The following is a 57,376-nucleotide window of genomic DNA, read 5'->3' as shown; positions in this document are numbered from 1 at the left end:
TCAAGGCCGCCAGGATAGGTGATCGCAAAGCTTCCAGCGGCTCGGCCCGCCGGCGTCTGCAACGACCCGTCTGGTCGAGCAAAGAGCCTTAGAAACTGAGTGAGCCGGTCAACGAGAATGCCGGGTCGAACCGGCCAGCGAGCCCCCGACACGTCGGCCGCGGCACCGTTGAGCGCTCGGAGCAAACTGTCGGTGAAGACAGTTGTCTTATCGCGCCGACCGTCGGCCTCCTCATAGAGGCTAGTTGAGCAGAGCGCCCATTGGTGGCGCGTTCCACCGTGGTCGTCCCGCGCTCGTGAAAGCGAGATCAGCTTGGTGCCGAACTCCTCTTCGGCAGGCAGCCCCAACGAGGTCTTCAAACGGCAGCAATCGAACAATAACAGCTGCGACGTCGGCACAGCGTTCTCGAGCGCTGTAATGAACTGCTCGATCTCGGTCATTCCGGCGGTCTGCTCAAGCGGGTCTGTGTCGTAGTCTTCAAGTAAGAAGGCTGTCCTCCGACCGAAGCTCTCGCCGTGGCTTGAAAGGAACAGCACCATCACGTTGTCCTTGTGCGTATTGGCCCGCTTGACCCAGTCCTTCACTGCAGCCTTCACCTCGGCAAACGTCGCTCGTGGCACGGTTACGCTTGCATATTGGGCGCCAGCCTGCCCAGGGGGCGTTTCAGAGAGGGCCAGTGCAAGGCTCCCGAGCGGCCGCTCCGGGTTGGTGAATCCGGCCTTCTGATCGAGAAACCAGTCGGCGATAGCGCGTGCCGAGATCGGCGGTGAAGTAACCGGCTTCAGCTTCTTGCTCTGAAACGCGCCGACGCCAATGATCATCACATGGGTCGCGGGCCGTCGGTCGAAAGCGGTATCCACAAAGACGAGACCCTTGTCGCGTTCAGCGTTGTCGTCGCTACTCATCAGTCCCCCAGTTCCATTTTGGTCCGGACGCGCCGGCACGAACTATCAGTCTCAGGCGGCGGGCGTTTGCCCCTTCACCAACACAACCTGATCAAGGTCTGTCCCCGATCGTGACAACGACTCGAGCAAGGAGGCGTCGTCCAGCAGCAAAGCGTCCTTGAGGCCAAGTCTGGCCTGCTGCAAAGCCATCCCCGCCGGCTGCCCCTCAGCGATCGCTGCATAAAAACGCACTGCGAATACCCTGGCGCCAATATCCCCGACTTCACCACGCATTCCGATAATAACAGCGACCGTTTCGAGCAGCGCTTCGGCGCCGACGAGACTGTCGCACGCATTGAGGACAACGAGAATCGGTGGCGTTGTCGTTGCCGCCAGCAGATCGGCAATCCACTGCAGCGGTATCGGTCGTGCTTGAGTACTGTGGACAAGCCCGTCGTCAAATAGCAAGGCGCCCTCGGCGGCATGACCCGAAAAATGGATAACATGCGGACGTCGTTCGTTTGTCCCATCGATCAGATCGGCGAACGTCGCTGCCGGAAGATGCTCGAGATCGATGAGATCGCGATGCAGCGCACTCTTGAGTGCCTTGCGAACGTCCCGCACCTCACGGTCGGTCTGGAGCCACCGGCCCTCCTCGACGACTGACCCGTCGTCGCGCTGGTAGATGCGTTCGGTCGCTTCGGGATTGGCTGTGACGTAGAGGACTCGGAGCCGTTCGGGTTTGGGCTCGGGGATACGCGCGAGATGCGGGGCCGACTGCAGGAGCCCGTGAACCTGACGCGCGTGAGTGAGTTCCTCACGTCGGCGCTTCTTGTCGGCGCGCTCGCGTTCCTTGCGCAGGTCTTCTTCCGCGCTAGCGATCGCTGCCTGCTTGCTCGCTTGGTCCTTGGCGTTGCGACCGATTTTCTCGGCGACCGCGGCAGCCTTCTTACCGCTTTCGGTGGCCTTGTGGTCGAGTGACACAGCCGAGCGGAGATAGGAATTGATCGACGACGCATTGCGGGACCGCGCCGCCGACTGACGCTTCGAACCGGCATCTTTCCGCGCCACAGCAACTGTTGCCTCGTGCCCGGCGAGTTCCTTCCGAAGCCGCCCTTCCGATTGCTTAAGCCGAGCGAGTTCGCTGCGCAGGCTATCGATGCGCGACATTGTCTACTCCGAAATCAGAATGGGTGCGGTCGAGCCAAGAGCAAGGGCTGTCCGGGGGCAATCAAACAGTGGCGCCTGAAACATCGGACCTAGGCCTCCTCGCTTCCCTGGCTCGCGTTTCTGAGGACAAAGTTCAAGTAATTCCTGCTCAGAGGGCGGCAGAGTTGGCTGATTCATGCAATTCTCCATCACTGCTCTTGAACTCGAAGCTAAACCGTATGAACTTGCCTACCAATTGTCGACCCACGAGGCGACGTATGGTCGAGTCGTGGCGACCGAACAGCGGTCGAGCGGGCAGCGGCATTGGGGCTAGGAAGCGCACCTCCGCCGAGAAGATCCCAGCGATCCCATCGGCAGGTGGTGGCGGCAGCGGATCGCAAGAGACCTCGGCTCGAATCGGTTCAGGCGAACACAGCTCGCTTTAAGGTGAAGCTCGCGCCTCACGACGGGTACATTGCTCGGCACGGCGCTGCATTGGGGATTAGCGTGGCTAAGATGGAAATCGACGCGAACGGAAGTGGGCTAAAAAGCCTTATTGGCTCGCTCAAGGCCAGGGCGAAGCGTACCGCTGGACACTACCGTAAGGAAGACACTGGTATCACGCCCGAAGAATGGCCCAGGGACGCGGAGGTCGAGCTGATTGAAAGCCTTGTGCGGGAGAAGGCCAGACGGGTAACCGGAGGGGATCCCAGCCAGCAGTGGAAGGGGTGCCGTGAGTTCGCGCAGGCGATCAGAGATTCGCGCAACCCGCCTGTCTCACGTGAACATTTCGGGACGGAGGAAGCGCAGCGTCGCTACGAACGCGCAGAAGCCGATTTCTTCGATGGTATCGCGCTCTGGGCCGACAGTACAATGGACTATGTGACCTCTCTGAGCGGACTAGCTGTCGAGACGGCTACGAAGCTCCGGATACTCTTTCTAGCGGCCAATCCCTCGGACAGAACACGGTTGCGGCTCGACAGGGAATTGCGGGACATTCGAGAAGAGCTGGCAATGGCAGGATACCGCGAGCGGTTTGACCTCCAAACACGCGGAGCAGTCCGTGCCAAGGACATGGTGCGGGCACTGCTTGAGCTCGAACCGGCCTATGTGCACTTCTCCGGCCACGGTACTGCTGATGGTGCAATCTGTGTGGAAGCATCCGATGGGACGAGCCACGAAATCGACCCCGACGCGTTGGCCGCGCTGTTCGCGGCGGCGGGCGAGAAAGTCCAGTGTGTCCTGCTCAACGCTTGCTTTTCTGAAAACCAGGCTCTTGCGATTGCCCCGCATGTCCCCTTCGTCATCGGCATGCACACGACGATCAGTGACGAAGCGGCGATCGCGTTCGCCACGGGTTTCTACCGAGCACTTGGTGCCGGAAAGGGCATCCCGGTCGCATTCGAACTGGGGATTGTCGAATTGAAACTGTTTGGCATCGCGGAGCACGAAACGCCTGTTATCGTGCAGTGTCCTTAGCCGGGTGTTCGCTTCTACAGCCGCTTGAGCTCCCACTTGCGCAACACGATTTGAATGACCTCCGACCGCCCACTTTCATCTCCGCAGCAATGCTGATGAGCGCATCCTCGGTTGCGAGTCACTTTCAAGCTCTTCAGCAAAGGATTTGCGCGTCACTGTCGGGTTTGGAGCCGTTCTCTGCGCAGTTTTGCTCTCTCCAACTCAGCGGCGATGAAGGCTGTAGCGTGTCTATCGCGCGCCTAGTGTTCTCACGCGTCTCGAGGACGGTCGCGGCGCAGGGGCAGTCAATGGCGGCTTCCAGTCAACCGCAGCGGCGGGCTTTTGGCCCAACCGAACTGTTGCCAGCGCAAAGCAATACGCGAAAGTCGCATCTTGTCAGGAGTGCGGAAACCAAGAGGAAGCGCAAGCTTCGGGATATCGAACCTCGTTCATCCGTCCAACGTTGCTAAAGTGGCTTCCGTCGGCCTTCGGCGCATCGGGAGGCGTCGGATGCTCACCCCTGAGGTATGGCAGGCAACGAACCTAACCGGTCAGTTTCTTCCATTGAACGTTATTGATGCATCCGCGGCGGTTTTCAGACACTGGACCTGTCGCCATTTTCCTACGAGCGAATTTCGTGCAACGAACCGTTCCTCGAGGAGGCTGTGATCTAGACCATTCAGGCCGCCGGATACTTTGCGATGACGCCAACTACGACGTTGGAATGATCGGTCGCATGTCACCCCGGCGGCTCAGGAAGGAGACGGCACGGTAGCCTATGTGCCCACCTTGACCTTATGTGGTGATCGACGCCAGCCAAGGAGCAACAGCTCCATGGATGTGCGACCCGATGATTGTCGCAGCCGCGCTCCACGCCGGCGATGCAGGAACCTTGGCTGCGGCTCGGTCAGCCCTCGAATTGACTTGTCTTGGTCAAAAGCAACCCATCGCACCAAACGTGGTCTACGCAGCCCCACTCACAGGCGGCAGCAGCATCCGGAAAAAAACCACGTCCATTGAGATTTGCACTCGTGTTGCAGAGCAGCGAAATGCCCGTGAGTTTCTCGTACTCTATGAGAAGTTCTGCAATTGGGTGTTCGGAAGCTCTTGAAACCGTCTGAAGTCGCGCAGTTCCGTCGAGATGGACGACCGCCGGGATTATTTCTTTCCACTCTGAACGGGTCCGGTGGTCGAACAGCATGTAAGGATCCGGCGTGCCGGGGTCAAACATGTCAGGTGCACGATCCTCCAAGCATATTGGCGCTACCGGCCGGAAGTGCTCTCGCAATTTGATCTTGTTGAGATGGTCCTTCATTTCCGGCGAAGTTGCAGCCGCCAGAATGCTTCTGCCTCCCAAGGCACGCGGACCAAGCTCTGCGCGGCCTGCAAGGAACACCACAGGCTTGTTGTCGGCGAGCAAACCGGCAAGATCTTTCAGGCTGAAAGCAGCAGATTGCCAACCGGGGGGAATCTTGCCACGGCCCACATTCGGCCCGCTGTAGACTGACCAGTCAAGATGCACGAAACCTTTGTCGGCGGACAGCGCGCAGCAAGCGGCACCAATCGCCGATCCGCTGTCGTTTGGAAACGGAGGTACCCAGACTGCGTCGAATAAACCGCTCGCCCGAAGGGCGCTATTCCATTTGATATTCAGCCCGCATCCGCCGGCGATGCACAGGTTTCGGGTTTCCGGAACCAAGTACCGACGCAGTGCGCTTTTCAGTTCCCGGACGAGAAGACGCTCTACGAAGGCATGGAAAGAAGCAAGTATGTCCTCGGGAGTTTCGGAAATTAGTGCCGAGGCGCTAGCATCGAAGAAGTTGTGTACAGCAGTGAGCAGCGCCTCTTCGCTGTGGGTGTTGTTCCTGTATTCCGACGCGTGGTCCGTATCCCCGGCGAAACGGTCATCGTAAAGCTCCTGAAATACATTCACGATGTGTTCACGGACTACTCCAAGCGCGATATAAGCCATCAACTTGCCGGCGATGCCCAGATTCCAGCCAGCCCGCAGTTCTTGCCTGTAAGGACCGAAATGTTGACCGGCGGCGGCATAGGCATGGCCTATCATCGGAAACAGGCTGCCAACAAATCTCACTCCACTTGGCTCGACGTAGTAAAGCCGCGGAAAAATGCAGCCGTCCCATACCAGACAAAGCGCCGGTTCTTCTGCTTTCGCGAATGAACTGGTGCAGTATGCAGAAGCCACGTGCCCAAGAACATGCGGGTAGCTTTCGTAGGAAAATACCCCATTGTCGAGGACGAGACCGGAACCTTCATAGGCCTTCAGTGGGTTTTCGGCGTCCCACTCCACATATGGCGCGCCGTTGAGAGTGATCGGGGAGCCCTTGCTCAAAACATGGAATTCCGACTGGATCTCACCGTCCCATCCGTCAATGACGAACCGGTCGATATCGCCCGGAGCCAGCCCGTTTTCAGCCAGAACAGCTACGACCGTCTCAAGCCGCTCGATATGTTGGTACCGTGGGTTATTTTCAAGCTTCTCCTGCTCGACGCAAAAGATTAATCTGCCGTCTTCCACGACAGCAATCCCGCCGTCGTGCGTCAGCTTAATACCGCAAATACGCATAGTAGATCCTTGTCGAGGTGCCAGTAGAGCACCCGCTGAAAACGGCTGAGAAAAAGCCGTGGGTTCGATGTCGCGCTATGCGCTATGATGCGGGACCGGTAAATTAGATTGTTTGGATATGAGGCATCCGCGCGATGAATGATCAGGTCTGCCGCGTGATCTAGAAGATGGTGGACACGGAGCCCCAGCGCTCTGTTGAGCAAGCCACCCGAGCCAAGCTTGCCGTCTGCGTCCTCTCGTGACGGCGACCCGCACGCCACCTTCAGCATTTGGTTGCTGGCAACTGCCGGTCAGCAGCCCTTGGCGCCTCAACGCGCCGATCGGCTGTTCGACAGCGCTAGGCCACTCATAAACTGGGTATCGTGCTGATGTAAGTCTGATTCAGGGCTTCTTTTGGAGGCTTTGATGCGTCGGTATGAATTGAGCGATTTTGAATGGGGCATCATCGCGCCTCATCTCCCCGCCAAGGTCCGCGCTGTGGCACGCGTTGACCACCGCAAGGTGCTCAACGGCATCCTGTGGCGCTTCCGCACCGGCTCACCCTAGGCCGATGTGCCGGAACGCTATGACCCCTACACCACCTTCTACAACCGGTTCGTGCGATGGCGCAAAACCGGGGCCTGGGATCGGCTTCTGGCGGCGGTTTCCAAGGCATCTGACGGCGAGATCATCATGATCGACAGCTCCTGTGTCCGCGTTCACCTGCACGCTGCCACGGCAAAAAAGGGGGGCGCTGACGATGGCTGCATGGGACGTTCCCGCGGCGGGCTCACGACCAAGATCCCCGCGCTCGTCGATGCCGAAGGCCGGGCGATCGACCTTGTCCCGACGGCCGGACAGGCACATGAAGGCAAGCCCGCCGCCGCCATGCTCGACGCCCTCCAACCCGATGCAATAAAGCTTCTAACGGCTTCTGGCCTCGCGTGAAACAACTCGAGTGCCATGGTCACCAGCTCGTGCTCGAACCTCATAATCGGCGGATACGAGTTGTTCTTGCTGAAAAAAAGCTAGGTACGCTGCCTTGGCGATATCAATGGCATCATCGTCAAGAAGCAGGCCTCGATCATTGATCCACCGGTCGCAAAAGGTCGCGCGTGGATCGTTATCTGCCGCACGCGCTTGCAGAAGCATTTTCGACTTCAATCTGGCTTCTACCTTTTCTAGAGAGCAAGGCGTCTTCATCTGAAAACACCGACTGGTTCCGGGATTTGGCGTACGCTGCTTTGCTATGAGTCTCACCAGTCTTCATGATAGCTCCTCCGCCCGCCACAACTTGCCAAGGGCAAGCCTGACATTAGCGACCAGCGGTACGGAAGTGCTGCTGATTTGCGTCGAATAGTTCGTCGGACCAGACTGTCGGGAGCTGATCTGTTGTTCATCTACCGAGGCTGTTCATGCCGGGGGCACCGGCTCGGAGAAATGGCACAAGCCGGCACGCCCCTGCTCGGTATCCGATCGCTCCAACGACATTCAGCAATGCGCTGTCGAGCATGTGCGGTCTTGTGGCCATGCATGAAAACCTGAGCTCAGAAGTGCCGAAGGAGGAATTGCGCGATTATGTCGGTCGTCTTTCGCGGGAACTCCCCGCCCTCGACCGGCTCTCCGAGGAATGCTGAGCTCCGTAGCGCATTGATGAGATCAACGTTTATGGGGCGGCGTATCCGGGCCAGACCCTTGTTCGTGCCGGCGTGCTAGTCCGCGCGATACGTCAGGCTGCCAACGTTCCGTGTAGCCGCCGTCACCTTGGTTACGATGTGTGGGCTGGTACCTGTTCACGGGCCAGGTTGATGCCGAGAACGACTCGGCCCCTCTCTTCGCTGGGATTGTCGGCCGGCGTCTTCGGCGATGTCTAATAGCTGACAATGTAGTAACAGAAGCCGACTTTCGGATGTTTTGAACCGCCTTGTTTGCATTGGCGCGGTACACGCAACTCTATCCGCATTATGAGAAGCCGTTTTTGAAGTCCTCGTCGACGAGAGAACCTAGGTAATCCAGCCCGCACCGACGAGGCCCTTGACGAAAATGCCAGTCGGATTGTGGATCGCGTTGAAGAAGACTTCAATTGAATACGCGTCTAAATCGTCATAGGTAAGCCGCGAGAGCAGTGACGTGCCTTCATGATTGTAAAGGTCCTTCGATGTTTTGCCGGTACTGTAGAAATAGCGCTGGCCACCTTCGAAGGAAAAAACTGGAGGGGCCGCTGCCCAGGCTATAGACCTGCCCAGGCTATAGACGCGGACTCGGCGTTCACCGGCACTGTGGCGGTAGCGCCCGCCGTCAGGCCACAAAGCGCCACAGATGTCAGTAACAGTCGTTGCATCACATGTTTGCCTTATTTTCCGATTCTGTCGAAAACTATTCGCGTTGCAGGTTGAGCTTGAGCGCTCTATGGCGAGACTATTTGGGAGACAGGTCGAATCTCATCCTGATCGCCCCGCCGCATGAGGGTTCGGATCAGCTTTCCCTTCTGAGGTGGGCGTTTCAGGATGCAGATGAGAGTTACAACCTTCCACAGGTCTACTTGGCCTGCGCCTCCAATATCGCCCGGGCCTGTTTCCAGCCCCGATGCGGTCGGTTTCGTCGGCCCGCGCCGTCAGCATCAGAACCGGCACGTCGGAGTTCGCGCGGCTGCGCTTGAGCGCCTCTAAGCCGTCCATGTCAGGCAGCCTGACATCGAGAATTACGGCTTGGGGCGTACTGCCGCGCGATGTCGGCAATGCCCACCCCGCCGTGTCCGCCGTTAGTACACGAAACCCGTAACCCGTCAGATATTCCGCGAGCATGGCGGACAGGCGCCTGTCCTCATCGACGATGAGGACCTGGTCCGCCATGCTCGTTTGTCAGCTCCGATTCGAACCTGTGCTCGTATAGAGCTTATCCGCGATCTTCGAGATCCTCGAAATCGTCGAGCAACTGCTCAAGCTGCTCGGCCGTCAACACCTCGGTGGCATCCAGCAGATCGGTCGTCAGCGCGCGCAAAGCCTCGCCGGCCCACTCGACAATCTCGGCGCGCACCTCCTCCACTGCGTCGGGGTCGAGGGTTGGCGCGTTGAGCAGCTCGGCGAGATCATTGTGCGCCTGGATTAAGCCCTGCTCGATGAGGCGCATATGGTTATGGACCTCGTCGGTGATCGCCGCCAACTCTTCTTCCTGCTCGGGCGTGATGTCAAGATCAGCGAGCTTGGACTCTAAGTCATGCGCGCAGTAGCCCGTCCCATGGCGGAGGCTGGTCTGCATGTGCATGTCGGGTCCGGCGTGGCCGCCGCCGACGTCGAAGCGCTGCACGCGTCCGTAACCCTGGCTGAGCGCGCCAGAGACGCCGACGCTGGCAAGCGTGACGACCGCAATGCCGCCGATTGCGATGCGCTTGCCCCAGTTCTTCGACTTCGGAGCGCGGGAGAAATGGTGACGAAGTTTCTGCCACGCAGAGGGTTCAGGTTCGGCCATAAACATATTCCTTTGAATGTTGGTCGAGTGGAATGCCTGGATCAGTAGAACCGGCATTTGCACCAGATAGGTTTGTGCCAGTTAGAAGGCAAGAGAATATAAGTATATTTCCGAATATATCCCAGTATTTTGCGGGAACATGATGCAATCGGGCATGTCGCCCACAGGTGAAGAGGTATACTAACATATATTTAATAATATAGTCCAACTTATTGTTCAATTTCTGGATTGATGTGACGGTGTCGGGAGCCGCGGCGACTCCACGTACTCCTTATGACTGCTGGGCCTGAGGGGGGGCGTCATCCGATAAGCAACGGCCGAGGGTTAAGCCAGCTGGCCGGCGCAGTGCCTCATGCACAAGAGGCGGGCCCTATGTGGATATTCACAAGGAGCGGATTTCGATCGCGGTGGCAGCGAGCTGACGCGGCGGATCGCTGGAATATTCGGCGAGATTCCCAATGACACTGATGCATCAAAAAGCTCTGCAACCGTCTGGGTATTCCGGCAAGCCGCTGGCGTTTGGCTATGAGACCGGCGCGTGCGGTTATGGCCGTTATCGCCAACTCACAAGCCTGAGTCATCGCTGCGACGTGGTGGCGTCATCGCTGATTCCGAGGCGGCCGGCCGATCGGGTGAAGATAAACCGTCGCGATGCCACCATGCTCGCCCGCCGCAATCGGGCCGGAGAGTTGACCCCCCCGTCTGGGTGCCCATAACGATCACGAAGAGCCATGCGCGACCTGATCGCCTGTGTAGCCCCGTCGTGCGACAGATATTGACGCGAGCGCATGAACGTCTTCGCGATTTCTGCTGCGTCACGGGCATAAGCAAGAGCGTGGGGCGGCCTGGCGAATGGCTTACTGCCGATGGCTTTGACATTGGCCTTCGAACATCCCGCTCAGCAGGTCGGATTCAGGACTACGTCGATGCCGTCATGGATGCGGAACGGCGCCTGCAGCAGGTCCAGGAACAGATACTCAGCCCGATCCCGGAACGAACCGGCGCCCGGTGGGTGATGCCTGTAGGCAATACGCGGTATCGCGTCAGCCATTGCCGTGGTGCTGGTCGCGGAAGTCGGCGACTTCACCCGCTTCTTCAATCCACGCCGGCTCATGGCCTACTTCGGCCTGGTCCCTGGCGAGCAATCGAGTGGCGAGACCGTCTGGCGCGGGCCGCATCACAACGACCGGCAACACCATGCCCGGCGCGCGTTGGTCGAGGGCGCCTGAGCTTACAGGATCAGACCGCATCGGCCGGCGCAAGGTCGACCCGATCGAAGCGCTGCCACACGTCGTTCGCGATCGGGTCGTTCCAGACGCGCCGGCGCGTCCAGGCAAAAATGCGGCCCGTCAGAGCGTCAAGTCCGCCTCTTGCACCTGATATCCGCAGTCCAAGTGCCTCGATCGCCGATCGAGTGGCGGGCCAATTTCTACGCCAAAGGCCGTTGTCAGCACTCATGACGGTGGAAGGAATCTAGCGCTTGGTGCCCGCGTCTGGTGGCAACGATGATTTTGATCGCGCGCTCAATCTTCTTTAGGGCTAATTCGCGCATGTACATGAAGCCAGTTCCCGCTGCGGCGAAGGTCGTGGCGCATGCTGCGCGAATGCCTCGCCGGCATGGCATCGTTCGTACCGGCCGAAGACGAGCCCACGTCGATCCCCGGAGCGGATCGCCGAGGAAATCGTGCGGCGCGTGTTTGCGGAAATGTCAGCGTTGCCCAGAATTGCCTTGGCTATCGGACGTGCAATAATCACGAGTGGAGCGCAGAGGATTACCCGCAATCGCGCGCCCCATGAACACCTCGGCTGGCCATTTGGATCAGATTCTCCACAATGAAGGGCGGAAGGTGACGGGCAGGCACTGCAGGCAGCGAACGACGTGATGCTTAGTAGGCGGACATTTGTTCACTAAGATACATGGGAAGTGAATAGAGGCGGCGCTCTGGCAAAGTGAGGCTGCGACGCGCACTAGGAGACGTAGCGGCTTTGCTTTCGCACTGGAGCGCTGCGGTGGGCGTTCTGAGCGAGCCTGTCGAGAATGGCCGCGGCCCCTGATATTTAGCTCGGCGATGATGCCATCTGGCCACAGGCGGTGATCAGGGTGGTTTGCGCCGATAGCGTTTCTCGAGGAGTTCGAACAGATGGAAGTGCTGCTCCCCAAGAGGGAGTGCGTTCCGAAGTCGTCGAGGATGAGGAGCCGCACGCGCGTGAGCTTGTAGATGAGGCGGCGGCAGCGGCCATCAATGCGGGCGAACGCCAGGCCCTCGGAGAGCCGTAAAACGCGCAGGTAGAGCACGGAATGATCGAGCCGTGCCGCCTGACGGTCGAAGGCACAGGCCAGCCATGACTTTCGATCCCGGTCTGGCCGGTGACGACCAGGTTCTGGTGCGCCTTCAGCGAAACTTAACGAAACAAGAACGATACCGATGGCATGGCGAAGTCGGTGAGGCCAGCTTTAAAGCGGCCGCTTTGGCTCACCGTTTGATGTGGCGGCGAGGTTCAAATGCCCCCGGGGGGCAAAAATGTCACTTGCGCGCACGAGGATCAGCCCCATCTAACCGGCTCCCCCGGGTTGTAAGGGCAGATCGGGCGGGCGAGGGACACCAGGAGTGGGGCTGCAGCCCAAGCTTCTTTGAATAGCAGAAACCATTCTCCCAGGAGAAGGCATGTATAGGCAGCACGAAGATACACCAGGGTGGGATCGGTCCAAGGCCAATCGACTCTATAAAGCATTGAAGAAGCTTATCGTCGATTTTAAGGTACCCCCCGATACGCGACTCGACCCCCGTCTAATCAGCGTTACTCTGAAAACGAGCGTTACCCCGTTACGCGAGGCATTGATTCAGATCGAAACCGAAAAGTACATCGTCGGATCTCCTCGCAATGGCTACTACACAAGAAAGCTGGATACAAAGCAATTATCAGATGAGTATGGTGTTGCCAACGCAATACTTCAGGGTGTTTTCAGGCAAGGCCCAGATGAGCATTCCAAGCTGTGGTCAACGCTTCCTACGATCCCCAGCTCTAACGACTGTATTTTGTTTGGGGAGTTCCTCGAGGTATTTTATGAGAAGATCGCAGAGGGTGGAAACAATGGAAAAATGCTGGATCTCGTTCATGAGTTCAACATCCGAACGAGATATGTACGTCTTTTGGATTTGCAACGGCCGGAGCGTCTATCATGTATTATAAGTGATATGAGACAGCTTGTAGAGCTTCTTGACAAGCAAGACAAAAATGGGGTGATCGCAAATATTGGTCGGCAATTCAGTGCGATAATTGAAAACGTCCCCGAGCTTGTGCTGGAGGGTAATCTTCGTGCCGGGGATACGAAAGAGAGCTGGTTGAAGACATTGCTGTCGAATTTCGACGAGAGCTGACCGGCGGTTTCCACCGAGATGTGGCTCTGGCTCACTTTTGCTGCTGTTGCTGCCGGCGCTTTTGCTGATTCCCCGGAGGATTAACTAAATTCAACATCCACTTGCCCGCGCGAGCCTCGCGCCTGACGGATTGGCGCGGTGATTGATGTGAAGGTTATAGCGAACACCGCTCAAAAGCTTCGATCGCGCCAATTTTCGGGAATCTGTCCAGACCGGGGGCCAGCCGGAGCGTTCAAGATAGATATGTGCGTCGGCCCGCTGGCCCGCTCCTCGTCGTACGGACGAGCATACGCTGGTGCTGCTGCGGGGGCTGGCGCCGCATACCCCGACGCCGTCATCGCCGGCATTCTCAACAAACAAGGCCGCCGAACGGCGTACGGCACCGCTTCGGCGCGCCACGCCGAGGCTCGCCGGCGCACGCCCCGTCGTCTGGCGACAGACGTCACGGTCTCGCCCGAAAGGAAACTCTCCTCAATGATCTGCAGCTCCTGTTCGGTCCGGGCTTCATACCCGCCGGTTAGATTCATGACGAAGTGGTGCGCCGACCGCCATGGCGGCCTCGATCACCTTGTCGCGCGTGGCGATCCACCGCAAACGCGTGGTAGTGGGTCAGTTTGAAATTTGCCATGCCGTCAATCGACGTCAACCGACTGTCGCACGATAGGCCGAACTCCTATATATGCTCAACGCGAAGCATGAGGAACTGGCATGTTCGACGTCATTAAGGAAATGACTTGGTTGCGCGACACGGTCCGCCATAGCATCGAGCGGGTGGAAGGCATGGACCTAAAGCCTGCCGACGCTAAGGAGATCGCCAAGCGAAAGAAAATTCTTAAGGAAATCGAGGCGGATTTGCGCAGGCTAGAAGGATACCAGTATGCCAACCGGACCTAAGCCCAAGCGCCCGCGCGATCCTAACCAGTTGGCAAGGTCGATTGTTGACATCGCGACTGGCGAAGCGCCGGCCAAAGAAGATCATAAGAACAAGGCCGCTGTGGAGCTAGGGCGACGTGGCGGTAAGATCGGTGGCCGCGTACGGGCTGACCGCATGTCGGCAGAAGAAAGGGCCGATGCAGCAAGGCTAGCTGCATCGGCCCGTTGGAGAAAGCGCGACGACTAGGCAGCTTCTGCTGCCTCGATTTCCGCCAAGTCCATCGTGAAGTCGAAATCCATCTGGATAGGCTCTTCGTCCGACCTCGCATCATTGTAGCTATCGACATCGATCTTCAACTGCCGAACGTCACCGACGATCCCGCGACGGCGCTGCTGGAACGACATCTGCATATGGTGTCGTGGGGCGGTTCGAATATCGTCCCACAGAACCATCTGCATTCCGCCTGACTTGGTCGTGGCGGGATGCAGTTTGCGAACCTTTCTTCCGCGCTTGTCGGTGATGTAATCTTCGCGCATGGCCGACTGCAAATCTTCGGCGCATTTGGAGATTGCTGCCGACTCCGGCAATTCCCATCGTCCGGTTCGGATAGCCCAAGCGGCCATTGTTCTGGTGCCTGCCGGCCACGGCTCGCCGGACATGCGGTACTCTGCAACGATTTTCTGCATCTGCTTACTGTAAGTCATGCTTCAAATCTCCTTCAGATGCGGTGTCACCCCATACCCATCGGTCATCGCCGTACGTATGAGGACATGCCGCACCTTGGCTTGGTACTGCTTGAATAAGTCCCATCTGTTGAGGTGCTTTTGTATTTGCCCGGCCACGATGCCGGGATGGCGCTTCACTAGTTTCGAAAAACCGATCAACCCTGGTTTGGAATAGATCGGGTCATGCCGACGAATGAAGCTTTCCATCTTCAGTCTCGGCACACAGAAATCCGCCGCCGCCGCATCGGCTGCACGTTCGGATTCGTCTGTAAGTCGGTCGTCATCTTCGAAGTTGTCGATGACCGGATTATCGCGACCTTCAAGCCTGAGAATGTGCTCGATCTCATGCCGCAGATTAAACCAAAAGCGGTCGATCTGGTCGCCACCCTTAAGCGACAGGGCAATGACCGGCGACCTGTTTTTGTCCAGCCAGAAACACACCCCATCAATACGCGAGCCGGGAAGCGGTTCGACAACCAAAAACCGCACACCACAGTCATGCAAGATGCGCGGGACATGGCGGACCTCTTCCGGGTCAACCATCAAGGCTTCAAGCTGGACAAGCGCGTCGCGCAGTAGCGTTTCCGAGAACTTCGGCACGACCATCGCTTCCGCAAGGCGCTTTACGCGGATAAGCCAAGCCAGTTGGATAGTGGAAACATCTTCGTTGTTCTTCCTCCATGCGGCGAACGATCCGGTGATAGGATCGCCAATCGAAGCGATTCCGAAGAAGCGGCAAACCGATGCTTCCATACTCTCGCCGGGCCGCTGCGGAAGCCAGCCACGCTTCGCCAAATCTCGGACGGGAAAGCGCTTCCGCATCTCCGCCTCGCGAGCGATCCGCTCGTCAGCCGGCGACGTTTTCGCCAGCTGATAAGCGGATTCCAAATTCAACCAATACTGCGGAGTCGTATCCAGCGCCGCAGCGATCTCTCGCGCCGTGTCTGGCGTGATCGAGCGCTTACCCATGATGATCTCATTCACCACATTGGCCTTGCGGCCGATGATCTCCGCAAACTCTGTCTGCGACCAACCCAACTCATCCAAGGCGTCCTTAAGGAACTCGCCCGGTGGGAAAGTGTAAGCTGGCGTCCGATCGGTCATATTCCTTGGCATCAGTGATAATCCGTTATTTCAATTACCCGCAGTCGGGTGCCTTCGTTGTCGGTGACGATCTCAATGATGAGCCGCCACTGCTTGGTCAGCCGCACCGAATGTTGGTGGCCCCTTCTCCCCTGAAGCTTCTCGAATCGGAGTCCGCCGCGATAGAGGTCCCGCTGGTCGACGGCAGCGCGCAATGCCCATAGCGCTTTGCAGAATCCACGCACAATGTCAGGGCCAAAGCCCGCATCGAAACTCGGATCATGGTCCAGTTTGTCGAGGTCATCATCGGCAAATTCGATCTCCATGCCTCACGTCCCTTTTATATAGCGCCGGAGAAAAAATCTCAATACCCTTTATCCCGGATAGCGTAATAATAGTTGCAAAGCAAGAGCGCTTATGCATAATGGTCAGTATGAATAAGTTGGACGCCCAAGCCCGGTCTGGTATCCTTCACATGCTCTGCGAAGGTCAGTCGATCCGTTCGATTACCCGCATCATGGGTACCAGCAAAAATACGGTGGCAAAACTTCTCTCTGACGCTGGCGCGATTTGCGCACAGTATCAGGATGAAACCCTTCGCAACCTGACCAGCAAGCGAGTGCAGGTCGATGAAATCTGGAGCTTCACCTACGCCAAGCAGAAGAACGTCGCGACGGCCAAGGCTGCCCCGGAAGGCGCTGGCGACACATGGACATGGACGGCCATCGATGCCGACACCAAGCTTGTCATGTCGTGGCTGGTCGGCGGTCGCGACAGCGAATACGCGATGGGCTTCATGGACGATCTTTCGCGCCGCCTCGCCAATCGCGTCCAGCTGACCAGCGATGGCCACAGGGCCTATCTAGAGGCTGTTCAAGGTGCATTCGGTGGCGACATCGACTACGCCATGCTGATCAAGCTCTATGGCGCCTCCCCTGACAGCGCAAAGGGCCGTTACAGCCCCGCCGAATGCACCGGAGCGAACAAAGAGCGGATCGAAGGCAATCCAAACATCAAGCATGTCAGCACGTCATTTGCTGAGCGCCAGAACCTCACCATGCGGATGCATATGCGCCGCTTCACTCGGCTGACCAACGGCTTTTCCAAGAAGGTGGAAGCCCACGCCAACGCCGTGGCGCTTCACTTCATGGACTACAATTTTGTTCGCATCCATGCCACCTTGCGAATGACCCCGGCGATGGCCGCTGGCGTCACTGGCAAACTTTGGGAGATCGGCGATATCGTTGCGCTGATCGAAGCGAAGGAAGCCGAAAAGCCGATGGTTCGCGGAACATATAAAAAGCGTTCCTAGCGGTTTTGGGGAGGGCGAGAAATGGACAAGGCCGACTCTGGTTTGCGCCTCTTAATTGCCGGCGCCTGCATCGCGGTGATCGTTGGCGTCGGCTATTACCTTTTCGGCGAATATCGCAATTACCAGCGTCAGAAAGACGAGGCGGAGCAGGAGCAGCTGCAAGCGGTCCTTCGTGAGGATTGCGTCGATCAGTTGGCAAAATTGAATAAGGCATTCGGCATTTCCCCTACGGAGAAGAACCGAATTGCCAACTGTCTCTATATGGGATCGTTGACAGATGCCGAAGTCGCCGAGCGAGAGCGGGTTCTAGATGTCCCTTTACGCTAAAAATGCGGCCTGAATTTCAAACTGACCCACTACCCAACGCGTTTCTCAGGGCCAAGCCTTGAGTTCGGGCTTGTTGACGTAGCCAGGCAGGAAATCGTCGATCTGGCTATGCCTTACGCGGCATATCGCATGACTACCGGAGGCGAGGTCGCCGCCAAACGGACCAACGAGACGCCCCGCCGGTCATCTGGAGGGGCGAGGCTCCGGACCCAACCATTGTGGTGGAACGTTCAGTACATCTGCATTGGTTAGGCGGCGCATCGAGCCAAATGCGCACTTCGAATTCATCGGACGCGCCGGCCGGAAAGATCACGGGCTGCCCCCTGGACAATGACGGGACGATGGCTCGCACCCGCGTACCGACAACGGGACTTGTAGAGTCGATGAGGCGGGGCCATCACATGGATCACACGGCCTTCGGGGCGCTTTCGTCGATGCCTATCCGAAATTCTCGGTCCTACGTGGCGCCGTCATTCCGGCGGCGGAGGGCGACACGATCAGGTCCAACATGCAGGCCGACGGCGCCGCTCAAAATATTCGTATTCATCGCAGCCTACGACTACGCAGCTGTGAGCCCCGCGCTCCACAACCGAAGAGGAAGTCCTAACATCGACGATCTACGAGACCCGCCCAGTCCCTAGCCCAGCAGTTCACATGCGTTTTCCGAACGCAATACAGGCGGCGCATCCATGGGCGCTCCGTCTTCTTTTTGTAGCGAACACTAAGATGAAGTTTGGCCTACGGGTTGAACGCTCGATCTCGGCGCTCGCAGGAAGCATAGTAAAATTCACAACAGAAAGATCGCCGACCGCGTGGCTAACGCGGGGCCGTAACACCGCGCTTCGGACAGGACCTTGGCCCAATCGACCGCGTGTTCCCCGCCCATGGAGTTCGCTGCCTGCCCGGCATCGTGGATGCGCGCCCCAGGCCTTCATGGCTATTACCCATCGGGTTATGCCTGGGGAGCAGGGAGGATTTGCTCCCCAGGTTAATAGCTAGAGCGATCGTCTCAGAAGCGACGCACATCCGGAAATGGTAGCACCTCCGCCTGTTGGCGGGGCTGTTTGAATTCTTCGAAGGCGACCGCCTCAATTATAGCGTCCAAGGCTTCACGCCCCGTCTGGCTCATCGGGTCATCACCACCAAGATAGTGGTATGCCCGATCTAAATGCACCCGGGCCGCGGAAAAATCGCTCTTCATTTAACCTCTCAGTAGCCGCCGCGTCAGCCCTCTACGAGGTCAGTGTCGCGCAACGGTCAACATACACAGGACAATTTGATTTAAACTTGACACAATTAGGAGGAGTAGCATGCTCGGACGATGACATTTTGCCGGCACTGTGCCGCAGTGAGAGCTGGCCTCGCAAGCCGCTGGAGCAAGGATGTGGTCACATATCCCGAGGGACGGGAGGTGCTGCGCTCCCTCGGCACACACGGTGAGCGCGCTGGGTAGGGGTCGAGAGCTGTAATCCGTCGGTGGTCAGCACACCGCTCGAAAGCGGGGCTTACGATTGGGGACCTGATCCTAAACGGGCCGGGACTTCGGCGACCTGGTACTTCGCGGCCGCTGAAACCGGCTTGATTGGCCGTGGGGGCTGGGCGGAACAGATTTCGAGGAGCTCGGCGATAGCGTAGACAATGCGAAGGCTCGAGAACGTTTTAAAAAGCTCCCACACCGGGGCCAGCGTGGCGTCTATCCGGTGTACTTCTGTGTGGTCGCCGTGCCGAGCCGCTCTGACGATCGCCAGGCAGGGCTCCGGCAAGATGCCACCGAGGACGCTGTACCATGTGTCGGCGCCCGCGATCAGGGCCGCCGTGGCGTTCCAGTCGCCGCTGTAGCCGATCGAGAATCCTTTCGGCAGAATTTCTTTCTGGTGCGCAAGTTGGCCTTCGATAGCATCGCCCCGGTCCGCTGAGTTTTTCATAGCGAGGATCTCAGGCAACTGTCCCAGACGCGCGATGAGTGCTGGCGTGAAGCGAAAATGCGTGTTTCCAGGATTGTCGTAGATCACGATACGAAGGCCACTTTCGCGCGCCACTGTCGAAAAATGCTCGAAAACTTCGTCCTCAGTGAGCGGACTGTATGACACAGCGGCGAGCAATCCCGCGGCTGCGCCGAGGGCCTTCGCATCCCTTGCATATTTTACCGCTTCATCGGTGCGCAAAGCGCCCACAACCACGAGCGGGACTCGTCCACCGTCTCGTCCAGCGCTTCAGAAATTGCCCGGCGGCGTTCCTCGCGCGACAGATACATGTAAGTGCCGGTGCTGCCGAGCAGGCCGATGGAATCCACCTTTGCTGCACAAAGCCGCGCTTTGAGCTTTCGAAGCGCGAGGATATCGACGCTGCCGTCACTATCGCTTGGCGTTATTGGGAAGGCCAAAGGCCGCTCAGGAAAGCCATGCTGAAGCTCCCGCTGTTAGATTGCGTGAAGCGTTGGGCATCAGACCCCCTCCAGCGTTGAGATCGGTGATCAAATCGGCGGCGTCTTCAAGCCTACCGACAGGCACATGAGGTCGTCGCCGACTGCTTCAGGCAAAGGCGCGTCCTTGCAGATGGATTGACTTGCGCGAGCGGGTTAGGCTTGCCGGATGACAAATGAGACTGTCAGCATCGCCAAGGCTGACTGACCTGGTGATCAACGTGAGACCGTCCATCATACGGCGCGCGCCCTCGAACCCCGTTTGGAGGCCGAGAGCCAACATGCCTGAGCCGTTCGACATCTGTCTGCGCGCGATCTTATGCTCGGGATGAGAGCGGAGAAACGGATAGCTAACCCAAGCCACAGCCAGGTGCGCCTCGAGCGCCTGGGCGACCGCGAGCCCAAAGGCACTGTGACGCTCCATACGCAGCGTGAGTGTCTTCAGCCCGCGCAAGATCAGGAATGCGGACATGGGCGAGAGCGCTGCCCCGGTGAGATAGCGCAGGCCAGTTTCGCGCAACAGGTGCAATGTCTTCGCATCGCCGAGTATGAAACCGCCAAGCGCATCGCCATGTCCGTTGATGTACTTGGTCAGGGAATGGATCACGATGTCAGCTCCGAGTTCCAGTGGACGCTGGAGGGCGGGCGAGGCGAAGGTGCTGTCGACCGCGACCTTCACCCGGCGAGAATGGGCGTGTTCGGCAATGGCAGCGATGTCGAGGATACGGCTCAGCGGGTTGATCGGCGTCTCGAAGAAAACGAGCCGAGTCTTTCGGGTGATGGCCCCATCGAATTACTGGGATTTGACAGGTCGAGGGCAACGACCTTAGTCAAAATGCGGCAGGCCCTGTTCGACCATGGCGAGTGTATTGGCATAAACGGTGTTGTGGACGATGAGTTCGTCACCTTGCGAAAGCGGCGAAAGGATCAGCGTGCCGAAGGCCGCCATCCCCGAGGCGAGTACCAGCCCAGCTTCGGCTCCGTCGAGATTGGCGAGCCGCTTTTCGAGGACCTCAGTCGTCGGGTTGTATTCGCGTGCGTAGAGTCTTCCGCTGCTGCGGCGGCTTCGTTTGCTGCCACGCTTTCAAATCCGTAGGTCAATGTAAGAAACACAGTCGTCTGAACGGAATTGGAAAAGCCGGCCGGATCGTAGCCGTGATGTATGGCCCGGGTGGCAAATGCGAGGTCGACCTCGTTCCGGAACGGCATTGATATTGCCTCGTTTTCAAGCGAATCTTCGGCGCTGGCCATCGGCTTTAGCCCTCTTGATTTCGGGAACAATGCCGTCACACTAACTCAGATGGAACGTTCAGTTGGCGATGAAAGAAATGGTCCAGCCTTCTCCTGCCGCTTCGACAGCTCGCCCTCAAGGTCTGGGCGCGCGCCAGATCTGCGAAGCTCTTCGCGAGCAGATCCTGGGCGGCATCTATGAAACGGGCAGCCAGCTGCCGTCGTCCCGGGGCCTCGCAAATGAACTCGGTGTGTCGCGAACCACGGTGACGGTGGCATATGACCAGCTGGTCGCCGAGGGTTTCATTGAGGTCATCCAAGGCGCAAGACCTCGCGTTGCAGCTTCGCTAGTCGGGAGTAAAGCGACTAGCGCGGTGCCGAAAAGGACTGGCCCGATTCACCTTTCCAGTTACGGCGAGCGACTGCGCGCCAGTCCGCCACGGCCCGACTACCTCCCGAACCGTCTCAAGGTCGATTTCCGCTACGGCGACCTCGCACCATCTGATTTCCCTGCACTGACGTGGAAGCGCGCGATGAACGCGGCGATGTCACAAAGTCCCGGAAGGCTGGCCTATCACGATCCACGCGGCTCGCATCGCTTGCGCCAGGCGTTGCAGGGATATTTGTGGCGCGCCCGAACGCTTAGCTGCCGGGTCGAGCAGATCCTCGTCGTGAGTGGATCACAACAGTGCCTGGACCTTTGCGCGCGTCTGCTGCTAGATCCTGCTGACAGCTTCGTGATCGAGGATCCCTGCTATAGAATGGCGCGCCTAGTCTTTGCCAGCACAGGAGCCACTCCAGTGGCCGTCGCCGTCGATAGCGAGGGCATAAAGACGGAGCTGCTGCAGGAAATTCCGGCGCGGCTGGCCTATGTCACCCCGTCGCACCAGTTCCCGCTCGGCGGCGTCTTGTCGATTTCGCGGCGCTATCAACTCCTCGAATGGGCTCGGCGCAACGACGCCTATATCATCGAGGACGATTACGATGGCGAGTACCGGTACGACATTCGTCCGGTGCCCCCGTTGCACAAGCTGGAAGACCGCAGTTCCGTCATCTATGTTGGGACGATCTCCAAGACACTGTCGCCGATGCTGCGCATCGGCTACCTGGTGGTTCCGGCCGAGTTGCAAGATGTCTTTGCGACGGCCAAGCAGCTTCTCGACAGGCATTCTCCGGTTGCCGAACAGGAGGCCCTGGCCTCACTTATCGAGAGCGGTGGTTATGAAAGCCATGTGCGACGCGTCCGCCGTCTCAACGGCGAGCGCCGTGAGGCGCTGCTTGCCGTCCTTCAACGCGCGTTCGCAGACGGTATTGTCATCGAGGGTGCTGATGCAGGGCTGCATGTCGTCGTCTGGTTCAAGGATCTTTCTCGGTCGCTGGAGGACATCCTGGTTGAAGAGGCGCGGCGGGTCGGGGTGGGCATCCATCCGATTTCATCACTGTACATTCGAGATGAAGGCCGTGCTGACCGGATTGGACTGGTGATGGGCTATTCCGCCCTGACCATTCGGCAGATCGAGAATGGCGTTCGGCTCCTTACTGGCGCTGTCCAACGGGTAAAAAGCCTTGCGAGCACTCGGCAACATCCTCAATAACCGGCCTGACGGTGCACAGGCCTGGCTCGTGACCCCAGAGTCACGCCGGCAGCGATCGCAGACTGGATCAGCAAGACTTGCCGTGACTGGCCCTGTCGGCCATTCCGGGTCCCGGGCAGTACTCTGACCCTGCGACCTGGCGAAGAGAGTTCTCGACGAGACTCTTACATCCACTGGAAGCAAGGCGCCGTGCGGCCGGCTTAAAGGAGAAAGCGTTGATGGATTTTCCGCTGATCGACGAGGAAATAGCAGAGATCGCACCTGACTTTCGCGCTATCAGCATTCTTGTTGATGCACAGGACAGTGCGCGAGGCGTCATGGCTCGAGACGTGTTGGGAGAGGCTTGCGATTTCGTCCGAGCGGGAGGACCCGCATGGGGAGAAGCGCACTTGGCCAATTGGGCGGAGGCATACGTCCGATTCGGAGCGAAACCAAACCGGACGCCGTGCTCGGCGCACGCATTGAAAAAACGGGTGGAGAGGGACGGCCGCATCCCATCGATAAATCCTGTCGTTGACCTCTACAATGCAGTGAGCCTGCGTTTCGCAATACCCGTCGGCGGCGAAAATTTCGATGCATATGTCGGTAAACCACGGCTGACAATTGCGGAAGGAACGGAGTGCTTCCACACTGTTTTGAATGGGGAAGCGGTCGTCGAAAAGCCTTCCAAGGGGGAGGTCATCTGGCGCGACGATCTGGCAGCTACATGTCGCCGCTGGAACTGGCGGCAGGGCACGCGCACCCGGTTGGAGACGGTGGGCGGCCGCATGTGGTTTATTTTGGAAAGCTTAGCAGCGATGCCGGAAGGAGCGCTCGAGGACGCAGCTAAGATGCTCGTGAGCGGTCTGAGAGAGCTTGCACCAGGGTGTAAGGTCTACGAACAGGAAATCACCACCGCTAAAGCCTCGGTCGCCAGTTCCGCCAGGCGGGTCGGTTGAGGAACGTGCCGTCCCTGTCATCGAGGCTGAGCTGGCCTGCATGCGCCGCCTGATAGGCAGGCCGGCGGCACGGAAGCCTATCAGAGATGTCGATCGAGAGGCACATGCTCACCCGTCGGGGGAGCTCTCCGCCTCCTTCGAAGGCTAACTTCCCGAGCGGATCGGTACGCAGCCATATCTGCGGGTCGCGACCTTGCCGCCGACGCCGCCAGCGGCTCGGCGGCACATGCTGTGTCATGATTTCGCCAACCCTGGAGGACGGCGCCAGCTCGGCGTCACCCAGGTCCTGCTGGGCAAGCTGGACACACGGCCCTCTACGACTGTTGGGCCACTAAGATAGTTGGCCCGATGATCTGGGCTCGCCAAGTCACTTCACCAACTGGACGACTTCAATTGTAATTAACTGGCTGTTTCCTGAGGGTCAGATTGCCGGTATCCCGACCTGCAGCGCACACACGGAGTTCCCCGATGTACACCCCTCCCGCCTTCCGCGATGATGATATGGATTTCCTGCGGGCGAGCGTCCGCGCATCTCCTCTGGCGAACTTCGTCACCGCGACGGCCGAAGGACTCTTCGCCTCGCCGCTGCCCCTCTTGCTTGATGAAAGCGAGGGCGAGCACGGCGTGATCTACGGCCACCTCGCCAAGGCCAATCCACAGTGCCGTGTTCCCCCGCTGGGCGACGGTCTGGCCATCTTCATGGGGCCGGAGGCTTACGTGACCCCGGCGTGGTACGCGACCAAACAGGAAACCGGGAAGGTTGTGCCTACCTGGAATTACGTCACCGTCCACGCTTATGGCCCGGTCGAGTTCTTCGAGGACACCGGGAGGCTGCTGGAGGCCGTGAATCGCCTGACCGACCACCACGAGGGTGAGCGCGTCTCGCCCTGGGCGGTGTCGGATGCGCCGTCGGATTTCGTGCAGGCCCAACTCCGCGGAATTGTGGGTCTGCGCATGTCGATCACGAGGATCGAGGGCAAGCGCAAGATGAGCCAGAATCGGAACGCGGCCGACCGTGCCGGAGTGGCTGCGGGCCTCGCAGCGAGCGAGCGGGCATCTGACCGTGAGGTCGCCTCCTTCATCCCTTAGCAACATAAACTTCGTTGGTATCGACCCCATGACAAATCTGACGCAACTCGCCCTACGCCTTGCCGCGGCTTTTGTGCTCGCCATAACGCCTGGTGCTCGGCGACTCTATGTTGTCGCCCGCAGTCTCGCCGGCGGTCGCCCCAATTGCGTTCAATACTCTCGCCGACATGTTGGCTTTGTGCCCAGCGGCATTGAAGGCCGCACAGCAGCGCGTCCTGGATTGAATCAGCGCCTGAGGGAGAGGTCGGGGAGGCGCTATGATTGCACTGGCAGTCCACCTCGCTACGGCGGAGCAGCCGGCCACATCAGTTTGGCTCCGGAGCGGTTCAGCATCCTTGCGGCCTGGTACTCACTCTGCAGAAGCGGCTGGGTAGGCTGGATCCATCTTCGGTCATTTCGCTTAGCAGATGAATGTCTCAAGAGGCGCGGTGGTACCCGTTGCGTGAAAGTCGGCTCACAATGATAGACAATCCTATGAATAAAGAGCGGGTGACTTCGACCGGCTCGCCTCCCTATGCCGAACATTTCGGCCTTGAAAATCGCCAAACGGCCAGTGAGCCGCGAATGGCGGCCGCCTTGATGAAAGAACGCCAATCCGTGCGCGTGGCGCCGCTTCGGTTTGCACTCGACCATATGGCGACACCTGGGCTTGACGTCATGACGTTCCTCGCACTCGCCCGCGATCTCGGTCTAACCGACGTGCAAGTCAGGACTGATCCTTGCAGTAAGGCTGTTGCGCGCGGCAAGCCGTCGGCGGATGTCCGGGCTGCCGCTGCCGAAGCGGGAGTCACGATTATCTCAGTCAACGCCTTGCAGCGATTCGACGAGTGGACTCACGCCCGCAAAGCCGAGGCCAGCAAGCTCGCCGATTATGCGGCCGCCTGCGGCGCCCAGGCGCTCATGCTGGTGCCGGTGAACGACGGTTCGCGGTCCGCCAATGCCGAGCGCCAAGGCAATCTCCGCGTCGCCTTGAAGGCGCTAAAGCCAATACTTCAGTCGCGAGGTCTTGTTGGGCTTATCGAGCCGCTTGGGTTCCAGACCTCCTCACTTCGGTCGAAGAAAGAAGCGGCTATCGCCATTGCCTCGGTTGATGGCCAGTCCGCCTTCCGGCTTGTCCACGATACATTCCACCACACGCTTGCCCGCGAGACGTCCTTCTTCTGCGACTTGACCGGTCTCGTGCACATTTCGAGCATAAACGATCCAACCTTCTGGATTCGCCCGGATCGCATCCTGGGCGGCTCGGACAATTGCAGCCAAATCCGGACGCTACTCGATGGCGGCTATTCGGGCCCCTTCTCCTTTGAGCTTGTGGAGGAGGTCCATGCGTTAAATGACTTTGCAGGCGCATTTGCCTCCAGCATCGATCTCATCCGACGCGGGCTTCTCAGGCGAGTGCCAGTCTAATTCGCGCAGGCGATTGAGCCGAGAAGTCATTTGAGATCGCTGTATCTCGCTGATGCAGGCGCTTGCCGCATCACCATTGTCAAAACTGGCCATTGGACCGCCTTGGGCGGCCGCGGCAGTTCGATGGGCGGCAAGGCGAAGATCGGATCTGATGCGGAGGGCGGCGAGCTATCGGTTTTCGGACGAAGAGCAACTGATGGCGGACCAAGGGCGAGTGGCCCACCCCAACCGCAGCGTTATTCAAGCTCCAGCTTCCTCTTCAGTTCCGCGTTCTCCTTGCGCAGCCGTTCCGCGAGCAGGCTCTTCAGTCGCTTGTTTTCTTCCTCAAGCGCGACGAGGTCCTTCAGATCATCACCAACCGATGCAGGCAGCGCAGCTCTCTTCCATTGATAGTAGGTCTGTTCCGAGATGCCGGCCTGCTTGACCGCGCTCTTATGGGTGGCGCCGCCACTGATAGACTTCTGTATAAGGGCAAGCATCTGAGCGCGCTCGTTTTCAGAGTAGATCTTGCGTCCGGTCCGCACGGCCGCCGCTGGTATTTGCTGCGCCTGCGACGCCGCATTGGGCGCGTTCTTCCGAGCAGGCGGCCTGGGCTCAACCTTAGCTCTCGGCGACCGTTGTGCTTTCTTCTTCAGAGGCGTCTCCACTTTGGCTGCCGGTTGCGTTGCAGTTGTTCCTGATCCTGCGTCCAGGGAATTCGTCATGAGATGCTCCGCTCGCGGTTTGTGCATGTGTTCAGCATTGAGCGATACTACACTCGAGTCAACAGGGCGACCATTTGGCAACTCCATCTTCTCGAGTTCCCTTCTTGTCTCGGCCATTGCTGCGGTGAGATCGACATCGCTCCAGATTGAAAGACTCCGTTTTTGAGAACTGCGCTTCTGTCTGATCTCCACCGTGAATGCTCGGGGCTGCCGCCTCATAGGTCGTTCCTTGTTGAAGACGAATTGTACAGGAAGTCGCGGCAGACGACGGAATGAAGGTCTGGCCGGCTCTTCTGTAGCCGAGCTATATGCATCCGATCGCTTGAGCAAGCCCTGCTGGCGACGCACATCCTAAAACAGCCTACGAGCACCTAAAAGCAAGCAGGCTATTTCATCTCGAACCGAGGAGGTGGTGCTTCCTCGCAGCATGCAAAAGCTATCTTCCTGGTTTTCGACGGCGCAGCGACGGGTGGCATCCGGACTGAAAGGAGCTGCTCAAGTGCGCCGATCCAATCTGCGCTGGCAGTGCAGGACGGCTTACATCCGAAAGGCCGGCTAGCGACGCTAGCCCGGCTTATCAAAACGTGAACCGACTTGAGTTGGCGGCGAAGAGCGGACAGCTGCGCAGAATGGCGCGCATGGAGAGTGGAGGGCACGAGCCGAGTCGAACTCGCATCGAGCTTCGTCCGGCAGCGGCAGAGCGTGGTACGGAGGCCGACCGGAGCTACTCCTCGCCGCGGCCACCGCTGGGGCCAATCCTTCTTCCGTGAGTACCGCGGCGGTCATCTGGTTTGGTCGGAACGTGGTCCCGGTACTGACCGAGGAAATCTTGCGAGTTCACTTAGTGGCATGGTACGCACATGAATTCACTGAGCCTTTAGTCGTCCGCTTCACCTCTTGTGCGAGTTTGCTACCCTGGCCTTCTCCTGAAGGCCGGCCAGCCTGCTTTTCGCGTTCGATCGATGGCGCGTTCTCAAGGCCGATTGGCGTTGATGTCGACGGTCGGGCTTGGGAATGCTGAAGGACGCGCGCCTGGTTGCCTCTCCGGCAACCAGGCGACCACGGGCGCCTTCACAAGGCATCAGCAAGCATTGCTGTTAAAGGGCACTAAAAACTGACCCCCAACCGGCTTTGGTGTCGCCTCACCCATTGGTGAGCAGTCCGATTCTGGACAACGCACCGCTCCTGTTCAGACCAAGGCATGGAGCCAAAAGAGCCATTTTGGTGGGCCTGTTATGCCTGCTCCAGCAAACGATCGGGGCCTTGACGGACGCGAACAGCTTGTGAGGGGTGCAGCCGAATGCAGCGCTGCTCCCACAACTGACGAAGCTCCTTTGTGAGAGCTTGACGCTTAGCTTCATCTAGCGTGATTGGATTGAGGAGATCCCCCAGCACGGCTTCGCCCTCGATCTGAATGAGCAGAGCGTACACTTCACTTGAAATGCGCACACCGTCGCGAGGGGAGTGGACTGCGCGAATCTCGCAGACCGTCTCCTGGCGATCTTGCGTTGTATAAGCACGTACTTGATGCAGACTAAACTGAGGAGGCAATGAAACCGCGAGCGCAGTCCAGTCCTCCAGCGCGGTAGCCCGTTTCTTGACGAGGAACGGCCCGACCACAAGTCCGTCCAATTCTGTCGTTAAAAAGGTCGCAATCGAGTCTGCAACTGAATCTACGATCGGCTCGGCGTTGTTGTTGAAGGATGTGTTCAGCAAAATTGGGATGCCCGTCCGCTTCTTGAAAGCATTAATAAGGTCCCAGTAGGCCGGGTTGGCTTTGCGCGATACGGTTTGCAGCCGCGCGGTACCGTCGACGTGTGTGATGGCGCCGAGCAAGCCACGCATAGAGTCGCGCACACGAACGACGAAATTCATGAAAGGGAATTCGCATTCAGTGTCCGGCAGGTCGAAAAATTCGGCCGCATCCTCCTCCAGCACCGATGGCGCGAAGGGCCGATACCCTTCGCGCTTCTTAACCATTGCGTTGATCCGCTCCTTGTTTGCGGCAGGTCGTGGATCTGCAAGAATGCTTCGGTTGCCAAGCGCACGTGGACCGAACTCCGAACGGCCCTGCACCCAGCCGATCACCGCGCCATTGGCCATCAAGTCGGCTGCACTGCTGGCCACATCATCGGTGCGTTCGACCTCGATGTGCCCGGCCCATGCAATAAGTTCCTGCTCGACGGCCTGGTCGCTTCCGAGATCAGGCCCCCAATAGACCTCCCGCAACCGCTTGCGAGGCGCAGGGTGCCCCAGCTCAGCAGATGCCATGAGTGCGGCGCCCAATGCGCACCCAGCATCATGCGCTGCGGGTTGAACAAAAATATCTTCGAAAAGCCCTGAATACAGCAGTTTGCCATTCATCGAGCAGTTGTGGGCTACGCCTCCAGCGAGGCACAGCCGCTTCATCCCGGTCGCCTCACGATGATGGCGGAGAATGTGGAACACGATCCGCTCCAGCGCTTCCTGCAATGAGGCACTCACATCACGATGTTGCTGTGTGAATGGCATTCCCTTTCGCCTGACACTGATGTTGCGGAGCAGTGTCGGGCCGATGCGGTCCAGATGGACGCGGTAGCCACCGTTGGGCAAGAGTTCATAGAACTGCTCGAAGAGCTCGCGATAGGGAACTGCATCGCCGTATGGGGAAAGCCCCATTACCTTATATTCGTCGAACATGCCGTAGCCCAGATGACGAATAGTTTCTATATAGAACAGGCCTAGAGAGTTATTCTCTGGGAAACTCTCGAGCTGCCGGATTTCTGTGCCAGACCCGACCGCCAAGAGGCCCGACAAGAAATCACCAGAGCCATCAATCGCGAAAATCAGGCTTTGTTCGAAGCCCGACATTGCAAAAGCACTTACCGCGTGCGCCTGATGATGACTTACGAATGAGATACGCGAAGCCTCCAGTTCGGTGCCGAACTCCTGCGCGAACAGCTTCTGTACCATCAATTTAGCGTCCACAGGGATGGAGGCGTCCGGCTGGGAAATAAGCATCTTCTCCAGGGCGGCGTTACAATAGGCTTCGGTAGCGTAAAACGCTACACGATCGATGTCTTTGAGCTGAACTCCAGCGGCTGAGAGGCAGTATTGAATCGCACCACTCGCGAGCTTGTTGGAGTGCTTGATCCGGTTGAGGCGCTCCTCTTCAACGGCCGCTATTACGTGTCCGTCTCGGACGAGCACCGCAGCACCATCGTGCAAAAATGTATTCGCAAACTGGAATCGGTTTTCATGGACTTTGTCCAATCCGCCACTCACTCCTAGACACAACATCTCGATCTCCATGTTATTATGACAAAAAGGACCGGCTGGCCCGGCTCAAGGCCGTTCGACTTAGAACGGGCTCCATTATCTTTCTCGCCTGCAACCGCAATCAGACATCGTCAAACTCTGGCAGGGGTGTCGTCAGTGCCAAAATCCGGCCCAACGTTTCGAAATTGCCAGCGTGGGCCCACTGACGAGAAAAAGCCGCGTGGTGCCGACGCGGTATGCCCAAGGAAGGGAAGCACCGCTAAGGCCGCCGTTCCTGTTGAGAACTGCGGCAGGCGCCATCGGGTGGTTCGTAATTTCAACCTTCAATGGAAGGGATCGAGTGGCCCCGCAGCAAGCGAACTGCCGTCGGCGTAGCGGGCCAATCACAGACCACCCACGTCAAAGAACCGGGCGTATGGTCCATGCGCGAAGTGGAGCTGCAACTCATCAAAATTCTGCACTGTCTGGTCCAGCGCTCGCGTTTCCTGGCGCTGAAGGACGGCGCGATCAGAGAGCCCAACGGCCGGTGCGCCCAAAAAATGCCAAACCTTTCCCAAGCAAGCAGCGGGTTCGTGAAGGAGGCTCTCGTATTCGACTACAAGCAGCTGGCTCGTCGTGAAGGAGTGCTCGATGCGAGCGTGGAAATTGTCCGCGGCTTTGAAGTAAGCCTCGCAATCAGCGATTGACAATCTTACGCGCGGCGGCCGAGCGGCGTCCGAACTGAATTTCAGCCATTGGCCGCTTTGCCTTGCCTGTGCAAAGGACCGAAGCGATTCCAATATGTTTCGAGTTACGAGTATGACCTTGAGTGCTGGCCAACGGGTCAGTTCAGCAAAAAAACCTGGACGTTCGTGAAATTGGGGCTCGTTGATCTTGCAGCCAATATGCGTCACGTTCTTGTAGTCTGGCGTGGGATAACGCCAATAAGCTTGTTCGAGGAGCTCACGATCCGTGCGTAGCAGGCGATCCTTTCCGGGCCAATTGGTGTCGTACTCATTGAGCAACTCACCGTTGCTCAGCACGGTCGGATGCTCGTTTAGCAGTTCCTCCAAATAATGTGTGCCAGTCCTTGGCATCGCAAGGATAACAAAAGGCTGAGGCATCGGCGTGCGGTGTGTCATTGCTATGTGGTTCCAGCTAGTAGCGGTCGCGAGGGTTAGGGCAGACCAGGGCACCAGAAATTCGGCTGCTATGTCTTGAACGCGGACTCAATTCGGCTACAGCTTTGATGGTGGCCAATTCAAGATGCATTGCGGCCCTCGTTCTCGTGCCGTCGTAAGCAGCGTCAACGCATCAGGCGTCGGCGAAAGAGCGCAGCAGAGAGGAAGAACGGCAAAACCGTGTACATACAAAGTGCGCCGATATGCAGCCCGACGTTGTCTGCCACATGGCCAAGCATTGCCGGGCGGATCAGGTCGATAGAGTTCGCCAGGGGGGAGAAGGCCGCCACGCGCTGAAAGGCGCCTGGCAACTGGCCGACTGGAAAGACCGCGCCAGACAGGAACAGCATGGGTGTGATGACGAGCGTCTGATAGAATATGAAATAGTGATAGCTGGGGGTGAGCGCGATGACGACCATTGCCAGGCTGGCAAAGGCGAAGCCGGTGAGAGCGACTACCGGCAGCACATAGGGCAGGGACGTCCAATCGGCATAGCCTAGCATAACAGCAACAATGGTAATTGCGGTACCTGCCAGAAAGGCCTTGGTGGCTGCCCATGCCAATTCACCAAGAACGATGTCGCCCAGGGTGAGTTGTGTATGAAGGATTGCTTCCCAGGTGCCCAGGTCGCGCATGCGACTGAAAACCGCGTATATTGTTTCGAAGGTCGATGCGGTCATCGCGCCTGTCGCGACCATCCCGGCTGCCAAGAAGGCAATGTACGAGGCGCCTTCAACCCGACCTATCATCAGTCCAAGCCCCGTACCGAGCCCGAAAAGGTAAATCATAGGATCGGCAAGAGTGCCGAGAAGCGACACAAATGCGACCTTCTTCCACGCCAGATAGTTACGGCGCCACACCGCAATCCAGTTCCACGCGTTGGCGGGCAGTGCCGCCGCAAGACCTTCACGCATTTTTCACTTCTCCATCTCGCGTCCGGTTAGCCGCAAGAAGACGTCCTCCAGACTTGGTGGACGCTCCAGAATCCGCAGACCTGCGCGCCCGCGAAGCTGGACACGCACCTGCTCTGGATCGGGCGCATAGCAAAAGAGGGTCTCACCGCTTACCTCAATGCGCTGAACGTACGGCTTGATTAGCGAAGTCAGCTCCTGCGGATTGCCGCCAAAGATCTCGATCACATTGCATCCAATATGTTCGTCTATCAAAGCATGAGGGCTGCCCTCGGCAATCTTGCGTCCCCGCTCCAGTACACACAGCCGATCGCATAGCCGCTCAGCCTCTTCCATGAAGTGGGTGGTCAAAATGATTGTCTTTCCGCTCGCCAGCAGAAAACGGAGCCGCTCCCAGATCAGGTGGCGGGCGTGCGGGTCGAGGCCGGTAGTCGGCTCGTCCATTATAAGAAGTTGGGGGTCGTTGATCAGCGCGCGCGCCAACGTTAGACGCCGCTTCATGCCGCCTGATAGCTGGCCCACACGTGCGTCCGCCTTGCTCTCAAGGCGGGCAAACTCAAGGAGAGATGGAACGACCTCTTGAATCTTCCGTGTGCTCATGCCGAAGTACCGCCCGAACACCATCAGGTTCTCGCGGACCGTGAATTCCAGGTCCAGGTTGTCGAACTGCGGAACGACACCTATGCCCTTGCGGGCCAAGCGACTTCGACCCGGCACCGGCACTCCGAGCACCGTGATCTTACCGGAGTCGGGCCGGGTCATGCCGAGGAGCATGCGCGCAATGGTGCTCTTGCCTGCACCGTTCGGCCCCAGCAGGCCGAAGCACTCTCCCGTACCCACAGTGAAGGACAACCCGTTCACAACGAGTTTGCTGCCAAATGACTTGGTTACCTGGTCAAGGTCGATTGCTACATTGGACATACGTCTATCTCAGGCTGAAAACAGGCCAATCGGCCGGCCGGCAGCTTACTTTCGAGGTTCTGGTCCAGAGCAGCTGGTACCTGTGCTGGTCCTTGAGGAATGAGAGAAAACGAGTGTCGCAGCCGCGCAAAATAGGGTCGAAGGCTACGGTCGCTTTCGGCTGGTTCTCGGTCTGATCGTGGATGTATGCCTAAGCTCACGACGTATTCTCTACCCAAGTACTCGGTCACTCGGAGCTGTGAAGAACGCCAGGCTCAACCAGCTGTGCAGAATCGCGAGAACGATCCGTACGATTCGAGCCGGCAATTCCCGGACTGCCTGTACCATTTGCCCTGGTGATCGGGTTTGCGACGATGATCGGCTTCTTGCTCCCATGGGGCTGGATGGCATTTTTGCGCGACAGCCAATCACTGTTGCTCAAGGTGCACAACGCATAAGCTTTCAAGGGAAGTAGGAGAAAGATGTTGATGAACGTGTGCAGAGAAAAGCCGAAGAATCGGACTTGGCGTGCACGGAAAGCTATCACGGTGCATCGAATGATCGTCATGCCGGCAATGATAATTGCCGTTGGCCAAGGCGCCGTATCTGTCAATGCGAGCTCTGCGAGCCCGGCTAGTACAGCGACCGCGAGCAACAATGGACCGACATTCTGTCCAATCACGTCCAACGTGAGGTAGCGATCGAGGCCCGGCAACAGGCGCAGTGCCAGCAGCGTGTCGCGGAAAGTGCTTCGTGCCCAGCGTAGTTGTTGGCGCAGATAGGGCCCCATCTTGTCCGGAACGACTGTCGCTGCGACGGCGTCCGGAACGTACTCGGTCCGAAAGCCTGCTTTCAGCATCAGGATGGTAAGATGGCGGTCCTCGCCGAAGTCACTAGGTTTGCCCCTAAACAGCTGGGTTTCGTATTGATCCAGCAGCGACATCAGACAAGAGCGGCGGTACATTGCACAGGGGCCGCAACAGCACATGACCGCACCAAAGCGGGCCTGCGCAGCCCGTTCCTCGTTGCAAGCGAGCCAGTACTCCATGTCAATCAACCGGGTCAACCAAGTGTCGCTCCGGTTGGATGCCGTCAGCTGGCCCATGGCGGCGCCGATCGCTGGATCCCGCATCCGTGCCGTAAGTTTCGCGATCACGTCGGGCTCGAGAGTCGTGTCAGAGTCGACGCTGAGCACGAAATCTCCAGACGAACCACGGATCGCGGCGATCTGTGCTTTGCGTTTGCCGACGTTGTGGGGGAGCTGAATAAAGGTGAATCTGGGGTCGTCCACGTAGGCGTGATGCACCGGCATGAGGGCGTTGCGATTTCCAGAACCGTCATCAACCACATAGACATGCAGCTTTCCGGCGTATTCCTGGTTTGCAACCGAAGCCAGACAGGCCGAAAGTGTGCGCGGCTCCTCGTTGTAGCAGGGGATAATGACATCCACGCTCGGCCAAAGGTCGAAGGCGAGCAAGTCGTCCGAGCTCGAGGCAACGTGTCCCGGCTGCGCATAAACCGCTTGCATGCCTTTATAAACGGTCGAGAGCAGCGCGTAACACGAAACGGCGACGGTACTGGCTGTGGTAAGCGGGTCCATAGGATCTCGTTTGTTCAATGATGTTGAGGAAGGGGTCGGACTGTGAATCCGCGGTCGTGGAGCGCTGGGATCAGGCGGGACAGCGCCACAACGGTCTGGTCGCGCGGATCGCTTCGAGAGCACTCACACCCGTCGTGAAGGAGCACAATCGCGCCCGGGCGGACCCCGGCGAGAACTGCATCGACAATCAAGTCCGCTCCGGGGCGAGCCCAGTCTCGCGGATCGACTGACCAATGCAGGGGTGCCAATCCAGTGCTCGCCGAGGCTTTGAGAGCTTCTTTGGTCCAGCTCCCATAGGGCGCACGAAAGTACCGCACCGCAGCTTGCGGGCACGCCATCCTGATGGCGCTGTTCGCCTCAACTATTTCACGTTCAACTTCGCCGGGTTCGCATCTGGACAGATCCCGATGAGTCATCGTGTGATTGGCCACTTCATGCCCATCCGCAATAATTCGCCGGACAAGCTCCGGCCGGTCTACAGCCGCGTCACCGATCAGGAAGAATGTCGCCGGTGTCCGGTGTTGCGCCAGCACGTCGAGGACCTCCGGTGTCCAAACGGGATCGGGACCGTCGTCAAACGTGAGATAGACGCTGCGCTCTTGGGTGCCGTCTGCGCAGTGACTGGACATTTCACATATGCAGTCCAGATGTTTCATAGCTCCGGACCGTTCCGCTCGATGAAGGTGCCGGACGGCCACTCGTCAATCGACCGCCCAATCGGCGAGACAAAGACGAGATCGTCCTCCAAGCGCGTGGGCGGCAGGTCGGGATGCATGTCTGCCAAGGTTGAGCGGATGCGAACGTCCGGCACAATCTTCCCAAGCCCCACCTTGCAGAGCCTCTGGATGTGATTTCGCATTTCGTGCCGAACCGTGCCGAAAGCGAATGGAACGCCCATCTGCTGCAGCGCCGGATACAGACTGCGCAGGGACAAGCTGATGCCGAGGCCCTCAAGATCCCGACGCACCCCGTACAATCCGAGTTCGGCCACCAGCACGTCGATTGCGCCAACTTTGATGAAACGGCGCAGTAGACCGAGATGTGCCGCTACACCGTGCGTGTCCCTACCAATTGCTCGGAGCTCTGGCCTCGCGCCGAACCAACTCCGCCCGCCTTCGAATCGCATTGCGGAGAAGGTGCCAGTCCCTCCATAGGTTTTGTGCAAGAAGTCTGAGAGCTCGACATGCTCATGCCGTTGCAACTCGTTTTCCCAACACAACCTCCACTGCACTTCAGAGCGCATGGAAAGACCTCTGTCCGTTCCTGTTTTCCTGAGGTAAGCGCGTAATGACGGGGAGCTTGTCGCGTCGAGCCGGCGCGATATGGCTTTCGCAGGTCACGGTGAACTTTAGCCGCACTGGACATGCGATCCGGTCGACACCGGAAGGCGTACGCCAGAAATGCTGTCCGGCACCCACGCAAGCATCAAGTTCCTTTAGGGCTTGCTTACATCTCTTGTGAGGTCCCTATGCGACGTTCCGCAAAACTGGTAAAATCGTTTGTTTCGATGAAAGGTATCCACTCTATGGATGGCCGCAGGCATGCGTTTCAAGGGGCTTGATCTCAACCTTCTCGTTGTGCTGGACGCATTGCTGGCCGAGCGCAATCTCTCGGCGGCGGCACGCCGCATAAACCTAAGCCAGCCGGCCATGAGTGCGGCTGTCGCCCGGCTGCGCGACTTTTTCGGTGATGAACTGTTCAGTATGAACGGTCGAGAGCGCATCCTGACCTCACGAGCGATTGCACTTGCCCCCGCAGTCCGCGACGCTCTCCTGCGTATCCAGTCCTCGATTATTTCTTCGGATCCGTTTGACCCGTCTCGATCCGATCGACGCTTCAGGATCATTATTTCCGATTTCGCCACGCTCGTTTTTTTTGAAAAAGTCGTGGAGCGTGTCGCTCGTGAAGCCCCCGCCGTCACGTTCGAATTGCTGCCACTCGATGACAACCCGGACGAGCTCCTCCGGCGCGGCGACATCGACTTTGTAATTCTTCCGGATATGTTCATGTCGGGCGCGCATCCAAGCGTGGCGCTTTTCGATGAGAAGCTGGTATGCGTGGGTTGTGCCGCCAACAAGCAGCTGCCACGGCAGCTTACATTTGAGAGATACCTGTCGATGAGGCACGTCTGCGTCAGGTTCGGACGTTGGCGCAAGCCCTCTATCGAGGAACTGTTCTTGCTCGAGCACGGCCTAAAAAGACGTGTCGAAGTCGAGGTGCAGGGCTTCAGCATGGTGCCGCCAATGGTGTCCGGCACAGCTCGTATTTCGTCCGTGCCCCTCCGGCTGGTTAAGCACTTCGAAAGAACGTTCCCCCTTAAGGTCGTCGAACTTCCACTGCCGCTTCCCGTTTTCACCGAAGCCGTCCAATGGCTGGCCAACCACAACAGCGATCCGGCCAGCATCTGGATGCGGGAGATAATGGTGCAGGAAGCATCCCGGCTTGCTACTCCTGCGAATCCACGAGAGGCCCCCAGCGCTCCTGGACTTGTGTCGGCCGTTACCGCCCACACTCATGTTGCCTGAGGCGACGGATCGTCAGCTGATCGGCAGGTGTTGCGCTTGCAGACTGTGAGACGCCCGAAGCGAGGAGCGGAGCTCGAAGTGCATGTCTTGGGTCGGTACCTCATCCGGATTCGCAGCTTGGCTGGCCTTGGTCTAGGTTTGCTGAGCCCCATGGTGGGTTATGCCGCGGTTGCGGTCGATGCTCGCTTCGAAGCTCTGGTTGGAGTTGTCCTGGCATACGCTTGGGTGCAGAAGAAGTTCTCGATCAGACGCTTCCAGATCGAGAGGAGGCGGCAAGGCGCGCCTCGGATCGTGCTGGATTACGATCCTGGCGACGCGGTCGTTCAGATCGGCAATGATGGTGTTGATGTTGAACCCTTGTCGGCGTCGGATCGCCGAAGGCGACGCCCTCGATGGACGGGCGAAACCCCGTATCGAAGCGGCCTCCTGACAGGGGGGACGAAGCACACAAGTGCCGAGCGGATCGGTGAGCGCAAGGATCTTGGTCGCCATGCCGACCGGAAAGGCCTGTGGCCTGGCTTTGAGTCCCTGTTGCGCTGCCGCGGCACGCGTATCAAACTCATTCGCCCGGCCATGAGTGCAGCCGTGGCCCGGCTGCGGGATAAACCGTCTACGACAAGCGCCGCAGACGTTTGATCCGCATGCAGCAGCACTTGCCCTGCAAACCCCGGCGGTGAGGCCTGTCGCGCGATGCCTACGACAAGGTAGGCTCCGGTTACCCCGTGCTCAGATCATGGCCATGCCGCCATTGACGTGGACGGTCTGGCCGGTGACGTAGGCGGCTTCGTTGGAGGCGAGGTAGGCGACCGCGGACGCGACTTCAGCGCTGGTGCCCATGCGCCGGGTCGGGATCGCTGCCATAATCGCCTCTTTCTGCTTGTCGTTGAGCTTGTCGGTCATCGCTGATTTGATGTAACCGGGGGCGACGCAGTTGACCGTGATGTTGCGGGTGGCGATCTCCTGCGCCAGCGATTTGGAGAAACCGATCATGCCGGCCTTGGAAGCTGAGTAGTTGGTCTGGCCCGAATTACCGGTGATACCCGAAACTGAAGTGATGTTGATGATGCGGCCATGGCGGCGGCGCATCATCGGGTGGGTCAGTTCCCGGGTCAGCCTGAACACTGCGGTCAGGTTCACTTCCATCACCGTATCCCAGTCTGTGTCCGACATGCGCACGAACAGGCCGTCCTTGGTGATGCCGGCATTGTTGACCAGGATGTCAACCCCTTCGAGATCGGCCTCCGCCTTCTGGCCAAGCGCCTTGACCTCGTCGCGGTTCGAAAGGTTGGCCGGAAACAGCTTGACCCTGTCCCCAAGCTCGGCGGCCAGCGTCTCCAGCTTCTCGATGCGCGTACCATGCAGGCCAACAATGGCGCCCTGCGCATGCAGTATCCTGGCGATCGCCTCGCCGATGCCTCCCGATGCCCCGGTGACGAGCGCCTTGCGGCCGGTCAGTTCGAACATATCTTGTCCTCTTCTCTTCAGGCCGGCGAATTCGGTTTCGCCTTTTCCGGAACGGCTCGATGGTTGGCTTCCTGGCCAAACGGCCTTGGTGAGTTCACGCACCAATTGGGTTGCGGCGGCATCGGCCGCACGACCAGACGCGGCTCGACCGATCTGACCACCTGGAGCTGACTGGTGGACACTGGGAGAGCGTTCAGACTGTCCAGCAAGGCGCGCGGAAGGACTTTGCGGCGACATGGACGCTCACTATACGTGCTTGAACGCTAGAACTGCGTTCGTGCCCCCCATGGCAAACGCGTTGCTCATGGCCACACGCACCTTACGCTCGCGCGGCACGTTGGGCGTGACATCGAGATCGCAATCGGGGTCTGGCTCGCGATAGTTGGCGGTCGGAGGTACCACGCCCTCCTGAATCGCCATCACACAGGCGATCATTTCAATCGCGCTGGCTGCACCTAGGCAGTGACCGTGGGTGGATTTGGTGGAAGAGACGGACATCGAATGAGCATGCTCACCGAAGACTCGCTTGATCGCCGCCGTTTCGATTTGATCGTTGGCCTTGGTGCCGGTGCCGTGCGCGTTCAGGTACTCGACGTCCTCTGGATTCAGTTTCGCATCGGCAAGGCAGGCGCGCATCGCGCCTTCCGGCCCGTGAACTGCCGGCGCGGCGATGTGGGAGGCATCGGCAGACAGACCGATGCCCGCGACCTCGGCAAGAATCGTTGCACCCCGGGCGGTAGCATGCTCATAGCTTTCCAGTACGGCCATGCCCGCACCTTCGCCCAGCACCACTCCCTTCCGGTCCGCGGAGAAGGGCCGGCAAGTGTCCGGAGCGAGCACGCGCATGGCTTCCCATGCCTTCATCATCATGTACACGAACGCCGCGTCGCTGCCTCCCGCAAGCATCACGTCGGCTCGGCCATACTTGATCTGGTCTACGGCCGAGGCAATCGCATGATTGCCCGATGCACAGGCGGTGGTGACGGCGAAGACCGGCCCGCGAAGGCCGAGGCTCATGCTGACCTGGCACGCAGCCGCGCTCGGCATCGCCTTTACTCCCGAGAACAGTTCAACGCGGGACGCTCCCCCCAAAAGGACGTCGCGGTAGCCTTTCTCGGTCGCATCGTAGCCGCCGAAGCCGGCACCCACTATTGCGCCAAAGCGATGGGCATTGCCTTCATCGCAGGAGAGTCCGGACTGTCGCATGGCTTCGCGTGCTGCAAGCACGGCAAGCAGGCTGAAACGTCCCATGGAGAGCAGCTGCCGGGGCTCAATGTCGTGCTCAGGCAGCGTCTTGATCTCGGCGCCGATCGCGCCCTCCAGCCCGTGAAGCTGTGCATTGATAATCGGACCGATGGCCGATCGGCCCTCGCGCATGCCTTTCCAGATGGAGCCGACATCGGTGCCCAGCCCGCACAGCCCGCCTAGTCCAGTGATGACGACCCGGCGATCCATTCAAGCCGCCTTGTTGAGCAAGCCGCGGATGGCTTCCACCATGTCCCCGACAGTTTGGAGATCAGACCACGCATCGGCCGAGTTCATCTCGATCTTGATGCCGTACGCCTGCTCGAGGTCCCAGAGCACGTCCGCCAACCCCAGTGAATCGATCCCGAGCGAAGTCACTTCCGTCGCAGTGGTTATTTCGCCGACGGATGCTGCAGTCGTTCCCTCGGCGTTCTCCGATTCGATGCGCTTCCTGATTATCTCAATGACTTCCGTTATAAGTTGATCAGACATTTTGTTTCTTTCCATTTCAGCTTGTTTTTTACGTGCGCGACATAACTCCTTGAGCCGCGCGTCGGGGAACCAGCCATTAAACTTCTGCAACTGAAGAAGCTTAACGCCCATAGAGCCGGATAAGTCCGGCTGGCCTGCGGCGCAGGCTGCGATGGCGAAGAATGTTGCTGGGAGGCCGTAGCCACTCGGGACGGATATGCAGCCCCGAAGTTCACAGCTCCGGACCGTTGCGGTCGATCAGCGTGCCGGAAGGCCATTCGTCCATCGAGCGTCCAATTGGCGATACCAACACGAGCACGTCATCCAGGCGCGTGGACGGCAGGTCGTGATGCACATTTGCGCGGCTCGAACGGACCCGGACGCCTGGCACAATGGTGGCTATGCCCTCTCTGCAGTACCTCTCAACATGATTCCGCATGGCGTGCCGAACCGTGCCGAAACCGAAGGGAACCCCCATCTGCTGCAGGACGGGATATACGGCGCGCATAGAAAAGCTGATTCCAAGCTTCTCAAGATCCTGACGAACGCCATACAGGCCCAACTCAGCCACAAGAACATCGACGTCGCCAACCTTGATGAAGCGGCGCAGTATGCCGATGTGTGCCGCTACGCCCTCAGGGTCGCTGGCAATAAGGCGGAGTTCGGGTCTTGCGCCGGCCCAACTGCGGCTACCTTCGAATGGCTTTGCGCCGAAGGCCCCGTTTCGTCCATAGGTCTTTCGGAAGAAATCGGAGAGCTCGACATGGTCGGCCACTTGCAAGTTATTTTCCCAGCATAACCTCCACTGCACGGCAGAGCGCATGGAAGAATTTCTCCTTTCGGGTTGTCCTTAAGACGCTCATCACGGCATAGAGGCAGCGGGTGATCGGTGCGTCAGGTGTTTGTCCATGCGAGATTTCAGCACAATGATAAAATCGTTTGTTTCGATGGAAGGTATCCACTCGATGGATAGCCGCAGAAATGCGTTTCAGGGGGCTTGATCTCAATCTTCTCGTCGTGCTGGACGCATTGCTGGCCGAGCGCAATCTCTCGGCGGCGGCACGCCGGATCAATCTCAGTCAGCCGGCGATGAGTGCGGCCGTCGCCCGACTGCGCGATTTTTTCGGCGATGAACTGTTCAGCATGAACGGCCGCGAACGTATTCTGACGTCACGTGCGGCAGCACTTGGCCCCGCAGTCCGCGACGCTCTGCTGCACATCCAACGTACGATTATTTCTTCCGATCCGTTTGACCCGGCTCGATCCGATCGTCGCTTCAGGATCACTATTTCCGATTTCGCCACGCTCGTTTTTTTTGAGAAAGTCGTGGAACGTGTTGCCCGGGAAGCCCCCGCCGTCAGTTTCGAATTGCTGCCTGTCAACGATAGCCCCGATGAGCTCCTCGGGCGCGGCGACGTCGATTTTGTAGTTCTTCCAGATTTGTTCACGTCGAGCGCGCATTCGAGCGTGGCCTTGTTCGACGAGAGGCTCGTATGCGTCGGCTGTCCCACGAACAGGCAGCTGAGACGGCAGCTTACATTCGAGAGATACCTGTCGATGAGGCACGTCTCGGTCAGGTTCGGACGTTCGCTGATGCCGTCCGTCGAGGAATGGTTCTTACTCGAGCATGGTCTTAAAAGACGTGTCGAGGTGGCCGTGCAGGGCTTCAGCATGATCCCACCCATGGTGTCCGGCACGGCTCGTATTGCGACCATGCCCTTCCGGCTGGTTAAGTACTTCGAAAAAACCTTCCCCCTTCAGATTGTGGAACTTCCGCTGCCGCTTCCTGCTTTCACCGAAGCGGTCCAATGGCCAGCACTCCATAATACCGATCCGGCAAGCGTCTGGATGCGCGAGGTAATGATACAGGAGGCAGCTCGCATGGCTGTTCCGCTGTGACAACACGCAAGGCTTTACACGTCCATTTCGCTTTCTACCTCTTCGACCAACTGCTTTCGCGTCGACAGCACGCGCTGGATGAAAGCAATACTGGCGGCAAGCGCGCCAGCGAGCTCGTCCATCGTGCACACTTCCTCTACCAGTTCGAACGAGAAGGGTCCCGCATAACCATGATCAAGCAGCGCCTGGATCTGACTGGCATTGTCAGAACCTCCAGGAAGGCGATCCGGGTAAATCCAGAACATCGGGTCGTTCACGCCTGAAATGTGCGCGAGTCCGGTAAGCTCGCCAAACAAGGAGGTCTCGCCGGCGAGCGTGTGGTGGAACGTATCGTGCATCAGGCGAAACACGGTCTGGCCGTCAACCGCGGCAATGGCCTCGACCGCTTCCCTCTTTGATCGGAGCGAGCAGGTTCGAAAGCCCAGCGGCTCAATCAGGCCGATAAGCCCGCGCGATTGGAGGATCGGCTTGAGCGCGTTTAGAGCGAGGCGGAGACCGTCATGGCGCTCGCCAGCGCTGGCGCGCGAGCCGTGGTTGACTGGCACCAGCACGACCGTCTTGGCCCCGCAGGCCGCAGCGTAGTCGGCCAGCTTGCTCGCCTCCGCCCGGCGGGTGGCAGTCCAGTCGTCGAAGCGCTGCAAAGCGTTCATCGAAATTATCGTGACGCCGGCTTCGGTAGCGGCCGAGCGGACCTCAGCAGCCGGAATGGCGCGTGCAACAGGATTGCTGAAACGATGGTCACGGATTTGAACATCGGTCAGGCCCTGATCACGCGCAATTGCGAAAATGGCACTGACGTCGACAGAAGGCGCCGCCATGTCTTGCAGCGCAAAGCGGGGAGATACCTGGCGCATGGGCTTGGCTTTTCCTTCAACAAGTGCGGCGCCAGTCTTGTCTGGCTTCTCCGCGCGCCCCACCGCAGGCGGATGCACAAAGCTGATTAGAGCAGGCTAGTCAATCGAGCGATTCTTGCATTTATGATAGGAAATTAGCACGCACTGATGGAATCACATCATTCAGATATTCTCCGGCACATAGATATCGAACGGCAGAAATGTCTGGCCCGATGTCTCCGCCGTGCCGTTCTTGAGGGCGCGGTCCATCAGCAGCATCAGCTCATGGCAAAGTCGGCGCAGTGGTGTGGCGAGCGCCATCGTGACGATGTCATCCGCGAGAGCCGCCCGTGACTCCGGCGTGATTTCATTCACGATCACGACGAGATCCTGACCGTTGCACTCGTCCCGGAGCGCGGAGATGGCACCCTCCATGCCACCGCCGGCCACGTAGAACCCGACGAGCTCAGGTTCCCGCTGCATAAGATGCAGTAGCGCCTCGTAAGTGATCTGTCGTTTCTCAAAGTTCAAGAGCGTATCGAGCACCTCGAATGCTGGCTCGTTCTCTCGGAAATAGGAACGGAAGCCGCTTTCCCGCAGCTCATGACTCTGGAAACGGTGGCTGCCGACAAACACCGCCACTTTGCCAGGCCGTTTAGCGGCTTTGGAGAACATCCAAGCTGCCGTGCGCCCGACCCGGTGGTTGTTGAGACCTACGTAGCCCTCGCGCACGCCAGCGGCGAAGTCAGAAAGCAGCGAGAAAACCGGGATGCCTTTTGCCTTGAGCTCCTCGACTGCCGCCGTGATCTTAGGGTGGTCTGGCGCCACCATGCCGATCGCGTGACAGCGCCTACCAAGATTCTTGAGGCTAGCCGCCAGCTCCCCGGGCGAATGCGAAGGCGCGAATTCGATAACCGGAATGCCATAGAAGGTCTCGGCCGAAGTAACCGCTGCTTTGACCTCGCGCGCGAAATCTTGGTAGAAATGCTGGGCCGGCTTTCTCAGGATGAAGCCTAGCCGGTACTGCGGCAGGTCCCGTTGCAAGCGCTGTTTGATGAGACCCGCCGCATGATAGCCGATCGCGTGGGCGGCTTCATGGACCAGCCGCGCGGTCCGCTCCCGCACCGGAAGACGATCGTTCAGGACGCGATCGACCGTTGCTACGCTCACTCCGGCTTCGCGGGCGAGATCGGCAATTGTGGGGCGCTTGGCCGTCGCGCCAATTCTGATCGGCTGTCCCTGTGTCATCGGCCCTGTCCCGGCGACGGTTCCGGGCGGCAACATGAAGATTTCGACATGCTCCACGATCGGCAACCTATCCAATGAACAGCGCTCAAGGAGCAACCGAGCATTCGTCGCTCTCGGTTTCGTTTGCGTAAGGCATCCATGTTTCTTGATTCACCGCATTGGCGCTTCTGATCTTGTGTCTCGCGACGCGCTGTTTAGAGCCGCGAGCCGATTCTTTCGTGCTGATGACAGCGCGGCGACTTGATTGGTCGCGCTGCAGCAATCTTGCTGGGGCGGGGTGGCCGGTTTAATCTCTCGGCAAGCTCCCGCAGAAGGCGGCTTTCATGCGCGCTTCGTCCAATTCGCCTTCCCAGCGGGCGACGACGAGCGCAGCCACCGCGTTACCCACTACATTCGTCAGCGCTCGGCATTCGGACATGAAGCGGTCCACACCAAGGATCAGAGCCATCCCAGCAACGGGAACAGTTGGTATTACGGAAAGCGTGGCGGCCAACGTGACGAAGCCAGCCCCCGTAATACCTGCGGCACCCTTCGAGGAAAGCATCGCGACGACCAACAGGAGAATCTGATCGGCAACCGACAAATGCGTGTTCGTTGCCTGGGCGATGAAGAGGGCGGCAAGCGTCATATAGATATTGGTACCGTCCAGATTGAAGGAATATCCCGTCGGGATGACGAGACCCACGACGGAACGCTTGGCGCCTGCCTTCTCCATTTTCTCCATGAGCGAGGGCAGCGCAGCCTCCGAGGAGGACGTTGCCAGGACCAGCAGCAGCTCTTCCTTGATGTATCGCACGAGAGAAAAGATTGAGAAACCGTTGTATCGGCAAACCGCGCCGAGAATCCCGAACACGAAGACGAATGCGGTGAAATAGAACGTCGCGACCAGCATGGCGAGGTTGACCACTGAACCGATGCCATATTTGCCGATTGTGAAGGCCATGGCGCCGAAAGCGCCGACGGGCGCGGCCTGCATCAGGATGCCGACCAGCTTGAACACCGGCGCGAGGAGCGCTTGAAGCAAGGAAAGCACAGGCTTCCCGGTGTCTCCGGCCATCGCCAGAGCGCTGCCGAACAGAATCGAGAAGAACAGGACCTGCAGGATGTTGCCTTCGGCGAAGGCACCAACGATAGTTGACGGGATGATGTTCATGAGGAAGCCGGTCACCGACTGATCGTGGACCTTGGCCACATAGCCCTGCACGGCCTGGCCATCGAGCGAGGCCGGATCGATATCGAGGCCAGAGCCGGGTTGAACGACATTGGCGACAACGAGACCGACCATCAATGCGAGGCTCGAGAAGGTGAGGAAATAGATCATCGCCTTGCCGGCGACCCGGCCGACCTTCTTGAGATCGTTCATGCCCGCAATGCCGGTCGTTACGGTTAGAAAGATCACAGGTGCGATAATCATCTTCACGAGCTTGATGAAAGCATCGCCCAGCGGCTTCAGAGCCTCTCCGGTGCCCGGATACAAATAGCCGACTGCGACACCGAGGGCGATGGCGGTAAGCACCTGCACGTACAGTTGGGCGTAGAAGGCCTTGCGGGCTGGGGGACCGGCGCTTCGAATCGGTGGAGCCAACAGCTTTTCTCTCCCTGACCGGATCGGGGTGGGCCGCCTCCCTTCCCGCGCTTCTCCCATCGCGGCGCTCCGGTCGAGCGCTGCTGTCGTCTCGGCTGCAAGCGTCGTGCCAAGTGGAAATCCCGCGCCCAATCGTGCAGGTTCAGACGCTCGGTCAACCGGTGTCCCTGACGTTTGTGCGGGTTTCCGCACTGGCTGCCTTCATCCTGGGCGAAATCCCGCACTTAGGCTCGGAATTGTGCCGGGTCGAAGCAATACGGTCCGGTAGAAGAAAGAGGATTGACAGGGCGCCGTGCAGTAATTGCTTTGCCTGGCAGAGCGGCCGCCGGTTGTGTCTCTGGCGCCCCGATGTCCCCGCTTCGTTGTCGTATTTGTGACCGACCGCGCACCGGAGTGGAGGATCACCTACGCGAGCGTGCTCTGCCGCGCTCCCGCCGAAGCAGAGCGTCTCGAAGGGGCCGTCGGCAGACCGATTGATCCCGCGGGTCCTGGCGCAACCGGGTGATTGAGGAGATGCTTTGCAGCACGAACACTGAAGCCCCGCACGACGACAACTTCGCGCCACGGCACGCGCCGCCTGCTCTCGTGGGAATGGCATCAAATAGCGAGGAATGAACGATTGTCGCGATCAACTCAGCGAGCCAGGAGGACGTCGGCAGCGATTGCCGGCGATAGAAGCGACGCAAATGCGTCGGCTCGCTCAGCGCGCCAGGCACCCTCGACACGCCGGGGCAAACATCTTTGCCGTTCCGAATCGATCTCCTGGCAAGAATCTGAATGATGGATTCTATCATAGCCTCTCTCAACCTATCAGAAATGCAAGGAAGTTCGGTTGATTGGCCACCTCGTTCCGAGCAGCTGTTGACTGCCCATCTCGTTCCGAGCAGCAGTGGTGGCCACCGGAAAGAGCCTGTAGAGCGCCCCGATTCAGTAAGGATAGTCCAGCCATGCATCGAGCATCGCCTCCCGCATTTTTCGCGCCTGCCTTTCATCGGGCCCTGACGAAGCCAAAAACCGAAACCTACTTTTCGTCTTATGCCTCCTGCGGAACTCCGGCGTGCTGCCGCCAACCCCGCGTCACGATTGTTTCTATCGACGTCCCAAGCACTCGTGGCTCCGACGCGCGAGCAAGTGCGCCAATCTGCGGCGGCCTACGGGGCGAAGACTCATGCCGGTCCCGGCCAACGGTGGCTGGGGCGCCGATGCCATTTGACGAGGGCCTCTACGCCCGGCGACGTCGCAGGCCCACATGGCGCGGCGTTGCTGTCGCGGCCCGGAATGGAGGATGACATGCTAAATCATGACAACAATCGCCAATCTGAAGAAAGTGCTGAGCAGACGCCGTCATGCTGCCCATCGCTTCACGACGCCAAAAGGGACGATGTGGAATCCGCTACTCTGCCGTCACGTGAGAGCGAGCTTGCCGGCGTAGTGGAAATATTTACTACAGCACTTGCCGCCCCCTCCGCGCTCGATGTCACGTTGACAAAGGTCATAGATATTCTGCGATCGTTTCTGCCGATGCGGCACGGCATCATCTCTCTCTTCAACAGTCATGGCGAACTGGAAATCTTCGGCGCCGGCTCGAGCGAGAGCCGCCGTGTGCCGCGGAAGGCGATCGACCAGATTATGAGGGCGGGCACGCCCCTGGTCACCGAGAACATCGCCTTTCATTCGGCTTTCACCGCCGCCGACACGGACGTGCTCGGGGTCTCCAACAACGCAGCAGTGTCCTTCATCGGCGTTCCCATTCGCGTCGATGCGGATGTCGTGGGCACACTGACCATCGACCACGTACTGGGCGAAGACCCAAGAGCTTGGCTCGATCACAACCTCTATCTGCTCAACCAAATCGCTAACTTGGTAGGTCAGACAGTCAAGTTTCGTCGCTCCCTAGGGGGCGGTCGCCAGCAACCCATGGCCCAGCACGACCTGCAGCCAAAGCAGAACCAACCGGCGCGGCAGCGGAACAAGATTCACATCGAGGGGATGATTGGCGACAGTTTGCCGTTTCGCGATCTGATTGAGAATATCCAGGTCGTAGCCAAGCTCAAGATTGCGGTTCTGTTGCGAGGCGAGTCGGGTACCGGGAAGGAGAAGGTCGCCAAGGCCCTCCATGATTTGTCGCCGCGCGCCAAACGCCCCTTCATCAAGCTCAATTGCGCTGCGTTATCCGAGACAGTCCTGGAATCCGAATTGTTCGGTCACGAGAAGGGCGCTTTCACAAGCGCGTTCAACTCGCGCAAGGGGCGCTTTGAGCTCGCCGACAAAGGGACGCTGTTCCTGGACGAGATCGGCGAGATCTCGCCATCGTTCCAGGCAAAGCTCTTGCGTGTGCTGCAGGAGCAGGAGTTCGAGCGCGTCGGCGGCAACCAGACCGTCAAAGTCGATGTTCGGATCATCGCTGCCACGAACAAGAACCTGGAAGAGGCAGTTGCCAGAAATGAGTTCCGGGAGGACCTCTATTACCGCATCAATGTGTTTGCGGTGCGGGTGCCGGCGCTGCGCGAAAGGCGCAGTGATATTCCGCTCCTCGCAGCCGAGTTTCTCAAAAATTTCAATGATGAGAACGGCGTTACGATGACCCTCGATCCCGGTGCGGTTGAAGTGCTGATGAACTGTGATTTTCCCGGCAACATTCGCGAGCTCCAAAACTGCGTGTATCGGACAGCGGTTCTGGCGATGGGTGCATCGATAGGGAGAGGCGACTTTGCATGCTGCCAAGGCCAATGCTTCGCAGCGGCGCTGCATAAAGTCAGATCCGACAGCCTGGCGCTGCAATCGCGGCCGATGTTGCCGGCGCCAGGGGGTGCGGCCATAACGCCGGCTGCTGCCGGTACGTCTCCCTCCGTCGCAGTCCCGCCTGAGACCACAGGGGAGCCGCCACTGAGCAGGATAGCTCACTTGAACGGTACGAGAACGACCGGTGCTGAAGCTGTCATCGCGGCCATGGAAAGATGTGGCTGGGTCCAGGCAAAGGCGGCACGCCTGCTTGGACTGACGCCGCGCCAGATAGGCTACACGCTGAGGAAATACGGCATTGAGATCAAGCGTCTGTGAAGAGTCAACCGAACCAGATGAAGCCTTGGTGCTTTGGCGCCTTGAGACGAGCGATGTGGGGTCCCCGCATCGCCATTTCGATTCGATCGACCCAGGCAAGAACATGGGGCCTCACCCGAGATGACGCTTTGCTACCTAGCAATGAGATTGGCGGGCAGGAGGCCAATTTTAAGCTGTTTCGACCTAGTTGGCCCCAACGACAGGCGGCCGTTATGTAAAGCAAAATAGAACGAGGAACCGGTGCTACCACCCGACATGAGCTCTGTGCGCTCGTTATCGTTTTTGGTGTACAATTAACTGAAAGATTCCTAAGCTGGCGCTAGAACAATAGCGCCACGACTGAGACCGGTACGCCGGCGAACTGGATGGCCGACGTCGCCAGCAGCGCGATCGCTACCAGCGGCGCCGGCGCTGGGTCCCGAACCCGTTGATGATCCAGCGGATCAGGGCTGCCTCGCGCGGCTTGTGCCGCGTCGGTTTGTACCCCATCAAACTCCCTTCATCCTATTGTCACGGCCGGCAGCTGCGACGATAGCTAGCCCGTAATCTTGAACCTCCTGCCGACCCACGACAGCCACTTGGCCCGCCTGGGGTGGCGCGGGGAAGGGCAGGGCGCTCCGTGCATCAGGGACACGACCGGGAGCCCGGAGCACCAATCGAACTTGCAGGCGATCTCTACAGCCTGCTGTGAGGTCCCGCCGGATTCGAGAATGGCCTCCGCGTAATGGGAGCCGCTGCCGATAACAAAATAGGGGCTTTCGAGCATGCCGGTCAGTGTCCAGGCGCCAGACGCCACCTGAGCGCGCCCGTCGGGATGAACGACCAGCAGACCGACGTTGGAGCCTTTTACACCCTCTGGCGTGTTGTGAACGTCAGCGCCAGCGGCGTACCAGTCCAGAATGGCCTCACCGGCGCCAACCTGGGGAGTCGTTGCGCCAATCAGGCGTCCATCCGGAAGACGGCGGATTTTGAGCTTGGAGCCGATTGATCCCAGGCCGGCGCCGTAGGCACGGCTGTCGGCGGCCATTACGCCGTGTTTGTAGGCGATCGTCGTCACAGCCACGTCCCCTCGTCAACCTTGCTCATGGCCGCGTCGGCCGAGCGTACGATCTCGACAGTGTCGACGCCGGCAGCGACGGTTTTCGCGGTTAGTTCCTGGGGCTGGAAACCTCGTTTCGTGACGACTGCCCTGGCCTCGCTCACGCATTGGTTGGCGATCTTGTGGATCTCCCGGTCCAATTGTGCGGTATCCATCTTTGCTCCTGTTAACGGTTTCGAATTCCTGGCTAGTTCGGTGACGGTCAGAGCAATCCTCGTGCCAAGGAGAGCGCCGACAACAGCAAAATGCCGGGCGTGCAGGTCATTTGTCGATTGCGCAGTCGTCGCCGGCTGTAGCGTGTGCAGGTTCACGTGGTTTTCGTCTCTGGGTTGCTATCTGAGTTGGCCCTTGCTGGCGTAGGCCTGAGCGCCGTGGCCACGTTCCGCGAGGGATGATGCTGTGCCCCGAAGGTCTCGTATTCGTAGCGCTGAGGTATCATCGAGCACATAGCGGCTTTCCGTTGAGGTAGGCGTCGGGATCGGCCGGAAAAGCGAGGGCCTGCTTGCGCGAGATCGTCAGCTCGCGCCCAGCATTTAGATGGAGACGCCGGCGAGACGGAGCGATCGCATCTGTGGCACTCGAGAGGAAAAAGGCGAGGGGATTGCGCAATTGGTGCTCCTGCCATGGTCGGGAACGCCCCGCCCTTAACGAAAGGCCGGTAGTCGGACCGCATTCGCCAATGCTGCACAACACGTGCGTCTGCTGGTGTCGCGATCTCTTGCGAAGGAGTGCTCGAACTATGCCCGAAGAATGAGTTCTCACACTGACGCCTGCAGACTTGCCGGCCTCGTCCGGGTGAGACGTAGCCTGTCGTCGCCGAACTTGGAAAAGGCGGGCTGGCCTCGATATTGGCCTGACGGCTGTGTCGAGTGTCCAGCAGGCAGAACTTAGAAACTGGCGATGAACACGTCGAAGACGGCCAGCTTCGGCAATGATGGTTGAGCGACGCGGCTACTGGAACGCGGCTGGCGCGAACGTAGACTGGTCGCGGGTTCGTCGATTGATGCGTCCCACAAACAGCGGGGAGGTGCATTGCACCAGACGGCTGGGCGCCGGATCCGCGGGATCAATGGCATCCGAACCGACTATCCGAATGGCCTCCAGCGGTCTCGTGCTCAATCGCGTCCCACTCGCTGCCCCACTTTTCCGGTATCCGAGTACGATAGCGTTTATGATCGCCGTCCGACACGGAGTGTGGGGATTGTCGGGTCCGCGACAAACCTCTTGGTTTAGGCACTTTCTTTTCTGGGGCTTAGGCTAACTGTTGGAAACGAATGTCGGGTCGATGGGTGAGTTGATACGATTTTTGCGAGCCTTGGTGTGGAACAGGAAGAGGTGGCGTGGACCGTCGATGCCACGCGCCACACGCTCGGCGCGCGGCAGCCGGTTTGCCTAGACCAGAGCTACACGCCTGTTGCGGGACAGTATGCTACCGGGGAAAAACCTGAAGTGACCGCAGATCAAACATCATCCGCTGGACAATTGCCCACCCGTCGGGGCTTATGGCACCTGCGTCAGGTCTATCAGCGTTTCTTCAACGCTTGGAGCCAATGGTTGCCGCCGTTTTCTGATCGGTCTCGTTCGCACGGCCTCTTGTCCAGGGCTTGCTGGAGGCCAGGCAGCGTTCGTCTGATTGGCAACGGACAGGGTTATCCCGCTCATCATACGGCCGTCACGCAGTTGGCTTCCTTGAGTGCGAGCGGTTTTCTCTGCCCGCTTCATCCGCGGCGTTCGCCGACGCGCCTAAAGCGGATACTGCCGGCGATGCATGCATCAGGTACGCGAGGCGGCTTGTCCAGTCGGATCGGCCTCCTCATCGGGAATGTCGTCGAATGACGAGTAGTTCAGATTGTATAGTTTGGAATAGAGCCCGCCCAAAGCCATCAGCTTGTCATGGTTGCCGGTCTCAATAACCTGGCCGTTCTGAAGCACGATGATGCGATCGGCACCCCGGATTGTTGCGAGACGGTGAGCGATGACAAGCGCGGTACGGCCTTCAAGGAGCTTTCCGAGTGCCTTCTGGATCAGCATTTCCGTGTAGCTGTCGATGCTGGCGGTGGCCTCGTCAAGAACAAGGATCTTGGCGTCGGCGACGAGAGCGCGGGCGAAACTGACAAGCTGACGCTGGCCGAGAGAAAGATTGCCGCCGCGTTCGCCGAGTTGAGTCTGGTACGTGTCGGGAAGGTTCATGATGAAGTCGTGGGCTCCGACCACCTTGGCGGCCTCAATCACCTTCTCGCGCGAGACTTCCGTGTTGCCGTAGCGGATGTTCTCGAAAACCGTTCCGGTGAACAGAAACGGCTCCTGCAGCACCATAGCGATCTGGTTGCCGAGCGATTCCTGTGTGAGATCGCGCACATCATGTCCGCCGACCAGCACTTGACCTTGCTGAACATCATAGAAGCGGTGGACGAGGGCCATCGCGCTGGATTTACCAGAGCCAGTCGGCCCGACCAAGGCGACCGTCTCGCCGGGATTGACCTCGAAGGAGACATTCTTCAGCACCGGATCTTTGGGGTCGTAGCCGAACGTGACGTCCCTGAACTCGACTGAGCAGGCCATTTCCGGCAAAAGGACACTCGCATCCCGTTTGTCCTGGATTTCGACCTTGACGTCGAGCACATCGGTCAGGCGCTTGCCGGAGGCCATCGCTCTCTGCATGACCGAATATTGCAGGGTAAGTGAGCGAATTGGGTCAAAGAAGCGTTGGATATAGAATATGTAGGCAACCAACGTTCCTACTTCGATGCGACCATTCATGGAGCCGCCGACCACAATTACGACAGCCATGGCGAGGCCCGTGAGGCCATCCACGATCGGCACCATTATCTGTGTATACCTGGCAGCGATCAGGTGGGTTGTGAGGTCAGCATGTGCCTTGTCGTCATACAATGCGAAGTTTACCTGCTGGCGGTCCATGGACTGAACGGTGCGCACGCCGTGAATGGCTTCGGCCAACGCGCCGTTAACAACTGAATTGGTGTCTTGTGCAGCAGTGAAGGCGTCGCGAGCACGCGGCAGCCAGACGATGCGGATAATCAACAGGACCGGCAAGACAGAGAGCGTCAGAAGGCCGAGCCTGAAGTTGACGCACAGCATAACGACAATGATGCCGAAGAGAAGCGTTATGTCGCCTACAGAGTAGATTGAGCTTTCGAGGAATTCCTGGATAGAGTTGACGTCGCCTTGGAGGCGGGACATCAGGCGTCCGATCTCGGTCTTGTCCATGAAGGAGAGCGATACCATCTGCAGATGCGCAAACATGGCGCGGCGGATGTCGAAGAGGACGTTTCCGGCCATTTTCCCGATCACGGCTTCCTGTGCGTAAGCGGCGCCGAAATTAACCAGAATGGCGAGCGCAAACGCGCCGGCGGCCTCAAGCAGGGCGTAGCGATCAACGCCTGCCGGGGTTATGGCCTCGTTGATCGCGTAGCGGATGATCAGCGGGATGAGAAGCTGCGTGCCAGTGAAAATCAGCAATGCGGCGACGGAGATGGCTGCCGTGGCCCGGTAGGGACGAACGAAGGCCCAGATGCGCCGAATGATCTTTTGGTCAAAGGCCCGGCCGAATATCTCCTCCTCGGCGCGATGGGAACCAACGACCGCGCGCGGGGGACGTCTGCCGCCGTCATTGGGTTCGATTTCGATTTCGCTGGCGTGCTCCTGGGCCATCAGGGCGCGCCTCTATACTTCGTCACAATGTCATCTCCCGGGCGCAACTGCAGATCATGAAGGGCCTTGTAGCGTCCTTGCTTGGCCAAAAGCTCTTGATGGGTACCACGTTCCACGATCTTGCCGTTGTCGACAAACAGGATCCGGTCGGCGTGCTTGAGCGAACTTAGCCGGTGGGCGATGATGATCGTCACCCTATCCTTGGCGAAACGCCGTATCGCCAGGCGAATGCGCTGTTCGGTGGCGGCGTCGATCGCGGCCGTTGAGTCGTCGAAAATGACGACTGATGGACGTAACATCATGGTGCGAGCTATGGTGAGGCGCTGCCGCTGGCCCCCAGACAGAGAAGTGCCGCGTTCGCCGACGACCGTCTTGTAACCTGCGGGGAGGTCCAGGATGTAGTTGTGCAACTGGGCGGATTCGCTAGCGCGCTCGATCCGCTGTTCCTTTGCCCAAGGGTCGCCATAAGCGATGTTGTTCTCGATCGTGGTAGTGAACAGGAATGCATCCTGCTGTACGACAGCGACCGCCTTGCGAAGCGTGGCGAGGGTGACCCCACGGATGTCCTGCCCGTCAAGCATGATGGCGCCCCCAGTGACGTCGTAAAAGCGGGGGATCAGGTGAGCGATTGTCGATTTGCCCGAACCCGGCGGACCCACGATCGCGATCGTCTCGCCCCGACGGGCACAAAAAGTGACATTCTCCAGAACGGCCCGGTTTCCGGTGCCGGGATATGCAAACGAGACATTGTCGAAGCGCAGAGTGCCTTCACCGATCTCAAGTGGTCGGGCGGTGGGGACATCCCTGATCGTATTGTCCTGATCGAGCAGACCGAAGAGGCGCGAACCGCAAGTATAAGCGCGGGCGAAGCCGTTGACCATCAGGCCAATCTGCCGGACGGGCATTTGCAGGATCGTCATGAAGGCCAGGAACATGGTGAGCGTCCCAACGCTGATCTGCCCGACAATGACCTTGTTGCAACCGAGCCAGAGGACCAACCCCATGGCGAGAAAGAAGGCCAGGGTCATTGCCGACGTATTTGGCACGTACACGTCAACCTGCTGGTGAGCGACTTCGAGCGCGGTTTTCGACGCGCGGTCGAACTTTGCCATCTCGTAGGCCTGTGCCGAAAAGGCCCGGACAACGCGGATACCCGCGAGATTTTCCTCCATCACACGGCCGAGGACGGAGAGCCGCTCCTGCAGGTTGAGCCAGATGGCGCGTAGCTTGACCTGCGTGATCGACGATCGCCAGGCTACGAAAGGCACGAAGCTCAGCGCCATGAGACCGAGCAGCGTGTCGGTTGAGATCATCCTGTAGCCGCCGATCCCGATCAGCATGGTGAGCAGAAGCAAGCGAACCAGGGCGGTGGAAAAATACATCCGCACACCATCGAGATCGAGGATGCCGAGGGTGATCAGGTCGCCTGAATGCACCCGGTCGTGAAAGGAAAAGCTGAGGCGCTGGACCTTGTCGTAAAAAGCCAGCCGCAGTTCGTACGCGACGTGATGTCCGACGGCCTCGGCAAAATAGTTTTGCGCCATCGTGAAAAGGCCGCGTAGCGTACTCGCGGCGAGCAGCAGGAGAGCCGGAACCCAGAGCGCTTGTTCTGCAGCCGCCCCCGTGGCACCGCCCCCGAGGACTACCTTGGTCTGGTCGATAGCGTCGCCGAGAAGCTGAGGAATGAGCACCTGCAGGATTACGGCTGCGATTGTCGACCCGATCGCAAGCGCGGCTTGGCCCGGATGCCTCAGATTCATGCGCGTGATGCGCAGCAGCGTGCTCAAGCCCCGGCCCCACCCGGCAGCTTTCACATGCGCGGACGATTTGAGAGAGGTCGTGCCAACAGCATCACTGCTCACAGTGTGTCCCTAACTGAACTTAGCGCCTTCAAAAGCAAGCCGTCGACTCACACCAACGAAGTCCTCAAGTTGATCCAGGCGTTGGCTCAAGTCGTTGACCCGGCGAGTTGCGCCACGGCATCGCTGTCTGGCATGTCAATCACCGTGATCCCGCTTGCCCCAAGGAAACGCGCTTCGTTTCTGGTCAGCGTTTGTCCGTCCATGATCGCGTAACGTGGGCCTTCTGAGCGCTTCATGATCTGCCTGGCGTAAGTGCGCAGCATCTGATCATTGAAGCGGCAGCCGACGAAAAAAAACCCCCGGTCGGTGCGCCGTTCCTTGACCACGTCAGGGATAGGGGTCTGGATGTCGATCTCGGTCAGGGCTTCGACATAGTCGGAATCGGCTATGAGGAAATTTGCGGCCGGCCTGATACTGCCATGAGGCGCATAGAGAACCGTCTTTGTCGCTGCTCCGGGCTCGAGCTCCGTCCCGAACAAGTCGTAGGTTCTGGTCCAAATGTCGCGAGTTTCGTTCGCCCGGGTGACGCCTTGGATCTCGGCGACGTCGGTTCGGCCGGCCTCAGCCAGCGCCGCCCTCATGGCGCCTTCGTACCAGCTGTCGACGATGAGGGAGAGCGGGAGCTTTGCGAGCCAGTTGTGGAGGGGCGTCGGCGCCGTCGGCCCCGCGAATATATCTGCCATCCAGGCTTGAAGTGTGCGGCGATGCCGGCGCTGCTCGATGAATTGCGCGACCGACCACATGTTGGTGCGGATCTTCGAGGGAGCTGTGGCCCGGGTGTTGAGTGCGGCGGCGACGGCCTCTGGGGTGCACGGTACAGGCGGCTCCGCTGAGCTTAGCCGCAGCAGACCCGGACCGAGATACGGGATCATCTGATCGTAGACGAGCGCTCGTCTGGCCAGTTCAAGCAGCTTTCGGGCAAAACTGTCGCGGACGACGAAGAGGTGGCCCGAGGTCGGGATCGTGTTCATGCTCTTTTTCCTCTTGACGCCTTTCATTGAGGGTCAGCGTCAGCCCTCGTCGGGAAGCTTCCTTGCCTCGACAGTGATCGGCAGGCGCGTATGCGGCGGAAGATCGGGTAGAAGGAGCCGCCACCCGTTCCTGAGCGTTACGACGCCGCCCCAGAGGTCTTGCTTCTCGAGCTCGATAATCGGCTCTTCGAGATCCTTTTTGGGGATGTACGCCGACAACCCGGAATCGGTCCTGCGGATCATAACTTTCATCAGGCCGTCCCTTGCTTCGCGTTTTCTTCGGCCCTACGGGCAAGGTCGGCCCTGTCGAGGCTCATCAATTCGCGCGCTCGCATGCCAACGACCGTGCCACGGTCGATCCATTCGACGGCATAGATGAAGAACTGCTGTAGAAAGGTGCCGATGTCGCGCACATAACCCTCTTCACCCTTGCGCACGAGATTTTCGCCGATCTCCCTGCCAGGATAGGTGCCGTCGTTCTTGACGTGACGAGTGGCACGGACCCGCTCCCCCGGCCTGAATTGGGGAGGCCTGCGGATTTCGACCTCCTGTTCGCGTGCGAGGCGCATGGCGGTTCCTTGTTTGTTTGAGGCCAGAGTTATTGATGAGGCGCGCAGGCTTTCTCGGAAGCAGCCCTATGCCGGGTCAGGCAGGAACGCAGGTCTTCGGCACCGGGCATACCGAGGCACATTGTTGCGTGTCGAATTCTCCCTGGCATTCTGTGCACTTCTGCGGCTCGACCACGTAGCTCTCGCCTTTGAACTTGATCGCACCAGACGGGCATTCGAATTCGCAGGCGCCGCATTGCGTGCATTGGGATGCGATGATCTTGAAAGCCATTTTGACTCCTGTTCGAGTGGAATGAGACGGCTCAGGCGTTCGCCGCGAGGGCCGGGACGCCGGACTCGCCGGCGTAAATCGCGCCGATTGCCGTTTCGATATAGTCATGGCCATAAGCGTCGGTTGCTCGGATACCGGCGTCCGCCAACTTATCCTTGGGGC

49 protein-coding genes and 3 pseudogenes (2 of these 52 only partly in view) are annotated in these 57,376 nt (G+C 59.0%); 15 read left to right on the top strand and 37 right to left on the bottom strand.

The features are described from left to right. Together MESOP_RS31845 and MESOP_RS31840 are read right to left on the bottom strand one after the other, a co-directional pair. Window positions 1-905, bottom strand: the 5' portion of a protein-coding gene (locus MESOP_RS31845) for a caspase family protein (RefSeq protein WP_013533559.1). The gene continues 1,519 nt to the left of window position 1, outside the view; 905 of the gene's 2,424 nt are visible here — the first part of the coding sequence; it begins with the start codon at window positions 903-905; its stop codon lies off the left edge, out of view. A 51-nt stretch (window positions 906-956) separates the two neighbouring features. Beyond that, complete coding sequence (locus tag MESOP_RS31840) at window positions 957-2,054, bottom strand: CHAT domain-containing protein (protein ID WP_013533558.1); 1,098 nt, start codon at window positions 2,052-2,054, stop codon at window positions 957-959. Window positions 2,055-2,549: 495 nt separating this feature from the next. Between MESOP_RS31840 and MESOP_RS31835 the strand changes: the two genes are divergently transcribed. Then, a complete protein-coding gene (locus tag MESOP_RS31835; RefSeq protein WP_013533557.1) occupies window positions 2,550-3,512 on the top strand; it encodes a CHAT domain-containing protein in 963 nt (320 codons plus the stop codon). Between the two features lie 886 nt (window positions 3,513-4,398). Here the strand turns inward: MESOP_RS31835 and nodU are convergent. Then, complete coding sequence (gene nodU / locus MESOP_RS31830) at window positions 4,399-6,078, bottom strand: nodulation protein NodU (protein WP_013533556.1); 1,680 nt, start codon at window positions 6,076-6,078, stop codon at window positions 4,399-4,401. 405 nt (window positions 6,079-6,483) lie between these two features. Here nodU and MESOP_RS31825 point away from each other — a divergent pair. Continuing rightward, a pseudogene (locus MESOP_RS31825) lies at window positions 6,484-6,981 on the top strand (IS5 family transposase); the annotation flags it as partial. A 1,517-nt stretch (window positions 6,982-8,498) separates the two neighbouring features. On the opposite strand, the gene MESOP_RS34515 reads toward MESOP_RS31825, so the two are convergent. The 3 genes from MESOP_RS34515 to MESOP_RS35440 form a co-directional block, all read right to left on the bottom strand. Beyond that, on the bottom strand, window positions 8,499-8,909 hold the full coding sequence (locus MESOP_RS34515) for a response regulator (RefSeq protein WP_081285670.1): 411 nt from the start codon (window positions 8,907-8,909) through the stop codon (window positions 8,499-8,501). A gap of 43 nt (window positions 8,910-8,952) precedes the next feature. Then, window positions 8,953-9,525 carry a Spy/CpxP family protein refolding chaperone gene (locus MESOP_RS31810; RefSeq protein ID WP_013533554.1) on the bottom strand — a complete coding sequence of 191 codons (573 nt, stop codon included), beginning with the start codon at window positions 9,523-9,525 and terminating at the stop codon, window positions 8,953-8,955. 898 nt (window positions 9,526-10,423) lie between these two features. Then, window positions 10,424-10,639 carry a hypothetical protein gene (locus tag MESOP_RS35440; RefSeq protein ID WP_150111244.1) on the bottom strand — a complete coding sequence of 72 codons (216 nt, stop codon included), beginning with the start codon at window positions 10,637-10,639 and terminating at the stop codon, window positions 10,424-10,426. On the opposite strand from MESOP_RS35440, the gene MESOP_RS36915 reads away from it, so the two are divergent. Beyond that, complete coding sequence (locus tag MESOP_RS36915; protein WP_157163674.1) at window positions 10,581-10,754, top strand: transposase; 174 nt, start codon at window positions 10,581-10,583, stop codon at window positions 10,752-10,754. The genes MESOP_RS35440 and MESOP_RS36915 overlap by 59 nt on opposite strands. 590 nt (window positions 10,755-11,344) lie before the next feature. Here the strand turns inward: MESOP_RS36915 and MESOP_RS36645 are convergent. Continuing rightward, window positions 11,345-11,821 (bottom strand): hypothetical protein, encoded by a 477-nt coding sequence (locus MESOP_RS36645; protein ID WP_276325686.1) that lies wholly within the window; start codon window positions 11,819-11,821, stop codon window positions 11,345-11,347. A gap of 370 nt (window positions 11,822-12,191) precedes the next feature. On the opposite strand from MESOP_RS36645, the gene MESOP_RS31800 reads away from it, so the two are divergent. Continuing rightward, a complete protein-coding gene (locus MESOP_RS31800; RefSeq protein ID WP_013533552.1) occupies window positions 12,192-12,905 on the top strand; it encodes a GntR family transcriptional regulator in 714 nt (237 codons plus the stop codon). 708 nt (window positions 12,906-13,613) lie between these two features. Then, window positions 13,614-13,799: a hypothetical protein gene (locus MESOP_RS31795; RefSeq protein ID WP_013533551.1), complete on the top strand. Its 186-nt coding sequence runs from the start codon at window positions 13,614-13,616 to the stop codon at window positions 13,797-13,799. A gap of 222 nt (window positions 13,800-14,021) precedes the next feature. Here MESOP_RS31795 and MESOP_RS31790 read toward each other — a convergent pair whose 3' ends face one another. The 3 genes from MESOP_RS31790 to MESOP_RS31780 are packed head-to-tail and all read right to left on the bottom strand — an operon-like array spanning window position 14,022 to window position 15,913. Further along, on the bottom strand, window positions 14,022-14,483 hold the full coding sequence (locus MESOP_RS31790) for a hypothetical protein (RefSeq protein WP_013533550.1): 462 nt from the start codon (window positions 14,481-14,483) through the stop codon (window positions 14,022-14,024). 3 nt (window positions 14,484-14,486) lie between these two features. Next, entirely contained in the window at window positions 14,487-15,608 is a 1,122-nt protein-coding gene (locus MESOP_RS31785; protein WP_245265027.1) for a HigA family addiction module antitoxin, read from the bottom strand. Between the two features lie 11 nt (window positions 15,609-15,619). Next, entirely contained in the window at window positions 15,620-15,913 is a 294-nt protein-coding gene (locus tag MESOP_RS31780) for a type II toxin-antitoxin system RelE/ParE family toxin (RefSeq protein WP_013533548.1), read from the bottom strand. Between the two features lie 107 nt (window positions 15,914-16,020). Between MESOP_RS31780 and MESOP_RS31775 the strand changes: the two genes are divergently transcribed. Both MESOP_RS31775 and MESOP_RS31770 read left to right on the top strand, forming a co-directional pair. Beyond that, window positions 16,021-16,899, top strand: a complete 879-nt coding sequence (locus tag MESOP_RS31775) for an IS1 family transposase (protein ID WP_081285673.1) — start codon at window positions 16,021-16,023, stop codon at window positions 16,897-16,899. 21 nt (window positions 16,900-16,920) lie between these two features. Further along, complete coding sequence (locus MESOP_RS31770) at window positions 16,921-17,226, top strand: hypothetical protein (protein WP_013533546.1); 306 nt, start codon at window positions 16,921-16,923, stop codon at window positions 17,224-17,226. 1,009 nt (window positions 17,227-18,235) lie between these two features. Here the strand turns inward: MESOP_RS31770 and MESOP_RS31765 are convergent. The 3 genes and pseudogenes from MESOP_RS31765 to MESOP_RS34485 form a co-directional block, all read right to left on the bottom strand. Continuing rightward, on the bottom strand, window positions 18,236-18,427 hold the full coding sequence (locus tag MESOP_RS31765) for a hypothetical protein (RefSeq protein ID WP_013533545.1): 192 nt from the start codon (window positions 18,425-18,427) through the stop codon (window positions 18,236-18,238). A 304-nt stretch (window positions 18,428-18,731) separates the two neighbouring features. Then, window positions 18,732-19,629 (bottom strand): annotated as a pseudogene (locus tag MESOP_RS31760) (dihydrodipicolinate synthase family protein). Window positions 19,630-19,757: 128 nt separating this feature from the next. Next, window positions 19,758-20,372, bottom strand: coding sequence for a trans-sulfuration enzyme family protein (locus MESOP_RS34485; protein ID WP_425339448.1), 615 nt, complete (start codon window positions 20,370-20,372; stop codon window positions 19,758-19,760). Between the two features lie 595 nt (window positions 20,373-20,967). Here MESOP_RS34485 and pdxR point away from each other — a divergent pair. The 4 genes from pdxR (at window position 20,968) to MESOP_RS31735 (ending at window position 25,907) form a co-directional block, all read left to right on the top strand. Next, a complete protein-coding gene (gene pdxR, locus MESOP_RS31750; protein ID WP_013533544.1) occupies window positions 20,968-22,473 on the top strand; it encodes a MocR-like pyridoxine biosynthesis transcription factor PdxR in 1,506 nt (501 codons plus the stop codon). A gap of 215 nt (window positions 22,474-22,688) precedes the next feature. Further along, window positions 22,689-23,411, top strand: coding sequence for a B3/B4 domain-containing protein (locus tag MESOP_RS31745; RefSeq protein WP_172832179.1), 723 nt, complete (start codon window positions 22,689-22,691; stop codon window positions 23,409-23,411). A 468-nt stretch (window positions 23,412-23,879) separates the two neighbouring features. Then, window positions 23,880-24,500 (top strand): FMN-binding negative transcriptional regulator, encoded by a 621-nt coding sequence (locus MESOP_RS31740; RefSeq protein ID WP_013533542.1) that lies wholly within the window; start codon window positions 23,880-23,882, stop codon window positions 24,498-24,500. 564 nt (window positions 24,501-25,064) lie between these two features. Further along, window positions 25,065-25,907 carry a TIM barrel protein gene (locus MESOP_RS31735; RefSeq protein ID WP_013533541.1) on the top strand — a complete coding sequence of 281 codons (843 nt, stop codon included), beginning with the start codon at window positions 25,065-25,067 and terminating at the stop codon, window positions 25,905-25,907. Between the two features lie 236 nt (window positions 25,908-26,143). Here MESOP_RS31735 and MESOP_RS31730 read toward each other — a convergent pair whose 3' ends face one another. The 8 genes from MESOP_RS31730 to MESOP_RS31695 form a co-directional block, all read right to left on the bottom strand. Then, on the bottom strand, window positions 26,144-26,830 hold the full coding sequence (locus MESOP_RS31730; RefSeq protein WP_245262924.1) for a transposase: 687 nt from the start codon (window positions 26,828-26,830) through the stop codon (window positions 26,144-26,146). 1,014 nt (window positions 26,831-27,844) lie between these two features. Continuing rightward, a complete protein-coding gene (locus MESOP_RS31725; protein ID WP_013533539.1) occupies window positions 27,845-29,890 on the bottom strand; it encodes a carbamoyltransferase family protein in 2,046 nt (681 codons plus the stop codon). Window positions 29,891-30,252: 362 nt separating this feature from the next. Next, window positions 30,253-30,990: a sulfotransferase domain-containing protein gene (locus MESOP_RS31720; RefSeq protein WP_015319224.1), complete on the bottom strand. Its 738-nt coding sequence runs from the start codon at window positions 30,988-30,990 to the stop codon at window positions 30,253-30,255. Window positions 30,991-31,154: 164 nt separating this feature from the next. Next, window positions 31,155-31,943 carry an ABC transporter permease gene (locus MESOP_RS31715; protein WP_013533537.1) on the bottom strand — a complete coding sequence of 263 codons (789 nt, stop codon included), beginning with the start codon at window positions 31,941-31,943 and terminating at the stop codon, window positions 31,155-31,157. Window positions 31,944-31,946: 3 nt separating this feature from the next. Then, on the bottom strand, window positions 31,947-32,861 hold the full coding sequence (nodI, locus tag MESOP_RS31710; RefSeq protein ID WP_013533536.1) for a nodulation factor ABC transporter ATP-binding protein NodI: 915 nt from the start codon (window positions 32,859-32,861) through the stop codon (window positions 31,947-31,949). A gap of 226 nt (window positions 32,862-33,087) precedes the next feature. Then, entirely contained in the window at window positions 33,088-34,440 is a 1,353-nt protein-coding gene (gene nodC, locus MESOP_RS31705; RefSeq protein WP_013533535.1) for a chitooligosaccharide synthase NodC, read from the bottom strand. A 14-nt stretch (window positions 34,441-34,454) separates the two neighbouring features. Next, entirely contained in the window at window positions 34,455-35,096 is a 642-nt protein-coding gene (nodB, locus tag MESOP_RS31700; RefSeq protein ID WP_013533534.1) for a chitooligosaccharide deacetylase NodB, read from the bottom strand. Continuing rightward, window positions 35,093-35,683 carry a NodA family N-acyltransferase gene (locus tag MESOP_RS31695; RefSeq protein ID WP_013533533.1) on the bottom strand — a complete coding sequence of 197 codons (591 nt, stop codon included), beginning with the start codon at window positions 35,681-35,683 and terminating at the stop codon, window positions 35,093-35,095. The genes nodB and MESOP_RS31695 overlap by 4 nt, the downstream gene beginning before the upstream one ends. A 298-nt stretch (window positions 35,684-35,981) precedes the next feature. On the opposite strand from MESOP_RS31695, the gene MESOP_RS31690 reads away from it, so the two are divergent. Next, window positions 35,982-36,965 carry a LysR family transcriptional regulator gene (locus MESOP_RS31690; RefSeq protein ID WP_013533532.1) on the top strand — a complete coding sequence of 328 codons (984 nt, stop codon included), beginning with the start codon at window positions 35,982-35,984 and terminating at the stop codon, window positions 36,963-36,965. Window positions 36,966-37,115: 150 nt separating this feature from the next. Next, complete coding sequence (locus MESOP_RS31685; RefSeq protein WP_245265023.1) at window positions 37,116-37,601, top strand: hypothetical protein; 486 nt, start codon at window positions 37,116-37,118, stop codon at window positions 37,599-37,601. Between the two features lie 90 nt (window positions 37,602-37,691). Here MESOP_RS31685 and fabG read toward each other — a convergent pair whose 3' ends face one another. From fabG to MESOP_RS31665, 4 genes are all read right to left on the bottom strand, one after another. Continuing rightward, window positions 37,692-38,429, bottom strand: a complete 738-nt coding sequence (gene fabG, locus MESOP_RS31680) for a 3-oxoacyl-[acyl-carrier-protein] reductase (RefSeq protein WP_013533530.1) — start codon at window positions 38,427-38,429, stop codon at window positions 37,692-37,694. 246 nt (window positions 38,430-38,675) lie between these two features. Continuing rightward, window positions 38,676-39,884: a beta-ketoacyl-[acyl-carrier-protein] synthase family protein gene (locus MESOP_RS31675; RefSeq protein ID WP_013533529.1), complete on the bottom strand. Its 1,209-nt coding sequence runs from the start codon at window positions 39,882-39,884 to the stop codon at window positions 38,676-38,678. Beyond that, window positions 39,885-40,166, bottom strand: a complete 282-nt coding sequence (locus tag MESOP_RS31670) for an acyl carrier protein (protein WP_013533528.1) — start codon at window positions 40,164-40,166, stop codon at window positions 39,885-39,887. Between the two features lie 211 nt (window positions 40,167-40,377). Then, window positions 40,378-40,968, bottom strand: a complete 591-nt coding sequence (locus MESOP_RS31665; protein WP_013533527.1) for a NodA family N-acyltransferase — start codon at window positions 40,966-40,968, stop codon at window positions 40,378-40,380. A gap of 158 nt (window positions 40,969-41,126) precedes the next feature. On the opposite strand from MESOP_RS31665, the gene MESOP_RS31660 reads away from it, so the two are divergent. Further along, a complete protein-coding gene (locus MESOP_RS31660; RefSeq protein WP_013533526.1) occupies window positions 41,127-42,044 on the top strand; it encodes a LysR family transcriptional regulator in 918 nt (305 codons plus the stop codon). 14 nt (window positions 42,045-42,058) lie between these two features. Here MESOP_RS31660 and MESOP_RS31655 read toward each other — a convergent pair whose 3' ends face one another. The 3 genes and pseudogenes from MESOP_RS31655 to MESOP_RS31645 form a co-directional block, all read right to left on the bottom strand. Further along, complete coding sequence (locus MESOP_RS31655) at window positions 42,059-42,898, bottom strand: TIM barrel protein (RefSeq protein WP_013533525.1); 840 nt, start codon at window positions 42,896-42,898, stop codon at window positions 42,059-42,061. 162 nt (window positions 42,899-43,060) lie between these two features. Beyond that, complete coding sequence (locus MESOP_RS31650; RefSeq protein WP_015319223.1) at window positions 43,061-44,125, bottom strand: LacI family DNA-binding transcriptional regulator; 1,065 nt, start codon at window positions 44,123-44,125, stop codon at window positions 43,061-43,063. A gap of 175 nt (window positions 44,126-44,300) precedes the next feature. Further along, window positions 44,301-45,713 (bottom strand): annotated as a pseudogene (locus tag MESOP_RS31645) (dicarboxylate/amino acid:cation symporter); the annotation flags it as partial. Between the two features lie 1,287 nt (window positions 45,714-47,000). On the opposite strand from MESOP_RS31645, the gene nifA reads away from it, so the two are divergent. Then, window positions 47,001-48,770, top strand: coding sequence for a nif-specific transcriptional activator NifA (gene nifA, locus MESOP_RS31640; RefSeq protein ID WP_013533522.1), 1,770 nt, complete (start codon window positions 47,001-47,003; stop codon window positions 48,768-48,770). Window positions 48,771-49,305: 535 nt separating this feature from the next. Here nifA and MESOP_RS31635 read toward each other — a convergent pair. The 9 genes from MESOP_RS31635 to nifB form a co-directional block, all read right to left on the bottom strand. After that, window positions 49,306-49,827 (bottom strand): Ntn hydrolase family protein, encoded by a 522-nt coding sequence (locus MESOP_RS31635; RefSeq protein ID WP_013533520.1) that lies wholly within the window; start codon window positions 49,825-49,827, stop codon window positions 49,306-49,308. Beyond that, on the bottom strand, window positions 49,824-50,180 hold the full coding sequence (locus tag MESOP_RS36480) for a hypothetical protein (protein WP_245262923.1): 357 nt from the start codon (window positions 50,178-50,180) through the stop codon (window positions 49,824-49,826). The genes MESOP_RS31635 and MESOP_RS36480 overlap by 4 nt, the downstream gene beginning before the upstream one ends. A gap of 1,462 nt (window positions 50,181-51,642) precedes the next feature. Then, window positions 51,643-53,541: an ABC transporter ATP-binding protein gene (locus tag MESOP_RS31625; protein ID WP_013533517.1), complete on the bottom strand. Its 1,899-nt coding sequence runs from the start codon at window positions 53,539-53,541 to the stop codon at window positions 51,643-51,645. Then, complete coding sequence (locus tag MESOP_RS31620; protein WP_013533516.1) at window positions 53,541-55,403, bottom strand: ABC transporter ATP-binding protein; 1,863 nt, start codon at window positions 55,401-55,403, stop codon at window positions 53,541-53,543. The genes MESOP_RS31625 and MESOP_RS31620 overlap by 1 nt, the downstream gene beginning before the upstream one ends. 86 nt (window positions 55,404-55,489) lie before the next feature. Continuing rightward, a complete protein-coding gene (locus MESOP_RS31615; protein ID WP_013533515.1) occupies window positions 55,490-56,374 on the bottom strand; it encodes an SIR2 family NAD-dependent protein deacylase in 885 nt (294 codons plus the stop codon). Window positions 56,375-56,413: 39 nt separating this feature from the next. Further along, the gene (gene nifT, locus MESOP_RS31610) at window positions 56,414-56,626 is read right to left on the bottom strand and encodes a putative nitrogen fixation protein NifT (protein WP_013533514.1); all 213 of its coding nucleotides are present in this window, start codon (window positions 56,624-56,626) and stop codon (window positions 56,414-56,416) included. Next, window positions 56,626-56,943, bottom strand: coding sequence for a nitrogen fixation protein NifZ (locus MESOP_RS31605; RefSeq protein WP_013533513.1), 318 nt, complete (start codon window positions 56,941-56,943; stop codon window positions 56,626-56,628). The genes nifT and MESOP_RS31605 overlap by 1 nt, the downstream gene beginning before the upstream one ends. Before the next feature lie 76 nt (window positions 56,944-57,019). Next, window positions 57,020-57,214, bottom strand: a complete 195-nt coding sequence (locus MESOP_RS31600; protein WP_013533512.1) for a 4Fe-4S binding protein — start codon at window positions 57,212-57,214, stop codon at window positions 57,020-57,022. A gap of 31 nt (window positions 57,215-57,245) precedes the next feature. After that, window positions 57,246-57,376, bottom strand: the 3' portion of a protein-coding gene (gene nifB, locus MESOP_RS31595) for a nitrogenase cofactor biosynthesis protein NifB (RefSeq protein ID WP_013533511.1). It continues 1,351 nt past the right edge of the window; the window shows 131 of its 1,482 coding nt (coding positions 1,352-1,482); its start codon lies beyond the right edge, outside the window; the stop codon is at window positions 57,246-57,248.

This window comes from Mesorhizobium opportunistum WSM2075 (genome assembly GCF_000176035.2).
GTDB lineage: Bacteria > Pseudomonadota > Alphaproteobacteria > Rhizobiales > Rhizobiaceae > Mesorhizobium > Mesorhizobium opportunistum.
Note: the sequence above shows the minus strand (reverse complement) of the source record. Positions and strands in the feature narration are given on the sequence as shown.

Bases quoted from the DNA above. Each gene is read 5' to 3' on its own strand.
- MESOP_RS31840 (WP_013533558.1), bottom strand. From the start codon at position 2,054: ATGTCGCGCATCGATAGCCTGCGCAGCGAACTCGCTCGGCTTAAGCAA.
- MESOP_RS31835 (WP_013533557.1), top strand. From the start codon at position 2,550: ATGGAAATCGACGCGAACGGAAGTGGGCTAAAAAGCCTTATTGGCTCG.
- nodU (WP_013533556.1), bottom strand. From the start codon at position 6,078: ATGCGTATTTGCGGTATTAAGCTGACGCACGACGGCGGGATTGCTGTC.
- MESOP_RS34515 (WP_081285670.1), bottom strand. From the start codon at position 8,909: ATGGCGGACCAGGTCCTCATCGTCGATGAGGACAGGCGCCTGTCCGCC.
- MESOP_RS31810 (WP_013533554.1), bottom strand. From the start codon at position 9,525: ATGGCCGAACCTGAACCCTCTGCGTGGCAGAAACTTCGTCACCATTTC.
- MESOP_RS35440 (WP_150111244.1), bottom strand. From the start codon at position 10,639: ATGAGCCGGCGTGGATTGAAGAAGCGGGTGAAGTCGCCGACTTCCGCG.
- MESOP_RS31800 (WP_013533552.1), top strand. From the start codon at position 12,192: ATGTATAGGCAGCACGAAGATACACCAGGGTGGGATCGGTCCAAGGCC.
- MESOP_RS31795 (WP_013533551.1), top strand. From the start codon at position 13,614: ATGTTCGACGTCATTAAGGAAATGACTTGGTTGCGCGACACGGTCCGC.
- MESOP_RS31790 (WP_013533550.1), bottom strand. From the start codon at position 14,483: ATGACTTACAGTAAGCAGATGCAGAAAATCGTTGCAGAGTACCGCATG.
- MESOP_RS31785 (WP_245265027.1), bottom strand. From the start codon at position 15,608: ATGACCGATCGGACGCCAGCTTACACTTTCCCACCGGGCGAGTTCCTT.
- MESOP_RS31780 (WP_013533548.1), bottom strand. From the start codon at position 15,913: ATGGAGATCGAATTTGCCGATGATGACCTCGACAAACTGGACCATGAT.
- MESOP_RS31775 (WP_081285673.1), top strand. From the start codon at position 16,021: ATGAATAAGTTGGACGCCCAAGCCCGGTCTGGTATCCTTCACATGCTC.
- MESOP_RS31770 (WP_013533546.1), top strand. From the start codon at position 16,921: ATGGACAAGGCCGACTCTGGTTTGCGCCTCTTAATTGCCGGCGCCTGC.
- MESOP_RS31765 (WP_013533545.1), bottom strand. From the start codon at position 18,427: ATGAAGAGCGATTTTTCCGCGGCCCGGGTGCATTTAGATCGGGCATAC.
- pdxR (WP_013533544.1), top strand. From the start codon at position 20,968: ATGAAAGAAATGGTCCAGCCTTCTCCTGCCGCTTCGACAGCTCGCCCT.
- MESOP_RS31740 (WP_013533542.1), top strand. From the start codon at position 23,880: ATGTACACCCCTCCCGCCTTCCGCGATGATGATATGGATTTCCTGCGG.
- MESOP_RS31735 (WP_013533541.1), top strand. From the start codon at position 25,065: ATGGCGGCCGCCTTGATGAAAGAACGCCAATCCGTGCGCGTGGCGCCG.
- MESOP_RS31730 (WP_245262924.1), bottom strand. From the start codon at position 26,830: ATGAGGCGGCAGCCCCGAGCATTCACGGTGGAGATCAGACAGAAGCGC.
- MESOP_RS31725 (WP_013533539.1), bottom strand. From the start codon at position 29,890: ATGTTGTGTCTAGGAGTGAGTGGCGGATTGGACAAAGTCCATGAAAAC.
- MESOP_RS31720 (WP_015319224.1), bottom strand. From the start codon at position 30,990: ATGACACACCGCACGCCGATGCCTCAGCCTTTTGTTATCCTTGCGATG.
- MESOP_RS31715 (WP_013533537.1), bottom strand. From the start codon at position 31,943: ATGCGTGAAGGTCTTGCGGCGGCACTGCCCGCCAACGCGTGGAACTGG.
- nodI (WP_013533536.1), bottom strand. From the start codon at position 32,861: ATGTCCAATGTAGCAATCGACCTTGACCAGGTAACCAAGTCATTTGGC.
- nodC (WP_013533535.1), bottom strand. From the start codon at position 34,440: ATGGACCCGCTTACCACAGCCAGTACCGTCGCCGTTTCGTGTTACGCG.
- nodB (WP_013533534.1), bottom strand. From the start codon at position 35,096: ATGAAACATCTGGACTGCATATGTGAAATGTCCAGTCACTGCGCAGAC.
- MESOP_RS31695 (WP_013533533.1), bottom strand. From the start codon at position 35,683: ATGCGCTCTGAAGTGCAGTGGAGGTTGTGTTGGGAAAACGAGTTGCAA.
- MESOP_RS31690 (WP_013533532.1), top strand. From the start codon at position 35,982: ATGCGTTTCAAGGGGCTTGATCTCAACCTTCTCGTTGTGCTGGACGCA.
- MESOP_RS31685 (WP_245265023.1), top strand. From the start codon at position 37,116: ATGGTGGGTTATGCCGCGGTTGCGGTCGATGCTCGCTTCGAAGCTCTG.
- fabG (WP_013533530.1), bottom strand. From the start codon at position 38,429: ATGTTCGAACTGACCGGCCGCAAGGCGCTCGTCACCGGGGCATCGGGA.
- MESOP_RS31675 (WP_013533529.1), bottom strand. From the start codon at position 39,884: ATGGATCGCCGGGTCGTCATCACTGGACTAGGCGGGCTGTGCGGGCTG.
- MESOP_RS31670 (WP_013533528.1), bottom strand. From the start codon at position 40,166: ATGTCTGATCAACTTATAACGGAAGTCATTGAGATAATCAGGAAGCGC.
- MESOP_RS31665 (WP_013533527.1), bottom strand. From the start codon at position 40,968: ATGCGCTCTGCCGTGCAGTGGAGGTTATGCTGGGAAAATAACTTGCAA.
- MESOP_RS31660 (WP_013533526.1), top strand. From the start codon at position 41,127: ATGCGTTTCAGGGGGCTTGATCTCAATCTTCTCGTCGTGCTGGACGCA.
- MESOP_RS31655 (WP_013533525.1), bottom strand. From the start codon at position 42,898: ATGCGCCAGGTATCTCCCCGCTTTGCGCTGCAAGACATGGCGGCGCCT.
- MESOP_RS31650 (WP_015319223.1), bottom strand. From the start codon at position 44,125: ATGACACAGGGACAGCCGATCAGAATTGGCGCGACGGCCAAGCGCCCC.
- nifA (WP_013533522.1), top strand. From the start codon at position 47,001: ATGCTAAATCATGACAACAATCGCCAATCTGAAGAAAGTGCTGAGCAG.
- MESOP_RS31625 (WP_013533517.1), bottom strand. From the start codon at position 53,541: ATGGCCCAGGAGCACGCCAGCGAAATCGAAATCGAACCCAATGACGGC.
- MESOP_RS31615 (WP_013533515.1), bottom strand. From the start codon at position 56,374: ATGAACACGATCCCGACCTCGGGCCACCTCTTCGTCGTCCGCGACAGT.
- nifT (WP_013533514.1), bottom strand. From the start codon at position 56,626: ATGAAAGTTATGATCCGCAGGACCGATTCCGGGTTGTCGGCGTACATC.
- MESOP_RS31605 (WP_013533513.1), bottom strand. From the start codon at position 56,943: ATGCGCCTCGCACGCGAACAGGAGGTCGAAATCCGCAGGCCTCCCCAA.
- MESOP_RS31600 (WP_013533512.1), bottom strand. From the start codon at position 57,214: ATGGCTTTCAAGATCATCGCATCCCAATGCACGCAATGCGGCGCCTGC.